The sequence below is a fragment of the Saccharopolyspora montiporae genome (assembly GCF_015209505.1).
Lineage (GTDB): Bacteria > Actinomycetota > Actinomycetes > Mycobacteriales > Pseudonocardiaceae > Saccharopolyspora > Saccharopolyspora montiporae.
In genome coordinates this window covers 1-57,671 of the sequence record NZ_JADEYC010000025.1, presented here as the reverse complement: position 1 = coordinate 57,671, position 57,671 = coordinate 1, and the positions used below count along the sequence as shown (strand labels likewise).

Below are 57,671 nucleotides of genomic sequence, written 5' to 3'. Positions count from 1 at the left end.
CGCAGCAGTTCCCACGCCAGCGAGTGCTCGTCGCCGAACGTGAAGAACGCGAGCAGGCAGTCGTGCACGAGTTGTTCGGGGCCGGCGGCATCGGCCGCAGCGGCGGTGGTCGCGTCGAGCAGTTCGCGCTTGGCGCGTTCCAGGCAGGCCAGCAGCAGGCCTTCCTTGGAGCCGAAGTATTCGTAGAGCATCGGTTTGGACAGGCCCACGCGCCGGGCGATCTCGTCCATCGACGATGCCTGGTACCCGTCGGCGGCGAAGACTTGCTCGGCGACGGCGAGTATCTGCTGCTCCCGCTGTGCCCGGGAGAGCTTCCGGTGGGTTTTGGCGGGTCCTCCGCCGACGCCGTCGGCATGCCGTGCAGTCACGAAAACACCCTACCGCAAGTAACCTACTCGTAGTAAGCTACTAGCTGGTAAGTGTCGCGCCCGGTGGTCGAGGAGGGGCTCATGGTGCAACGGCAGTCGCGGGACCAGCGCAGCTACACGACATCAGTGGTGATCGTGGGAACCGGGTTCTCCGGGCTGGGCATGGCCATCCGGCTCAAGCAGGCGGGTATCCACGACTTCATCGTGCTGGAGAAGTCCGAGGATCTCGGTGGCACGTGGCGGGACAACACGTATCCCGGATGCGCCTGCGATGTCCCCTCGCTGATGTACTCCTTCTCCTTCGAGCAGAACCCCAACTGGTCGCGCATGTTCGCCCAGCAGGGGGAGATCTCCGAGTACCTGCAGCACTGCGCCGACAAATACGGCGTGCGCGAGCACATCCACTACGGCGTCGAATTCACCGGCGCCGAGTTCGACGAGCAGCACCGCACCTGGCGGGTCAGCACCGGTGACGGCACCGAGTACGTCGGCCGCGCCCTCGTCTCCGGGGTCGGCGCGCTGCACATCCCGAGCTATCCCCGACTCGACGGGCTCGAACGGTTCCAGGGCGAGATGTTCCACTCCGCCGACTGGAACCACGACTACGACCTGTCCGGCAAGCGCGTGGCCGTGATCGGCACCGGCGCCAGCGCCATCCAGTTCGTGCCGCAGGTGGCCAAGCAGGCCGAGCGGTTGCATCTGTTCCAGCGCACACCCCCGTGGATCCAGCCCAAACCCGACCGGCCGATCCCGCCGAAGGTGCGCAAGTGGTTCCGTCGCGTCCCCGGAGTCCAGCGCGCCGCGCGCAACGTCCTGTACTGGGTCCTCGAAGCGCGCTACTTCATGGTGTTCAATCAGCGCCTCGGCAAGCTCGCCGAATGGTTGTCCAAGCGCTACATCCGCAAGGCCATCAAGGACCCGCGGGTGCGCGAGGCGGTCACCCCGGACTACGCGATCGGCTGCAAGCGCATCCTGCTGTCCAGTGACTACTACCCGGCGCTGAACCGTTCCAACGTGAACCTGGAGACCGACGGGGTCTCCGAAGTCCGGGAGAATTCCGTGGTCACCGCCGATGGGCGGGAGCACGAGGTGGACGCGATCATCTTCGGCACCGGATTCCACGTCACCGACGCCTTCGACCACCTCGACATCCGCGGCCGCGAAGGCCGCAAGCTGCAGGACACCTGGCGCAACGGCATGGAAGCCCATCTCGGCATCACCGTGTCCGGCTACCCGAACCTGTTCTTCCTGCTCGGGCCGAACACCGGGCTGGGGCACAACTCGGTCGTGTTCATGATCGAGTCGCAGATCAACTACGTGCTCAGCTGCCTGCGCCCGATCTGCCGCGGCGACATCGGCTACCTCGACGTCCGGCAGGACGTGCAGGACGAGTTCAACAGCGAGATCCAGTCCGAGCTCACCGGCGCCGTGTGGTCGGCGGGCGGTTGCCAGAGCTGGTACCTGGACGAGCAGGGAGTCAACCGCACCGTGTGGCCCGGGTTCACGTTCAAGTACTGGTACCGCACGCGCAAGGCGGCACCGGAGGACTACGAGATCACCGCGGCCGACCGCAGTTGATCCTTCGCACGGGCGTTCGATACACTTCGATCCGTCCCTGTCGAACGTCCCGGTTCGAATCGCCCGGCGCGCCGGATTCCTCCTGAGTCGCACCCCGGTTCGAGAACGGGTCACCCTTGAGCAAGGGGTGCCGATGTCCTCGCTGTCCGCACCGGAACTGCGCAGCATCCGCGACGAGCTCGCAGCCGGCGGCACGCCCACCGTGTGGTTCACCGGTTCCGCGGTGGGCGTGTCGGAAGGCCGTTCGGGCAAGGTGGTGTCCCTCGGTGAACCTGCCGAGGGGGACTTCATCCAGGTCCGCCCTGCCGGCTCCAAGGACGTGCTGTCCTTCTCCGCGGCAGAAGTCACTCAGGTCAAGCCCGCGCGCAAGCGCTCCGCCACCACCGCCGCCGCGGCGACCGAGAACGGCGGTACCACCACCGCGCGCACTGGGTCCGCCACCCGGTCGGGCGAGAGTTGCCCGGCGGGCCGGACGTCGGCCGAAACGCCGTCCACCAACGGAAAATCCGGCGTCTCGAAGGCGTCCGGCAATCGAGGTGGCGCCGCGCCGTCCGCGAGTTCCGGCACGTCGGCTGCGGGCGGCGACTCCGGAAAAACCCCGGCGAGCAAGGCATCCTCGGGCAAGCGGCCTGCGCGTCCGTCCGGCGCCACGGTCACGCTCACCGCGGACGAGGCGGGCCAGTGGACGGTGGAGGTGCTCACCGGCAAGAAGCGGAGCGTCCGGCCCACCCAGGTGTCGCCGAACGCGGTCGCCGAAGCCGCGAAAGCATTGCACGAGGACGTCGCCGCCGCGGTGGAACCGCTGATCGACGCGGCCCGCGAACAGCAGCGGGCACGCGTCGAACAACTGCGGGCCGAACTCGCCTCCGCCGAACAGGCGTTGGACGATCTCGCCCGCTGACCGGTCTCATTGCTCGATGTCCACCCTGGACCCGGTCTCCGGGCCGCGATCTGTCGGCGGGATCCGGTCGTAGTCGGCCGGGTCCAGCTGCTCGACCTCCCCGCTGGCCACGGCGGACACGATCCCGCTCAATCCGATGTAGACGGATTCGGTGAGCATCTCCCGGTGCCGCTCGCCCAACGTCTGGGTCTGCCCGCGCACCTCGAACAGCACCGCACCGCTGCCGTTGAGCTGGAACGCGCCCAACCCGGTCCCCGGCAGATCGATGTCCTGCGGGTAGAGGGTGATGTTGCCGAAATCGGGATTCCGGCCCGCCGCCTCCTGCAGCGAGTCGTAGGCGGCGACATTGAGCTGCTTGGAATAGTCCTGCCGGAACCCGTCCGCGAACCGCGCGTACCCCGATCCCTGCGCAGCCGGATCCTGCACGAACTTCCCGGACAGGCTCATCGTCACCAACCGGTCCGTTCCCGCCACCGTGTAGCACGCCCCCTGGTGATGCAGATCGATGTAGGTGTCCACGTCGCCGAACTCGCGCTGCAGCCCGGTGTAGACGTCGCGCACCGTGCGCGTCTCCGGGCTGAGGAACCATCCCGGTGCGGCACTGTCGCCCGGGAAGTCGGCCGGATCCGGCTCGTAGTCCAGATCCGGGTGGTAATCGCGGTTGACATCGAAACCCGGCCGGTGCGCGTAGTCATCGCCCTGCCGCTGGTCCGTGTAGTAGTTCCACGGCTCGGCCGCACCCGCCAGCTGCGGGAACCGCTGCTGCACCTCCTGCCAGGTCATGTCGTTGCCGCGCCGGTCCAGTGCCGCACCGTCCGGATTGATCTTCGGCATCGCCACGATTGTCAGCTCGGAGCGGATGCGCTGCGCCTCGCTCGAACCGGAAGTGCCGACGTAGTCCAGCAGATCCAGAATCCCGTCCGGCCCGGTCTTCTCGTTGCCGTGGATCTCCGCAGTGACGAACACCACCTTCGGTCCGTCTCCGGCCCGCGCCAACACCATGTCCCGGCCCCGGTTCGACTCGCCCACCGCGTCCACCGCAACCCGCCCCTGGCTGACCCGCTCGATGCGGTCCAGCTCCACCAGCAGCTCGTCGTAGCTGGTGAACTCCGAGATCGGGTTCTCCCGCGGCTCCTCGCTGCACGGGGGTGGGGCAGCTCGGGTTTCGGGCGCGCTCGCCGCGGGAACCACCGCAGAAGCGGTCGCCGCGCAGGCCAGCAGTGCCAGCGTTCGCATCCGGTGCATGCACAACTCCTCGGGTCGTCGTGCCGAAGAGCCAAGCCGACGTGCGAGCAGCGCACAATCAGTCGGGAGGTGGACATCCCGGAGCACGCGTCCTATTCCGGCGCTGGACAGCGGTGGTTGCCGGGACCTAGGAAGAACTGATGCATCCACCCGCCCCGGTCGCGCCGCCTACCCCGCTGCGCAGCAGATCGTTCCTCCTGCTGCTGGTATGCACCCTCGGCGGATTCACCGGCTACGTGCTGCTCCTGCCGATCGTGGCGATGTGGGCGGTGCGCGGCGGTGCCGGCGAACTCGCGGCCGGCGCGGTCAACGGAACCTTCATGCTGGTCACGGTGCTGACCCAGTTGGGCATGCCATGGTTGCTGGCCCGGATCGAGCACCGGACGGCGCTCGGGCTCGGCGTGCTGCTGATCGGGCTGCCCGCCCCGCTGTACGCCGCGACCGCGCAGCTCCCAGGGCTGCTCGCCATCTCCGGGGTCCGCGGAATCGGATTCGGTCTGCTCACCGTGGCCGGCAGTGCGCTGGTCGCCGAACTCGTCCCACCCGCCGTCCGCGGACGGGCCGCCGGTCTGTACGGACTGGCCGTCGGGCTGCCCAACGTCGCATTCCTGCCCGCCGGGGTATGGCTCGCCCAGCACATCGGCTTCCAGGCCCTGTTCTGGACCGCCGGACTCGTCCCCGCCGCCACCGCCGCGATGGCGTTCGGCATCGCGCGCACCACCAGCCGCGGGCCCCGCGCGAGCGGCCGTTTCCCGCGGGCGCTGCTGTCGCCCTGGGCCACGATGACCGCCGGGGCGCTCGCAGCCGGCGGTCTCGTCGCGTTCCTGCCGCTGGCGGTCGGTTCCGGAACCTCCTCGGTGGCGCTGCTGGCGTTCGGCGCCACCACCCTCCTCGGTCGGTGGCTGGCCGGGCAGATCGGTGACCGGGCCGGGCGCCGCCAGGTTCTCGTGCCCTCGGTGCTCCTCGCGGGGCTAGGCGCGGCGCTCGTCGCGGTCGGGGCCGGCGATGAGTCGGCACTGGCCGTCCCGGGTGCGGCTCTGCTCGGCGCCGGGTTCGGGGCGATGCAGAACGTCACCCTCGTCGCGATGTTCGATACGACCAGTTCCGGAACGGCCAGTACCGCCTGGAACATCGCCTACGACGGCGGCAACGGACTCGGGTCCGTCGGATTCGGGATGCTCATCACACTCTCCGGCTATCCAACCGCCTTCGCCGCCGCAGCCACCCTCATCCTCCTCTGCATCCCCCTCGCCTCCCGTTCCAGGTGACAGCATGGGAACTTTCCTGTCACCTGTGACAGGAAAGTTCCCATGCTGTCAGCGCCCGCGCGTCACCGGCACGTCGATCGACACCGGATTGCCCTAGAATCGTCGGTGTGCATCGCAGGCTGTTGACCACCCGCTGGTTGCTCCTGCACGTGCTGTTCCTGGTGGCCACCATCGCCACGGGGTTCTTCACCGTGTGGCAGTGGGACCGGGCGCATGAGGCGGGAGGAAGTTTCCAGAACCTCGGCTACGCGCTGCAGTGGCCCCTGTTCGGAGCGTTCACCATCTTCCTGTGGATCCGGATGATCCGGATGGACATGCATGCCGACACCCCGTCCGCCGAGGGCGTCGAACCGTCCCCCGCGCAGGACGCCGACAACCCCGCCCCCGATCACCGCGGTGGGCGGCGCGTCAACCGTCCGCTCGTTCCGCCGCCCGCGCCGCCCGTCGACTCCGACGAGGACCCGGACCTGGCCGCGTACAACCGCTACCTCGCCGGCCTCGACGCCGCCGAGGACCGGAGCGGTAGCTGACCGGTTCGCTCTCCACGGGTGTCACCGCTCAGTTGAAGGTGATACCGCCCTCGATGCGGTCCGCCTGGATCACCTTGTTGGCATTGCCCGAGACGTGGTTGACGACACCGCCGCCGGTGGCCGAGATCTGGTTGTGCACGATCTCTCCGGCGTCGCGCAGCTGCTCAGCGAACTCGCTGTCCTGCCCGCGCGCACGGTCCAACCGCTCCGCCAGGGCCGTCACCTCCGGCTGCCCCGCATCTTCCCGCTCTGCGGCTGCCAACGCTGCACTCGTCTCCGGGTCTTCCCCCGCCCTGCTGCGCACCAGATCCCGGATCTTCGACAGCGCTTGCTTGCCTGCGGAGCCGAGTGCGGCGGCGGCTTGGCCGGCCAGTGCGGTGGCCACGGACTCCAGGAACGGATCTGTCATGCTTCCTCCAAGCCGATTTGATGATCGCCAAGTGTAGTGATCAACCGGCGGTCCGAGCCCTGTTCGCTCGCACGTCGGCCAATCGGCGCAGCGTCGGGAGGATCGCCCGATGTGGTATTAACGAAGTGACTGACGGCAAACAGAAGTAGACGCCGGAAGGCCCGGTGCTGCGGAGCGCGAAGCCCGCGGTGCGATGGAGCGGATGGTCGGCGGGATCTGGGTGAGCACCGCGGACGGGTGCTGGTCGAGTCGCATCGACAGCTGATGATTGGGGCAGGCGTGCGCAGCGGCGTACTGAAGATGTTCGGGCTGTGCGTCCTGGCGGGCGTGCTGGTGGCAGGCTTACTGCTGCCCGCGGCCACCGGCGCGGGGGCGATGGTCAACGAGACGACCGATGCGATGTCGCGGATGCAGGGGTCCTTGGCGCGCCGCGACATGCCGCAGGTGTCGACCATCGCGGACAAGGACGGGCAGCCGCTTGCGTACCTCTTCGACGATTACCGCGTCGAGACCAAGCCCGAGCAGGTTCCGGACACGATGAAGGCCGCCATCACCGCGGTCGAGGATCGCCGCTTCTGGGACCACGAGGGTGTCGACTGGCACGGCACGGCCCGTGCCCTGGCCACCAACATCGGCAGCGGGGAAACCTCGCAAGGTGCTTCCACGATCACCCAGCAGTACGTGAAGAACTACCTCGTGCACGTGGCGGCCAACAACCAGATGGAGGCCGAGCAGGCCAAGGAAACCACGGTCGCCCGCAAGCTCCGCGAAGCCAAGATCGCCCTGGAGCTCGAACGCACCATGACCAAGGAGGAGATCCTCACCGGGTACCTCAACGTCGTGCCGTTCGGCAACCAGACGTTCGGCGTCGGCGCGGCCGCCCAGACCTACTTCGGCACCTCGCCTGACCAGCTCACCATCGCCCAGTCCGCCCTGCTGGCCGCCATCGTCAACCAGCCGGGGTCGCTGAACCCGAACACCAACCCCGAAGACGCGCTGGAACGCCGCAACCTGGTCATCGACCTGATGGCCGATCCGCGCAACAACCTCCGTATCACCGAGGAGGACGCCGAGCTCGCCAAGCAGGAACCGCTCGGTGTGCTCTCCCCGCTGGGCAGGCCGCCGAACGGCTGCGTCGGTGTGGGCGACGGCGCGACCGACGGGTTCTTCTGCACCTACGTCGTCGACTACCTGGACAAGCTCGGCCTCGACAGCGACGAGCTCAAGACCGGTGGGTATACCGTGCGCACGACCATGGACCGCACGGCGACCGATGCGGCCAAGGAAGCAGCGCGCAACAACGTGCCGACCCAGACCGACGGCATCGCCAACGCCATGTCCGCGGTCGAACCCGGCACGGACAAGCACAAGGTGCGCGCCCTGGTAGCCAGCCGCGACTACGGCAATGATGCGAGCAAGGGGCAGACCGCCTACGACATCGTCAGCAGGGTCCAGCCGTTCGGCGCCGGGTCGATCTACAAGGTCTTCACCGCTGCGGCCGCGATCGAACAGGGCATGAGCATCGACGACACCGTGGACGTTCCGCCCTCCTACACATCGCAGGTCTACAGCAACGGCACCAACCCCTACACCGTCGGCAACGCCGAAGGTGTGGATCCCGGACCCACTTCGCTGCAGATGGCGCTGGCCAAATCACCGAACACGACGTTCGTGGCGCTGCAGGAGAAGGTCGGGCTCAACAACGCAGTCGACATGGCGTCCAGGCTCGGGCTGCGTACCGGAATGAACGGGGTCAACACGAGCGGGCAGACCCTCGACGAAGACGGTTCCAACGGGCCGGCGCAGGGTGACTACATCAAGCAGAACAATCTCGGCCCGTTCACGCTCGGTTTTACGCCGACCAGCGTCCTGGAGCTGTCCAACGTAGGCGCGACCATCATGAGCGGCGGTGTGTTCTGCCCGCCGACGCCGATCGAGGAAGTCACCGATCGGCACGGCAACCCGGTGCCGCTCAACGAGCCCGGCTGCGAGCAGGCCGTCGCACCGCAGGTCGCCAACGAGTTGGCGCAAGGGTTGAGCAAGGACGACACCGAAGGGACCTCGCGCGCTGCCGCCGAGGCGTCCGGGTGGAATCGCCCGATGATCGGCAAGACCGGGACCACGCAGGAGCACAAGTCGGCGGCCTTCCTCGCCGCTACTCCGCAGCTCTCCGGCGCGGTGCTCACCTACGCTGACGGCAACCGCCCCGAAGGCATCTGCGATGGCGGTGGTGACGCGCCTCCGTTCCTGTGCGGTACGGACGGCGGCAACATCTACGGCGGCAAGGTGCCTGCCCGCACGTGGTTCGAGGCCATGACCAAGATCCACGAGGGAGTGCCGGTGGCGCCGTTGCCGGGCAACCCGTAACCGGCAGGCGCCGACGCGGCTCGATCACCTGACCACCCAGGGTGGTGGGCGCGGAACAACCCGCACCCACCACCCTTTTTGTCGCCCGCATCCGATTCCGGAAGCGAGCATGGGAACTTTCCTGTCACTCGTGACAGGAAAGTTCCCATGCTCGCAACGCTCCAGGAAACGTCGATGCGCTCCACTGCACGATGCAGCTCTTGCCAAGCGCGCTCGGCGGCACCAGGATGTGACGCCATCGCGCGATAGAGTGACTACGTAGTGGAGCGGGAAATGAGCGACAACGGTTCGTTCGTGCGTGTCCTCGGGCGCAAGGATGTACTCGCGGTGGGATTCGGCTCCATGATCGGCTTCGGGTGGGTCGTCCTCGCCGGGGAGTTCATCGCCCAGGCGGGAACCGCGGGATCGGCGCTGGCGTTCGCTATCGGCGGCGCGATCGTCTGCCTCGTCGGCCTGACTTACGCCGAGCTCGTCTCCGCCATGCCCAAAGCAGGGGGAGAGCACAACTACGCGCTGCGGGCCCTGGGTGCCCGGCCGGCCTTCGTCACCTCGTGGGCCGTGGTGATCGGCTACGTTTCGGTCGTCGCGTTCGAAGCGGTCGCCCTGCCAGAAACGATCGCCTACCTGCTGCCCGACATGCCCGGACCGACGCTGTGGACCATCGCCGGATCACCTGTGCACAGCTCCTGGGTGCTCATCGGGGTGCTGGGCGCAGCGATCATGACCTTGGTGAACTACATCGGGATCCGGCCGGCTAGCGTGTTCCAGAGCATCGGCGTGATGTTCCTGCTCGCGGTAGGAGCAACGATGTTGTTCGGCCTCTTCATCGGAGGTTCTCCGGTCAACGCCGAACCCCTGTTCACCGGCGGCACTCCCGGAGTGCTCGCTGTGGTGGTGGTGACTCCGTTCCTGTTCCTAGGTTTCGACGTCATCCCGCAGTCGGCGGAAGAAGCCGCGTTCTCCCGTCGCAGGATCGGGCATGTGCTGGTGTTCTCCGTCGTGCTGGCCACCGCGTGGTACGTACTTGTGCAGCTGACCGTCGGATTTGCGCTGCCCAGCCACGAATCAGCGGGGGCCGAACTCGCGACCGCCGACGCCATGACCGCGCTGTGGGGCACGCCCGTGATGGGCCAGGTACTCGTCCTCGGCGGTATCGCAGGAATTCTCACCAGCTGGAACGGCCTGCTGATCGGCGCCAGCCGCCTCATCTACGCGATGGCGTCCTCCGGAATGCTGCCCGCCTGGTTCGGGCGCCTGCACCCGAAGTACCGCACACCGGGGAACGCGGTCCTGTTCATCGGCGGTATCAGCTGCATTTCCCCCTTCTTCGGCGACCAAATGCTGACCTGGCTGTCCAACGCGGGATCCACCAACATCGTGCTCGGATACCTGCTGGTGGGCGTGTCGTTCCTGGTGCTGCGCAAACGTGAACCGCAGCTCGAACGTCCGTACCGGGTCGGGCCCGCGCGCACCGTCGGAGTACTGGCCGTCGTGCTCAGCGGCGGGCTGATCGTGCTCTGCCTGCCCGGCATGCCCGCAGCGTTGGCGTGGCCGCAAGAGTGGCTGCTCGTCGGTGCGCTGTGGATACTCGGACTGGTCTTCGTGCTGCGCGTGCCTCGCGTGCGTGCCGGCCCCGAGGCCGAGCACCACCTGTTGCAGGCTTCCGGCCGGATCGGGTGACAGCATCACCGCATGCACAGCACCCTCCTGCCCACCACACAGCGCGCGCTGGTGCGCCGCCTTGCCGTGGAGCAGAACCGCAACCGGATCCCATCGCTCGTGGCGGGCCTGGTGCGCGACGGTTCGACGATCTGGTTCGACGGGCGTGGCGAAGTAGCGGGGCGACCGCCGACCAGCGACACCCAGTACCGCGTCGGATCCATCACCAAGATGTTCGTCGCGGTCCTGGTCATGCGCTTGCGCGACGAAGACCGACTCGACCTGGCCGATCCGCTGGACCACCACCTGCCCGGTACCGCGATCGGCAACCGCCCCATCGGCGAAATCCTCGCGCACTCCAGCGGATTGCGCGCCGAACCGGCCGGCCCGTGGTGGGAGCGAACTCCGGGGCACGAGGCGCCCGAGTTCCTCGCGGCCATCGACAACGACGCAGTGCGCCCGAACCCGCGGCACGTCTTCCATTACTCCAACACCGGATTCGGTGTGCTGGGCGAACTCGTCTCCCGCATCCGTGGTGAACCCTGGCACCGGGCCGCGCAGCGGGAGATCCTGGATCCACTGGAGATGGGCCGGACCACGACGGCGCCGGCCGCTCCGCACGCGCAGGGCTACGCAGTGCACCCGTGGGCCGACGTGCTGCTCGCCGAACCTGCTGAAGACGCGAGAGCCATGGCCCCGGCGGGTCAGTACTGGTCCACGTTCGACGACATGGCCCGTTGGGTGCGCTTCGCAGCTGGCGACAGCGGCGACGTCCTGCATCCGGCGACCGTCGAAGAGATGCGCGCACCCGGAGCCGTGGACGACGGTGGCGAATGGCGAGCGGGATACGGCCTGGGCATGCAACTCACCCGCAACCGGGGCCGCAGGCTCGCTGGGCACACCGGATCCATGCCCGGATTCCTGGCCACGCTGTGGGCCGACCCGGATGAATCGACCGGGGTGATCTTCATGGCGAACACGACGGCCGGTGTCGCCGGTAGCTTCACCACCGACCTGCTGGACCTGCTCGACGAGCACGAGCCGCCCATCCCGGAGACGTGGAGACCCGCGGAGCACATCGACGAACGGGCCTTGGAGATCACCGGACAGTGGTACTGGGGGCCGAGTCCGTTCGTGCTCCGCGTGCTGCCGGACGGAATGCTGGACCTGGCTCCGTTGCGGGGCCGGGGCCGAGCGTCGCGGTTCCGCGACAACGGTGACGGCACGTGGACTGGGCTCGATGGCTACTACCGGGGTGAGCGCCTCGCGGTGGGCCGCGGTGCAGACGGGAAACCCAGCCACCTCGACCTGAACACGTTCATCTTCACCCGCACCCCGTACGACCCGGAAGCACCAATCCCCGGCGGAACAACCCCCTGGCACCCCGGCCCCGCCTAGCGCCGCAGCATGGGAACTTTCCTGTCCCATGTGACAGGAAAGTTCCCATGCTGCACGGTCTGCTCGCGGTGTCGGCATCCGTTGTGCGCGATCCTGGGGAAGTGTCCGCAGACCTGCCTGTCACCCGGCGCTGGACAATTCCGGCGGCAGAACTCTCCGAGCGCTTTTCCCGATCTTCCGGACCTGGTGGTCAAGGCGTGAACACCACCGAGTCGCGAGTCGAACTCAGCTTCGATCTGGCCGGGTCCACCTCGATCCCCGATACCTATCGGCCGCGCGTCGCCGCGCAGCTCGCGAACCGAATCTCTGCCGGGAAGTTGACCGTTCAGCGCATCCGAGCACCGCACGCAACGCGCAAACCGCGCGGTCGCACGCCGGCGGCTGGCCTCTGCCCTCGCCGAAGCTGTCCAGCCACCACCGCCCACCCGCAAACCGACGAAACGCAGCAGAGCCGTACGCGAACGGCGGTTGGCCGCGAAGAAGCACCGCGGCGAGATCAAACGCGGACGACGTCGCGGACACCCCGGCGCGGACTGACGGGCGAATCACCGCGACCTGGCTAGGCTCGAACCGGAGGAGGGACCGCAGAGAGGACTTGCCGATGCGCACAGCATGGGTGCTTCCGGGTGGATCCACGTTCGGAGCGATTCAGTCTGGCCTGGTCACAGCGTTGATCGACGGGGGAGTCGAGCCGGATCTGCTCGTCGGGACCTCAGTAGGGTCCCTTAACGCCGCGTGGCTGGCCGGTGATCCGTCTACCACCGGCGCCGCTCGACTCCGCGAGCTCTGGACCAGGCTGCGGCGCACCGATGTCTTCCCGATTCAACCCCTGCGCATCCTCGCGGGCAAGATGGGGTTGTCGAACCACGTCATGACCAGTCACGGGCTGGCTGACTGGCTGAACAGGACCTTGCCCTACCGCAGGTTGGAGCACGCGGCGGTGCCGTTGACCGTCACGGCCACTGACGTCGACAACGGCGACCCGGTGTACTTCGAGCGCGGTCCCGCGTTGCCCGCTCTGGTCGCCTCGTGCTCGATACCGGGCATGTTCCCGCCGGTGCAGGTCGCGGGGCGCTGGCTGGTCGATGGCGGGCCCGCCGCGTTCATGCCGGTCAGCCGCGCTGTGGAACGCGGGGCCGACCGGGTGTTCGTCCTCCCATGCGGCGGGACCGAACCGTTCGTCGTCAACCGCAGGAAAACGCGCGGTATCGGAGCAATCGCCACGTGGCCACCGCCGAAGTCGCCACCCCGGTCGGTCGGCGGGGTCAACGGGGCGGCTCTGGGTGCGGCGATGGTCTCGGCGGCCCGGCTCGATCTGCAGCTGAACGCGGCACGGTGCGACCTGTACGTGTTGCCCGCGCCATCAGTGGTGGGTTTGTCGCCGTACTCGTTCGAACACGTCGGAGAACTGATGGACGCATCCTTCGAGATCGCCTCCCGCTGGCTGCCGGAAGCACGTCCAGTACCCCGAGGGCCGGTGGATATCGGTGGCAATCCTTCCGGTGGCAACCACTTCGGGGTGAGCACCACCGCGCAGGAACATCGCGGTTAGCGTGTTCCGGCCTGTTCGGCGAGTTCGTCGGCTGCCATCCGCTCGCCTGGTACCCAACCCGGCCGGATTTTGCTCACGAGAATGTTGACCGTCACGTTGAGCACGAGTCCGATGACGCCCGAATTGACCCCATGCCACGGATCGTTTCCGGTGGCGACCAGAACGGCGACCACCGCCACGCCCACGCAGAGCCCGGAAACCGCGCCTGCGACCGACATCCGCCGCCAGAACAGGCTCACCAGCACCACCGGCAGCAACTGCGCCAATCCTTGGTACGACAACACCGACAATTGCACCAGCGTGCTCGGCGACAGGAACGTGAGCACGAGAGCCAGCAAACCCACCGCGAACGTGACGAGCTGCGACAGCTCCTTCTGCCGTGACGCGGTTCGCGGGTGTACACCGAGAACTGATCGACCCCACATCGTGCCGATCACCAGCATGAACACTGCCATCGGGACGATTGAGGACAGTGCGCCGGCGACGCCGATCAGACCCACCAACCACGCGGGCATCGAGTCCACCACGAGCTCGAACATCGCCAGGTTCGAATCGGCGAGGCCCGGGACCACGAAGATCGCGGCAAGCCCCAGCAGGATCGGCACGAACAGCAGAACCTGGTAGAAGGGCATAATCATGGCATTCCTGCGCAGGACATTCGGATTCTTCGCTCCGAGGTATCCCGCCACCGTTGTCGGGAAGATGGTGTACACAACGCCGTTGAGCACTGCTGTGGTGGCGAACCACAGCATGCCCAGCGATTCGTCGCCCTGTCCCGGGAGTGTCAACCACTCCGGACGTTCGGTCACCAGGCGCTCCAGCATCGGGCCGACCCCACCGAAGTAGTGCACCGGCACGTACACGAAGACGATCAGCAGCGTGAGGAAGACCAAGGCGTCCTTCAGCACGGAAACCCAGGCACTGCCACGCAGGCCGGAAAATATGATGAAGGATTCCGTGACGAGGAACGCGATCACGTACCCGGCGCCGAGGCTGATCGTGCCGTAACTGATCGTGGAAACGACCACGCCCATTCCGGTGATCTGCAACTGGATGTAGGGCAGTAGGAACACCGTGGTCAGGACGGCTACCAGGGCGCCGAGCCACGGGGAGCTGAACCGGTGCGCTGCCATGTCGGTGATGTTGTGGAGGCTGTTCCGGTGCGCGTAGTGCCACAGCACGGGGCCGATCAGATATCCGACCGCGAAGCCGATCGCGAGGTATGCCAGCAAGTAGAAGACCGGCATCCCGTAGTCGTACGACCAGCCGGCAGCCCCGAGGTAGCTGAAGCTGGTGTAGGTCTCACCGGCCATCAACACGAAGATCAGTACGACGCCAAGGCTGCGGCCGCCCACCGACCACTCCGTCAGGTTCGACCGGTCCCGGCCCCGGAGCGACAACAGCCCCAGGAGCACGGTGGCCAGCATGAACAACCCGAAAATGCCGACCGAGACGACAGCGTTACTCATCGGCTCTCACTCCCGTCGCGACGCTCGTGGTCGGCTCGCCAAACCGGATCGCCTCGTGCGGCCAGCCAGACGCAGACCGGCGTCAGCAGGGTTCCCATGAGCATCCAGAACATGAAGAACGGCAGGCCGAGAACGACCGGTTCGATGCGGTTGTAGAGGGGGAGTGCCACTACGAACAGCACGACCGGGCCGACCAGCCACCACAATGACCTGCGCTTCCTCAGCATCCACCCTCTCCTCGCCGTCTCGGCAACAGCATGGGAACTTTCCTGCCACATGTGGCAGGAAAGTTCCCATGCTGGCACCTGGCCGTCGGGCGTGAAGCGTCGTGTGATCAGCGGTACGCCGAGGTGCCAGGTGCCTGTTGTCGTCTAGCGCTCCTGGCCCAGGTGCCATACGGGCTCTCCGCCCACCCACGTTTGCCGCACGTCGAGGTCCGGAAGCGCGATCGGATCAACGGTCAACGGATCCCCGTTGAGTACCGCGAAGTCCGCCAAGAAACCGGGCCAAATCCGTCCCTTGCAGTCGTCCTCACCCGACGCGTGCGCAGATCCAGTCGTGTACAACGCGAGGGCTTCTACCGGGGTGATCCTCTGGGATCCGCCGAGCACTTGCCCGTCCGACTTCCCCGAGCCGGAACGGCGCGTGATGCAACTACGCAGTGCCCGCAACGGCTCAACTGGACCGCACGGGAAATCACTTGACCCTGCGACCGGTACGCCTGAATCGAGCAGTTTCCGATGGGCGAACATGCGCTCCAGTCGGTCGGCACCGTAGTAGGCGAGCAGTTTGTCCCCGTGGAAGTCCACGTAGCTGCCGAAGGGAACAGCGATCGTTCCGCTGCGTCGAAGCCGGTCAACGATGTCATCGTCGACCACGGTGCAGTGTTCGATGCGGTGCTGCACCTGCACATCCGGGTGCTTCTGGCGAGCACTTTCGATCGAGTCCAGCACCATCCGGATAGCCCGATCACCGTTGGCGTGGATCGCGAGCCGGTTGCCCGACCGGTGCACCAGCTCCACCAGCTCGTCGAGCTCCTCGACGGGAAGTGTCTGGATTCCGTGGTCCTCAGTTCCTTCGAACGGCTCATCTACCAGGCACGTTCCACCTGCAACCGCACCGTCGGCAAATGCTTTGATCCCGCCGATGCGCAGCCACCTGTCACCGAAATCTGTTCGGAGGCCGGTCCTCCGCAACGCATCGACATGGGGGTAGGTGAGTAGGGCATTCACTCGAACGGTGAGCAGTCCGCGCCTGTGCGCCTCCTGAAGCAGACCAAGCTCCACCGGACCGACCATCGCATCACCGACGCTGGTGATGCCCAGCGCGTTCAACGCACGCAGCGTCTCGATCAACTGCGCCAAGGCCGCTTCCTGATCCTGCGGAGGAATCGCGGGGTTCCCACGAGACAACGCTGGGTAGGCCACATCGAACAGCGCCTGTTCGTGCACGATCCCGGTCAGCCGACCATCCGCATCCCGGACGAGTTCGCCTCCGGGCGGGTCTTGTGACGCCTCGGTCAAGCCCGCAGCGTGAAGACCAGCCGAGTTCACCACGCCCCAGTGCGCTCCGATATTGATCAGGAGAACGGGATGCTGCCCTGTCAGTTCGTCGAGGTCATCCCGGGAAAGCGGGGTAATGTCCCCGGACTTCGCGTGGTCATAGCGGGTTCCAACGACCCACTCACCGGTAGCAGAAGAAGAGATACGCTCGCTGAGCAACGAAGCGACCTGCGCATGGGAAGTGGCGTGCGAGAGGTCCACTCCGCGCATGTTTCCGGCGGTCATCGTCGGATGCTGGTGCGCGTCGTTGAAACCGGGCACGATCGTGGCGTTTCCGAAGTCGACAAGTTCGGCGTTCGGGTGCTGCGCGAGCAAGTCGTCGTACTCGCCGACTGCCGTGATCCATTCGCCAATCGTGACGAAGGCGGGTTCAGCGGCAATCAGGTACGGGTCTTCGTCACACATCGTAACGACCCGGGCAGCTTTGATCAGGCGTGGACGCATGCCAACACTCATCAGGAACCTCCCGCGACGATCACAGCGGGAGTGCATGCTGCCCCCTTTGAGGCGTGCGCACCAGACCCCAGGTGAAAGATCCTGGTGCTGCGGCAAGATGACAGGAAAGCGTCCATGCTCGCAGCCACTGGGCAGCCCCCACGTCGGCCGGAAGTGAGCTCACCGACCGAGATGAACCTGTGGACGGGGCCGGCCAGCGGCAGTTCGGTACGACCGCTCCACCTCTCTTCGCACCTCGTCGGGACTCGCCTGGATTCGGGTTGGTAGCAGCCGGAGCACGATGACGCCGTTCATCGCGTACCGCGAGTCCCGACGAGCGGTCGCAGCATAATCATACCGGGAGAAGTGAAAGTCGAAGGAATCGATCTCAACCGCGAGCCCGACATCATCGAACCACGCATCAGGCCGCGCGATGTACCTTCCCTTCTCATCGAACAACGCCGCATTCCAGGCAGGTTCGGGCAGATCCGTGGTGCGGAGCAACTTGAAAGCGCCCAGTTCGGCGACGGAACGCAGGTCCACAGCGAGAGACCGGAGAATTTCCCGGGGGAGGCCGGTACCCCGGCGGCTGCCCAGTTCCATTTCGGACATGAGATCGTGCGGATGGCAGCGTCGCCGATGTTGGATAGCTTCGACCAGTAGCTCCTCGGTGAGCGCTCGTGACTTCCAGGTGCGCACTGCGTCGGTGGTCGCACGGGATAACGGGGCTGTCGGGAACCCGTCGATCTCCACCGGCGTGGGTAGCCGTGTGGTTCGCTCGAAACGCATGTGAGCATGACTTTGGATCTTGCGCTGATGCGGGATCAACACGTGTATTGGCTCGTCACGTGGTGGCGAGCGCAGACCGTGCAGTCGTGCGGCGTGCATTCCGGTCAGGACTGCGCCGGGGCCCGCCCGGAGCAGGGCCGCCTCGATGAGGTCTTCAGTAGTGGGTGGTCCCGGTGCTACTAGCACGATCCCGGGGGCCAAACGGCTCCACGGTCCGTCGGCGCGTGCACGGCGGTATGCCGTTGACTGTGAAACCCCCAATCGCTCCAGTTCTCGGACACGGAAGACTCGGCGATCCGGATGGGGCGACGGCACGGGAGCGCGGCTGGCAGCGGTCATGGGGCGAACTATCCGAGACATCCTGGCGCAAGCCGATCATTTCCGCCCCAGTGACCGCGTGTCGTCCACGACTCCCTCTTGGTCTATCGATCTCCGTCCATGTCGGACCCGGTGCGTATTGGGGGTGCAGCATGGGAACATTTCTCCTGCTCGTGACAGGGAAGTTCCCATGCTGTCACCTACGCCGGTCGCTGCATCCACCAGTGCATCGCGTACTTCACGAGGTTGATGAGGGTGTTCTTGGTCGACTCACGGTTGCGCGCGTCGCATGCGATGATGGGTGTTTCGTCCGGAATCGCGATCGCCTCACGGATGTCTTCGAAACGGTGCTGGAGGTGCCCGTCGAAGCAGTTGACGCCCACGATGTATGGAAGGCTCCGGTCTTCAAAGAAGTCGATCGCGGAGAAGCAGTCTGCGAGTCGACGGGTGTCTACCAGCACGATGGCGCCGATCGCTCCGCGCACCAGGTCATCCCACATGAACCAAAAGCGCCGTTGCCCGGGCGTTCCGAACAGGTAGAGGATCAAGTCGGAATCCAGCGACAAGCGCCCGAAGTCCATGGCGACTGTCGTCGTGCCCTTGTCTGGGGTGGCCTGCAGGTCGTCGATGTCCTTGCTCGCCTCTGTCATCACGGCTTCCGTGGTCAACGGCATGATCTCGGATACCGACCCTACGAACGTGGTCTTACCGACTCCGAAGCCACCGGCGACGACGATCTTGGCTGAGGTTGCCGTGGTCTGCGCGTCGACGTTGTGCAGAGTGCGTGTCTGCGTTTCCGATGTCATTCTCGGATCACCTCGGATCTCGGTAATGCTCGTGGTCGTGTTCGCCCCGGTCCTGTGAAGGGGGTCGCGCTGTCGGAGTCACAGTCGCCGCAGCCCACTCAGGACCCTCTCCATCAGCTGCAGGTGGGAAGTACTTCCGTTTTCAGTGACGGTGTTGTGCACCGTTACAAGGCCCAGGTCGGCCATGTCGCCCAGCAGAACCTTCGCGACGCCGAGCGGGACGCCGAGCATTGCGCCGACTTCAGCGACCGATCGAGGGTGTTGGCAGATACCCGCGATGGAATGGTGCTCGACCCGTTGAAGGCGTCCGGCATGGCAGGAATCGCTTGTGGATACGAGGGTTTCGACTTCGAGTCGGTAGTTGGACCGTGTTCTCCCGCCGGTCCATGCGTAAGGCCGGATGTAGGTAGCCGTGGACTCCACTTCGTTCACTTCCGGCGGTTGGGGCGCGACTTCGGGAGCCGGCCGGTTCTGGTCGGTTATCGGCCAAGACAGGTCTTGCCCGGCTGGGTCGTCGGGTGGTGGCACGCTGGAACCGTTCGGGTCCGTGGTGCGGTACCGCTTCCGACGTGCGTGATCGAGCGCGAATCTGTTGAAGACGTCGGCCATAGAACCGGCCGCGGAGTCCTGGTCCGCATTGTCGCGGCGCTCAGGTGTGCCAGAACCTGCGCTCATGGTCGCCTCACACCGACTGTCCGGACATCGCACGACTCGTTCCTTGCAGCTGGGAACGCAGCTGAGGTGTGAGGATCTGGCCGACGCGCTCCACCAGCAGGGCCATTTCATAGGCGATCAAGCCCATGTCGCAGTTCGGGGCCGCGAGTACGGTCAGACACGAACCGTCGCTGATGGCCATCTGGAGCATCAAGCCCCGCTCCATCTCGACCACGGTCTCTGTGACGCCGCCCGCTTCGAAGCACCGCGCAGCCCCCTGGGTGAGGCTGAGCAGACCCGACGCCACCGCTGCGAGCTGGTCGGCACGATCGGTGGGCAGCTTAGCTGAGGCCGTCAGTAGCAAGCCGTCAGCGGAAACCACCACCGCATGAGCAACTCCCGGAACACGTTCGGTGAAATCGGTGACAAGCCAGCCGAATTGGTTCGGTTGTGGTTGCTGGGCGTTCATTCCGTTCCGTCCTCCTCACTCGTTCGGGGAAAAGTCCGCGCTCGGCGTCGCATCGCGGAGGCTGTGTTTGCCTTCGCGGATCCCCTGTTGAAAGCTGGTGAGCCGTCCCCGCATCTCGTCCGCGTCGCGCTGCGGTTTTGATTCCGCTCCGTCTGCGGATCCCGGTACCAGCTGCGCCTTGGGCGTTCGACGCGGCAGTCCGGCGGTCGTGTAATCTTCCGGGTCGCTGTCGAGTACTTCCTCCGGGCGCTGTTCTCCCGGAGTGGAATCGAAACCCCAGTCCACTTGCGACGAATCTCCTTGCGCGGTTTCGGAATACTCGGAAGCTTCATGGTGGTGGCGGCCGCGGCGCAGGCCCTCTTGGAAGGAAGCGAGTCGACCGCGCGCTGTGTCCGGATCGCGTGTCGACCGCTGCGCCTGGCCGCTTGTGGGGACTGCGCTTCCCTGGACCAGGTGGGCACGCGGAATGCGCTGCGGCAGGCCGGCGTCGGTGAAGTCAACAGGGGAAGCTACCGATATCTCATCGGCCCGCTGCTGCTCGTCGTCGCTCGCGAAGGTCCAGTCGATCTGACTGTCGGGAGGTTGCGAGGAAGGGAACCTTTCTTCCACCGGTGACAGAAAGGTTCCCTTGCTCGCATCAGGCTCCGCGGTGGGCCAGGCGGGTTGGTGGGGGTGAGTCGGGGTGGTGGACTCCGAGACCTGGAACCAGGCCGAGGCGAGGTCGTCGAACGAGGTCTCGGCGTCCTCCGGTGTGTTGCTGCTGACCGGTGGGGCATCGAAGCACGATGGCCCGGACACCGGTACCACCCCGTTCTGCCCGGCTCCTTCGGCACTCGTAGCGGACGACCCGTCGTCGGCGCCGGTAGCACTGTCGTCGGTGCCCGCGGATGCGGTTCCGGCCCAGGCAACACTGTCGGCGAATCCGAAGAGATCGGTGGCCTCGGACCTCGCGTCGTCCGGAGCGTCCGGATCTTCCGGCTCGTTCTGCGCTGGGCGCAGCAGATGGAAACCGTTGCGCACCAGGTGGCGCTGGCTGGACGCGTCCCGCTCGGCGGCTTCCCAATCGAACTCCTGCACGACGGTGTCATCGTCGCGCATTGCGGGGGGCGCGTCGGTCGGTACGGCCGCATTCCCGTTGGTCCGCATCGGATCACCGCCGTCGGGGGGCGCGTCGACGAGCAGCTCCCGGGCCAGGCAGACGGTCGCTCGGACTCCGGTGCCTTCCGGTCCGGGACTCAGCGTCACGCGGATATCGTGTCGCGCAGCGAGACGGCCGACGACGAACAGACCCATCCGCCGGGAGGTCGACAGGTCGATCTCCCGGTCCGCGGTCAGCCGCTCGTTGGCGTTGGCGAGTTCTTCCTGCGGCATCCCGATGCCGTGGTCGGTGATGTCGATGTCCAACGACCCGTCTCCCCGCAGGTGGCCGGTGACCGTGACCTGCGTGTGCGGTGCGGAGAAGTTGGCGGCGTTGTCGAGCAGCTCGGCCAGCAGGCGCACCAGATCGCTCGCCGCGTAGCCGACGATCCTGTTGTCCGGTAGCGGCTGCACGATGACGCGGGGGTAGTGCTCGATCTCGGAGACGGCCGCCCGGACCAGGTCGGCAGGCGAGGCGGGGCGGGTGAACCGCCGCGCGGGGTCCGTGCCGGACAGCACCATCAGGTTTTCGTTGTTCCGGCGCATCCGGGTCGCCAAGTGGTCCAGCTGGAACAGGGTGGCTAGCTGGTCCGGGTCCTCCTCATCCCGTTCGAGCTGTTCGAAGAGGCGGAGTTGGCGTTCGAGCAGGCTTTGGCTGCGCCGAGACACGTTGATGAACGAATCCCCGTAGCTGCGCCGCAGTTCAGCCTGCTCGGTGGCGAGGCCGATGGCTTGGGTGTGCACTTCGTCGAACGCGCGAGCCAGTTCACCGACTTCATCGCGGGTGTGCACCGGAACGCGTTGCACCCCGGTGCTCGCGTCGTGGCCGGCCCGCAGGTCGGCGACAGCGCGGGGGAGCTGCTCGTGGGCCGCGGTCAGCGCGCCGCGGCGCAGCGTGTGCAGCGAGCCCAGGAGCTGACGCACGATGACGGCGGCCACGATGCCTGCGATCAGCAGGGTGGTGAACAGCACGACCGATTCCAGGCCGGCGATGTTGCCTGCGCGATCCTCCAAGCGGAATGCGGTGCTCTCCAACCGCTCGTGCAGATCTCGGCCGAGCGCGTCCAACGACCGCACCGTCGTGTCGGACTGCTCCTGCCACGCCGTCGGCGGAACGTTCTGCACGGCGGGTTGCGGTTGCTGCGCGGTGTTCATCGCCAGCTGGACCGAGGTCTCCCGCTCGGGCAGTTGCGGTTGTGCGTACAGCTGGTCGTAACGGTCTCGCTGCTGCAGGGTGGCGGCGGCGCGGAAGTCGTTGACCGCCGCGCTGCGCCGGGTCTCGCTGGCCGCCAGCCGCGCCTGGCTGTCGCTGGTGAATTCGCCGTGGCTCAATCCGGTGAGCACTAGCGCCTGCTGCAGCCGGACTTCTTCGGTGATCAGGGCGAGCTCGTGCGCGGTGGTGGCTTCGGCCACGACCTGCGCTTCGGACATCTGGCTGATCAGCGAGCGGTCGAGGCTCAGCAGAGTACCGATGATCTCGGTGTACCCGTTCGCGGCTTCGTCGGCGTGCACGCTTCGGTCGAGGATCCGGTCGCGGAGCGGGCCGAGGCCGGCTACGCGGTCCTCGGTCTCCAGGTGAGCGAATCGCAGCGTTTCCGCGTCCGGAACGCGGTGCAGGTCGTGCTGGAGGTTCGTGATGGCCGTGTCGGCCGCGCTGAAGTCGCGCTGAATCTCGGCCGGCGTTCCGGTCTCAGCCGAGAGGAAATCCGCGGTGCGGCTGCGCTCCTGCTGGAGTTCGCCCACGGCTGCGCGGACTGCTGATCCGGCGGTGACGACCCGATCGAGCTCACCGAACTCGGCGGCGCGGTCGATCTGGGACCGGATCTGGTGCACGCCGAGTGCCAACGCGAACAGCACCGGGATGAGCACGACGGCGGTGATCTTCGCCGGCAGCTTCCAGTCCTGCCATTGCCTGAATCGAGTGATGAATCCCGGCCTGCTGCGCGGCCGCGTGGCCGCCCGGGTCGTGTCCGCGGGCGAGTGGTCCAGTCCGCTGCTCACGACGCAGTCCTTTCCCGCGCGGTCGAAAATCCTTCTCGCAACAGCGCGTTGTGTGGGTGGGCGAGCTGGCCCGTCGGCGGTGCGCAGCGGTTCAGCCGCAGTACGGCGTGCCCGCGTGCGCACTCGTTGGAATGCGGGGCGCGGCCTCGTCTTCCGCACCTCGTGGATTTCGCCGATCGGTTTCGGGTGGGATTTCCCGGTCGTGCTGGATTCGGTGTGCCGATGTCGGTTGCAGAACCCTACCGCAGCCGATCACGAGACCAACAGGTCACGAAAAGGTGCCCTGACCTGCTGATTTTCCGAAATGGGAGATCATCCGGACGGCGGCTGGCGCGGGCGGGGTCGATCAGTGAACACTGCTCGTATCGAGCTTTCCCGGCCGCCTTCGGGAATACGTCACTCGAAAGGTGAACGGTGAATCCACGGGTGGCCGATGCGCCGCAGTTTTCGCCCCGTCAGCCAAGGGGTTGAACGCAGCCTTCTCGACCAGCTCGAACGGTCGGCTGGTCCGCAATTCGGGCGGCCAGGAAGTGGTCGTTTTCGAGGTGCGGTCAAGTCAAGATCAACGCGCAGCGTAATCGATCAATTCATCATAATGTGTACTGTGTCGCTCCATGGTCGTTTTCGGTTGGTCCCGCGGCTAAACTCCCGCGTCGGGATCGACTTCTCGTCCGTCGTGCCGGATCCGCCGGTGTCAGGAATCCGAAAAACCGCAGCAACGCCCCGAACCGGGCGCGCTAGCCCGGGACGGCGGCGCCGCGTCGCTGCGCGATGCAGGCACGACGGCCTCGGAAAGACCTGGAAAGGACTATGTCCAACGCAATCCGATCCGCTCCCCGGGAGCCCGCTCCGCAGGATCCGACCGCTGCCCGGTTCGGCGGGATCAGCCGCAGCTCGATGCGCCCTCCGGTAGCGGCGGGACCCCCTGACTACCGCGCCGTGGTCGACAGCGCCGAGTTCCAGCAGTTGCGGACCAGGTTCCGTGCGTTCGTTTTCCCGATGAGCGCGTTGTTCCTGGCCTGGTACCTGACCTACGTCGTCATCGCGGCCTACGCGCCGGCGTTCATGGGCACACCGGTGCTCGGGCTCATCAACGTCGGACTCCTCATGGGGCTCGGCCAGTTCGTCAGCACTGTGCTCATCGCGCTCGGCTACCGCCGTTACGCGGAGCGCCGCGTCGATCCGTTGATCGACGACCTGCGTGCGGATCCGCCCAGGGAGGGAGACCGGTGATGGCTTCCAGTCCCATGCTCAACATCTCGATCTTCGCCCTGTTCGTGTTGATCACACTGGTCGTCGTGTACCGGGTGGGCGCTACCGGCACCGCAGCCGACTTTTTCGCCGCCGACGGACGATTCAGCGGACCGCAGAACGGTGTCGCCCTTTCCGGGGACTTCCTGTCCGCGGCGTCCTTCCTCGGGATCGCCGGGGCGATCGCAGTCCACGGGTACGACGGGTTCCTGTACTCGATCGGGTTCCTCGTGGCATGGTTGGTGAATCTGCTGCTCATCGCCGAGCTACTGCGTAACACAGGACGCTTCACGATGGGCGACGTGCTCAGTTACCGGATGCGTCAGCGCCCGGTCCGCGCCGCCTCAGCGGTGTCCACCTTGATGATCTCGTTCGTCTACATGATCGCGCAGATGGCGGGAGCCGGCGGACTCGTCGCCCTGCTGCTGGACGTGCACAGCGGCTCCGGCCAGGCACTCGTCATCGCGGGTGTCGGTGCGGTGATGGTGGTTTACGTGCTCGTCGGCGGGATGAAAGGCACCACCTGGGTGCAGATCATCAAGGCCGCCATGCTGATGCTGTGCGTCGTCCTGCTGACCCTGTTCCTCCTGGGCAAGTACGGTTACAGCCTGTCTTCCCTGATGGAGCACGCTGCCGCGAACAACCCACTGGGCGAGCGCATCCTCGCTCCCGGCGCGGAGTACGGCGAATCCGAGGTCACCAAGCTCGACTTCGTGTCGTTGTCGCTCGCCCTGGTGCTGGGCGTGGCCGGGTTGCCGCATGTGCTGATGCGCTTCTACACGGTGCCGAACGCGGTCCAGGCGCGGAGATCGGTGATCTGGGCGACGTGCGCCATGTCCGTGTTCTACGTGTGCACCCTGGTGATCGGGTATGGCGCCGGTGCTGCCAACGACACCGACACCATCTTGTCCGCACCCGGCGCGGAGAACTCAGCCGCGCCTTTGCTCGCGTACCAGATCGGCGGGACGGTCCTGCTCGGCATCGTCGCAGCGGTCGCGTTCGCCACGATCCTGGCCGTCGTGGCGGGATTGACGCTGACGGCGTCCGCCTCGTTCGCGCACGACTTCTATGCCAACGTCATCCGGCGCGGACGGACCGACCCCGCCGCCGAAGTACGCGTAGCCAGGTGGACGGCTGTGGGAGTGGGCGCCGCGTCCATCCTCGGCGGCATCCTCGTCAACGGGCAGAACGTCGCGTTCCTCGTCGCGCTGGCCTTCGCTTTCGCGGCGTCGGCGAACCTGTCGACGTTGCTGTACACACTGTTCTGGCGCCGGTTCAACACGCGGGGCACGCTCTGGGGCATCTATGGCGGGCTGGGGACCTGCTTGGTGCTGGTGCTGTTCTCACCGGTCGTGTCGGGCGCGCCGGATTCGGTCTTCCCAGGCGTGGACTTCGCGTGGTTCCCGTTGAGCAACCCGGGGCTTGTGTCCATCCCGGCGTCGTTCCTGTGCGGTTTCGTCGGAACGCTGTTCGGCGGCAGGCCGGACGAAGAACGTTCCGATGAAATGGAAGTGCGTTCGCTAACCGGGATCGGATCGACCTGACCCCACCCGGCGACCGCGTGCCTGCGCAACGATGGCCACGCGGCCTCTCTGCCGGGTGGGGTTGGAGCATGGGAACTTTCCTGCCACATGTGACAGGAAAGTTCCCATGCTTTCACCGGTCGCTCGGGGAGGTGGGTTCCCGCTCTCGGGGTCCTCGGAGCGGGAGGGCGAGCGACCGGAGTCTTGGTGCGGGTGGCTCAGCTGAACAGGGTCAGGACCCGATCCCACAGGCCTGGCTCGGTCGAGGGGCTTTCAGGGGCGTGGCCGTGGTCGTGCACCGCGTCCGTGGCACTCGGGTCTTCCTGTAGGCGCAGCGTGTCCGTCTGCGCCGTGCCCGCGGAACCGAACATCACGTCCGAGCAGGAGTAGAAGGCTTCGGGGCTGTCCGTGCGTTGCCACACGGTGTAGAGGACGTGTTGCCCGTTCTTGCTTTCCGGGATGTGGCCGTTCAGTTGGTAACCTTCGCCCACATCGGGCGGGTTCTCCACGTGCGCGATCGGCTGGTCTTCGAGGCTGTCCCAGCTGAGTGGTTGCGTCGGGTCCCAGTCGTCCTTGGTGATGTACACGTCGAAGTAGCCTGCGTGCTTGGCCGTGGCCTTGTATTCGAGTGAGACATCACCGGGGGTGAGCTCGGTGGTCGGCCAGGCGGTGGCGGGCTGGTCGAACCCGGAGTATGTCGGGTTGTTCGCGCTGCACAGCTTGCCGTCCGGAATCAATTCCTGGTGCCGGCCGTCCGCATCGCCGATCCGGTTGCTCATCCAGTCGTAGACGGGAGCGGGGCCGTTTTCGGCCTGCACGCCTCGACAACCTTCGGACTGCGGGGTTTCCGCGCCTTCGAGGTAGCACGTGTACGCGCGGCCGGCCGGTTCCTGCATGTCGCCGTGTGCGAATGCGAGCTGTGGCAGTAGCAGGGTTCCTGCGAGTGGTAATCCGGCGAGCGTAGCTGCGACTGCCGTGTTGCGGCGCACGTTCAACTCGTTCTCCTTGGTTGCGTCCGGCCGGTCGGGGTCCGCTCCGGACAGCGTTTCGGGGCGGATGGATACTGCCGTTCGCGCACCGGCGAGGTCCACCACTTCCTGATCAGGGAAGATAGCCGCTCGCGAGCGTATTTTCCCTGCACACGATGCTGCAAATGCAGTCCCGTGTGCGGGGTAAGCCTTGATCAGGCAGGGGATAAGAGCGCCTTAAGTCCACGTTGCATACGAGTTGTCGAGTGCCACCGCGCTACTCCCGCCGTGCGGCGTCCTTTTCGCATTCACGCATGCCCGCCTGTTCGGGTTCGCCGACATGCGGCGGCGTTCCGGTACGAGCACTGTGGACGGATGCTTTTCCGGTGCTCGTGTCGAATCCGTTGCGGATGCGGTCTCGCGGTGGTGGTGGGCGGCTGCCGACCGACCTTGCTCGGCGAACGCCGCGCATGCGGATTAGCTGGTCGCCCCTCGCCGCCAGCATCCCGATCTAAAGGCGCCGGTGCGGCCATGAAAAAGGATGGGGCGATACATCCCGACAATGATGTCGCCAAGAGGGAGAACCTCTGCGGTCTAGCTGGGCGCCCTCGGCAGGACTCGAACCTGCGACACCTGCCTCCGGAGGGCAGTGCTCTATCCGCTGAGCTACGAGGGCTTGTCGCTGCGGACGTTTGTCAGCCTAGCGCATGCTCCGGGCTGCGTGTGCGAGGGGGTAGGCGATCAACGTGCGTGCGGGTGTTGACGGTGCATTCATGCATATATGACTATGTATCTGTCGTGGTCGTCAGCGGAGGAAACACATGGGACACGGACATGGGCACGGGTCGGCGTCCGAAGCCGCTCACGCGTCCGGGCGGTATGTACGGCGACTAGCTGTTGCTTTCGGGATCCTGTTCGCGTTCTTCCTGCTCGAAGCCGCCGTGGGTTTCTACGCGGACTCGTTGGCGCTGCTGTCCGATGCGGGGCACATGTTGACCGACGTCCTCGGCGTGGGCATGGCGCTGGCCGCGATCTTCGCCGCGCGCCGCCCGGCGGTCGGCAGGCGCACGTTCGGCCTGTACCGGATGGAAGTGCTCGCAGCACTGGCCAACGCAGTACTGCTGTTCGGTGTCGCTGGCTACATCCTCTACGAGGCGATCGGCAGGTTTCAGGATCCTCCGCAAGTACCCGGGGTGCCGGTGATGCTCACCGCGGCTGCCGGGTTGGCGGCCAACCTCGTGGTCTTCGCGATGTTGCGCCGAGGTGCTGAGGAGAGCTTGAACGTTCGGGGCGCCTACCTGGAGGTGCTCGCGGACACCATCGGATCCGTCGGGGTCCTCATCGGGGGGATTCTGACCTGGGTGTTCGGCTGGTACCTGGTTGACCCGGTCGTCGCTGTAGCGGTCGGTCTGTTCGTGCTGCCCCGGACCTACCGGCTCGCTCGCCAGGCTCTGCGCATCCTGGTGCAACAGGCGCCTGAACAGATCAACGTGGGTGAGCTGCGATCCGAACTGGCTGCGCTACCTGCCGTTACCGAGGTGCACGATCTGCACGTCTGGACGTTGACGTCCGGTATGGAGGTGGCATCAGCTCACCTCACCACCCGTGGTGACGCCGACCACGGGTCCGTATTGGTGGCCGGGCAACGACTGCTGGCCGAGCGGTACGGGATCGATCACGCCACGCTCCAGGTCGAGCCGGACGAATGCGCCCGCCGCTGCCAAGCTCTGACTTGGTGAGGCCCTGACAGCATGGGAACTTTCCTGTCACCGGTGACAGGAAAGTTCCCATGCTGCCACCTCATGAAGGGGGGAGGGGGGTGGCTTCGTGGTCGGCGAGCATGCTGGTGAGGAGGTCGCTCTCGCTGGATTGGGCGGTGACCATGCTCGCGGCCAGTGCGCTCACCGAGGGAAGAGACGCGTGCAGCGACGCGTGTTCGGCCATCGGCAGGCCGCCCACGTGGTGGCGCAGCATCAGCTGCAGGAAGTAGATGTCGAACTCGGGCCCGCGCAGCGCCCGGAGCTGGGACAGCTCCTGCCGTTCGGCCATCCCGGGCATCTGCCCGCTGCGCGCTGGTGCCGCGGCCGTCCGGTGGTGGCTGCGCCCACCGGGGACATCCATCCACTCGCCGGGATCGTCGGTGGACTGCACGGGTTCATTCCAGAGCGCCAGCCAGCCCTGCATTCTGCCGATCTGGTCGCGCTGGTTCGTGTCGATGTCGAACGCGAGCTGGCGCACCGCTGCAGAATGACCCTGCTGGCGCGCGATCGTAGCCATGGTCACCGCTTGCTGGTGGTGCACCGACATGTCCCGCGCGAAGCCGATGTCGACGCTGCTCGGGCGGGGTTCGGCCCGCCCGCCTGGCGGGATCGTGATCAACAGCCCGACCGCAGCGCCCACGAGAAGCAGAGCGAGAGCGGCTCCGGTGACGACGGTGATCCGGGCGGCCAACGAGTGCTCGCGCACTCCGGGATCACTGGCCCGGCTCGTCGCGGGGTCCGTTGTCGTCCCGGTTCATCGGAACGGCGTCCGGGCCGGGTGGAGCCGGGTCGAACGGCGGCGGCGCGGCCGGGTCGAACATGTCCGGGGTGGTCTGGCAGGTGGCGCCGACCTCCGGGTACACGCCGTGCTCGTTGAGCCGCAGTGCGGTGATGAATTGGTCGATGCGCTCGTCGGCGGGGTCTTCGACGGCGAGCTGGTGTCCCCAGGACTGCAGCGAGATCGAGTGGTCCATCCCGGGGTAGGGCGACATCACCGTGTGCGGCGCGTTGTCCGCGCGAGCGGCCAGCCGGTCGATGCCGGCGCGGTCCAGTCGTGCCGGGTCGTAGGCGATCCACACCGCCCCGTGTTCCAGGGAGTGGACGAGGTTCTCCTCGCGGACGGGCCGGTCGTAGACGACGCCGGTGCAATCGGCCCAGACCTCGTCGTGCGCCCCGCCCACCGGCGGGCGCTGCTCGTAGGCGACCCGTTCGTCCGCGGTGACGTGCGAGGCGCCCAGTCCCTCGACGATCCGCACGCCGGGTATCGCCCGGGACGGGTCCGGGTTGTCCGGGCTCGGCTCGAACCCGGTACCGCCCGGGGTTGCACTGGCTTGCGCGCTGAGCCGGTGCTGATGGGTGGTCCAGTGCGCGTGCGCGAAGCCGAAGAAGCTGCCCGCGGCGATCACCGCGGCGGTGACGCCTGCCACGGTCGCCCAGGGGAAGGGACGGGTGCGCCGCGGGGGCGCTTCGTGCTCATCGGACATGGTCGCGTAGCCCTCGTTCCCCCGTCGTCGCCGGACACCGGCCTGCAAGTCTAGGGATCAGGGCGGGCTGCGCAGATGGTTGCGCGATGATCTCGCCCGACCGTGTGGGGTCGGGCGACCACGAAACGGGGGCATGTGAACACGGTTCGTGCGTACATCGCGGTGCATTCGGCGTACCCGTTCGCTGAACAGCGACGACGCTTCCCTAAACTGCGAAGGGTGACACCTGCCGCGCTCGCCGAACTGGTCCGGAACACCGCCGTCGAGGTGCTGACCGCCCGAGGGTTGGACACCACTGTGCTACCGGAAGCGGTCACCGTCGAGCGCCCGCGCAATCCCGAGCACGGTGACTACGCGACGAACCTCGCGATGCAGGTCGGCAAGAAGGCCGGGGTGGTCCCGCGCGATCTGGCGGGTTGGTTGGCCGAGGCGCTCGGCGCTCGGGACGAGATCGATTCCGCGGAGGTGGCCGGTCCGGGTTTCCTGAACCTCCGGCTCGCCGCCGATGCGCAGGGCCAGATCGTGCGCGACGTGCTCGGCAGCGGCGCGGACTACGGCCGCGGTGACCTCTACCAGGACCTGCGGGTCAACTTGGAGTTCGTCTCGGCCAATCCGACCGGGCCGATCCACCTGGGCGGGACCCGCTGGGCCGCGGTCGGCGACGCGCTGGGTCGGGTGCTGAGCTTCGAGGGCGCCGATGTCACCCGCGAGTACTACTTCAACGACGCAGGTGCGCAGATCGACCGGTTCGTGAGTTCGCTGATCGCGGCCGCCCGGGGCGAGCCGGCTCCGGAGGACGGCTACGGCGGCGATTACGTGGCCGAGATCGCGGGCCGCGTCGTGCAGGCGGAGCCGGGTGTGCTGGAGCTGCCGGAGGCCGAGCGGCGCGAGGCGTTCCGGCGCGTGGGCGTGGGGCTCATGTTCGCCGAGATCAAGCAGAGCCTGCACGAGTTCGGCACCGATTTCGACGTGTTCTTCCACGAGGACTCGCTGCACGCTTCGGGTGCGGTCACCCGGGCCGTCGAGGAGCTCAAGGAGTCGGGGCAGGTCTACGCGGCCGACGGCGCCTGGTGGCTGCGCTCGACCGAGCACGGTGACGACAAGGACCGCGTGCTGCTCAAGAGCGACGGTGCGCCCGCCTATATCGCCGGCGACGTGGCCTACCTGCGGGACAAGCGCGATCGCGGCTTCGAGCTGTGCATCTACATGCTCGGTGCCGACCACCACGGCTACATCGCCCGGCTCAAGGCGGCTGCGGCGGCTTTCGGCGACGACCCCGATGTGGTCGAGGTGCTGATCGGGCAGCTGGTGAACCTGGTGCGGGACGGAAAACCGGTGCGCATGAGCAAACGCGCGGGCACGGTCGTCACGATGGAGGACCTGGTCGGTGCGGTCGGGGTGGATGCGGCCCGCTATTCGCTGATCCGCTCGTCGGTGGACTCCCCGGTCGATATCGACTTGGACCTGATCAGCAAGCACACCAACGAGAACCCGGTCTACTACGTGCAGTACGCGCATGCGCGGCTGTGCTCGCTGCAGCGCAACGCGACCGCGCTGGGCATCGAGCCCGGGCCGGTAGCCGGTGCGGACCTCTCGCTGCTCACGCACGACCGCGAGGGCGAGCTGATCCGCACGCTCGGCGAGTTCCCGAGGGTGGTGGTCTCGGCCGCGCAGCTGCGCGAGCCGCACCGGGTGGCGCGCTACCTGGAGGAGGTGGCCAGTGCCTACCACAAGTTCTTCGACGCCTGCCGGGTGCTGCAGCCCGGCGACGACGAGGCGAGCCCGCTGACCATCGCCCGGTTGCAGCTGTGCGAGGCGACGCGCCAGGTGCTGGTCAACGGGCTCGGCCTGCTCGGCGTGCGCGCCCCGGAGCAGATGTAGGAGGTCCGGAGCAGTCCGGTCGGTCCCGGTGAGCCGGGGCCGGCCGGTCGCTTCGGGTCGTGGAACGCACAGATCGCAGAACCGGTCCGACCGCGCGCGGCGGGCCGTCTTGGAGGAGCCGCCGATGCGCGCCCATCCCGCCGGTCCGCGGCACGCGGACGTCGTGCCCACCGGCACTTCCGCCGGGCCGGGTCCGGCCAGTGCGCAGGAGTTGGACGAGCTGCACACGCAGGTCTGGCCGCGCGGTACCGCGCGGGACCGGTCGGGTGCGGTGAGCCTGGCCGGAGTCGATGTCCGGGAGCTGGCCGCCGAGTTCGGCACGCCGCTGTTCGCGTTGGACGAGGACGATTTCCGGTCCCGTTGCCGGGATTACGCCGCGGCGTTCGGCGATCCGGCTGCGGTGCACTACGCGTCCAAGGCGTTCCTGTGCACCGAGGTCGCCCGCTGGGTGGCCGAGGAGGGGTTGAGCCTGGACGTGTGCAGCGGCGGCGAGCTGGCCGTGGCGCTGCGCGCGGGTTTCCCGGTCGAGCGGATCACGTTCCACGGCAACAACAAGTCGATGGACGAGCTGGTCGCTGCGGTCGAGGCCGGGGTGGGTTCGGTGGTGCTGGACTCGTTCCACGAGATCGCCCGTCTGGACCGGGTCGCCGCGGAGCGCGGGGCGCGCCAGCAGGTGTTGGTGCGGGTGACGGTGGGTGTGGAGGCGCACACGCACGAGTTCATCGCCACGGCGCACGAGGACCAGAAGTTCGGTTTCTCGCTCGCTTCGGGGCAGGCGGCGGAGGCCGCTCGGCGGGTGCTCAAGGCGGATGCGCTGTCCTTGGTGGGGCTGCACAGCCACATCGGTTCGCAGATCTTCGACGTGGACGGTTTCGAGCTGGCCGCGCACCGGGTGGTGCAGCTGCTCGCGGACCTGCGCGACGAGCACGGTGCGGACGCGCTCGCCGGTGTGTCCACTGTGGATTTGGGTGGCGGTCTGGGTATCGCCTACACCGCCGATGACGATCCGCTTCCCGCGGAGCGGTTGGCCACCGGGCTGCACGAGATCATCGGCAAGGAGTGCGCGAACGCGGGCCTGCGCGCTCCGGCGGTGGCGGTGGAACCGGGCCGGGCGATCGTCGGCCCGTGCATGGTCACCGTCTACGAGGTCGGCACGATCAAGGACGTCGTGCTGGACGGCGGGGCCAGCCGCCGGTACGTGAGCGTCGACGGCGGGATGAGCGACAACATCCGCACGGCGCTGTACGACTCCGTCTACGACACCCGGCTGGTGTCCCGCTCGGCGGAGGCGCCCGGGGTGTTGTCCCGCATCGTGGGCAAGCATTGTGAATCCGGTGACGTCGTGGTGCGCGACTGCTGGCTTCCGGAGGACATTGCTCCGGGAGACTTGCTGGCGGTCGCCGCCACGGGTGCCTACTGCTATTCGATGGCCAGCAACTACAACCGGCTGCCGAAGCCGCCCGTGGTGGCGGTGCGCGACGGTCGCGCGCGGTTGCTGCTGCGCAGGGAGACCGAGGACGACCTGCTCCGGCTGGAGGTGTGAGTGATCCGGGACCGTGAACCGATCAGGGTCGCGCTGTTGGGGTGCGGCACCGTCGGGACCGAGGTGCTGCGGCTGCTGCAGGACCAGCCGGAGGAGTTCGCGGCGCGAACAGGTGCGCCGATGCTGGTGACCGGGGTGGCGGTGCGCCGCCCGCACAAGCACGACGGGTTGCCGCAGCACCTGGTGACCACCGACGCGCAAGCGCTGGTGGATTCCGACGTCGACGTGGTCGTCGAGCTGATCGGCGGCATCGAGCCCGCCCGCTCGCTGCTGCTGCGCGCGCTGGAGTCCGGCAAGTCGGTGGTGACCGCGAACAAGGCGCTGCTGGCCGAGCACGGCGCTGAGTTGTACGCGGCGGCGGATGCCGCTGGCGCCGACATCTACTTCGAGGCGGCGGTGGCCGGGGCCATCCCGCTGCTGCGCCCGTTGCGCGAGTCGTTGGCCGGTGACCGGATCGACCGGGTCATGGGCATTGTCAACGGCACGACGAACTACATCCTCTCGGCGATGGATTCCACCGGCGCCGGTTATTCCGAGACGCTCGACGAGGCTGGCAGGCTCGGTTACGCGGAGGCGGATCCGACGGCCGACGTGGACGGGTTCGACGCCGCGTCCAAGGCTGCGATCCTGGCGTCGTTGGCGTTCCACACCCGAGTCGGGGTGGCCGATGTGCACCGGGAGGGCATTTCGGCGGTCACCCCGGGGGACATCGCCGCCGCGCGGTCGCTGGACCGGACGGTCAAGCTGCTGGCGATCTGCGAGCGCGTGGTCGCCGAGGACGGCACCGAGTCGGTCGCGGCCCGCGTGCATCCGGCGATGATCCCGCGCAGTCATCCGTTGGCCGGCGTGGGTGACGCGTTCAACGCGGTGTTTGTGGAGGCCGAGGCGGCCGGGCAGCTGATGTTCTACGGGCAGGGCGCCGGGGGCGCGCCCACCGCCAGCGCTGTACTCGGCGACCTGGTCGCGGTCGCGCGCAACCTCGTCGTGCAGGGCAAGGGGCCGCGGGAATCGGCGCACGCGCAGCTGGCGGTGCAGCCGATGGGCAATACCCCGACCCGGTACCACATCAGCCTCTCGGTCGCGGACAAGGCTGGCGTGCTCTCGCAGGTCGCGGCGACCTTCAACGAGCACGATGTGAGCATTTCCGTGGTGCGGCAGCAGGGACGTGGCGCCGAGGCCAGTCTCGTGGTGGTGACGCACACCGCCAGTGATGCCGCACTCAGGTCCACAGTGGACGAGATCGCGCAACTTCCGGTGGTGCGCGACGTGGTCAGCGTGATGCGCGTGGAAGGTGAACCGTCGTGACGAACATCCAGGGTGCTGCGGCGCAGGCAGGCTGGCCCGGTGTGATCGAGGCGTACCGGGACCGGGTCGCCGTTCCCGAGGGCGCGCGCACCGTGACCCTGCAGGAGGGCGGCACTCCGCTGGTGCCCGCCCCGCACTTGTCCGAGCGCACCGGCAGCACGGTCTACCTCAAGGTGGAGGGCGCCAATCCCACCGGTTCGTTCAAGGACCGCGGGATGACCGTGGCGATGACGCAGGCGCTGGCCGAAGGCAGCAAAGCGGTGATCTGCGCCTCCACCGGCAACACCTCCGCGTCCGCCTCGGCCTACGCCACGCGCGCCGGGCTCACCTCGGCCGTGCTGGTGCCGCAGGGCAAGATCGCCATGGGCAAGCTCGCCCAGGCCGTGGCGCACGGTGCGCGGATCCTGCAGGTGCAGGGCAATTTCGACGACTGCCTGGAGCTGGCGCGCAAGACCTCGGCCGAGCACCCGGTCACCCTGGTCAACTCGGTCAACGCCGCGCGCATCGAGGGGCAGAAGACGGCCTCCTTCGAGGTGTGCGACGTGCTCGGACGCGCGCCCGATGTGCACTGCCTGCCGGTGGGCAACGCGGGCAACATCACCGCCTACTGGAAGGGCTACACCGAGTACGCCCGGGACGGTGTCGTCGACGGCACCCCGCGGATGTTCGGCTTCCAGGCGGCCGGTGCCGCCCCGCTGGTGCACGGGCAGCCGGTCACCGAGCCGGACACCGTGGCCACCGCGATCCGGGTCGGCAGCCCCGCCTCCTGGCAGGGTGCCGTGGCCGCCAAGGACGCTTCGAACGGGCTGTTCGGGGCGATGACGGACGAGGAGATCCTGGCCGCGTACCGGCTGCTGTCGTCCCGCGAGGGCGTTTTCGTCGAGCCCGCCTCGGCGTCCAGCGTGGCCGGTCTGCTCGCCCGGGCCGACAGCGGTGAGGTTCCCGCGGGATCGCTGGTGGTGTGCACGGTCACCGGGCACGGCCTCAAGGACCCGGATACCGCGCTGGCCGGGATGATCGAGGTGGAGCCGCTGCCGGTCGATCCGCGCGCGGTGGCCACCGCGCTGGAGCTCGGGTGAACGCCGCCGCCGACACGGCCGTCCGGGTGACGGTGCCCGCGTCCACGGCCAACCTCGGATCCGGGTTCGACGCCTTGGGGCTGGCGCTGTCGATGTACGACACCGTCGAGGTGCACCCGGTCGACGGCCCGGCCGGTTCGGCCCGCGTCGAGGTGACCGGCGCCGGGGCGGGGTCCGTCCCGGACGGTGAACGGCACCTGGTGGTGCGGGTCATCCACAAAGTCCTGGCCGAGCTGGGGATTCCGGCGCCCGCGCTGTCGCTGACGTGCTGGAACCGGATTCCGCACTCGCGCGGTCTGGGCTCCTCGGCGGCGGCGATGGTGGCCGGCGCGTCCGCCGCGCTGCGCATGGTCGGTGTCGACCCCCGCGAGGACAGCAACGCCGAGTTGGTGCTGCAGCTGGTCTCCGAATGGGAGGGGCACGCGGACAACGCGGCCGCCAGCCTGTTCGGTGGGCTCGTGATCGCGTGGAACGACGCCGGGCGCTTCCACGCCGCGCAGTCGATGGTGCATCCGGACGTGTTCCCGGTAGCCCTTGTGCCGCAAGAGGAATCGTCCACGCACACCACGCGCGGCTTGCTCCCCGAGCAGGTTCCGCACGCCGACGCCGCGTTCGCCGCCGGACGCGCCGCCCTGGCGGTGCACGCAATGGCCACGGATCCGTCGCTGCTGTTGGCTGCCACCGCCGACCGGTTGCACCAGGACCACCGGGAACCGGCCTGGCCGGCCACCACCGATCTGGTGCGCCGGCTGCGCGCGGCCGGTGTGCCCGCCGCGGTATCCGGTGCGGGGCCGACCGTCGTCGCGTTCCCGGCCGCCGGTGCGCTGCCGGGCGGGGTCGATCTCGGGGATTTCCGGGCGGAACCGCTGCCGGTCGACGGCGGGGGCGTCCGGGTGGGTCCGCTGGGCTGAACGGGTTCTGCGCAGCGGGAGCGCGGCTGCGGGCAGGTCCTGCCCAGGGCCTGTGCTGCGACCCGCACCCGCGGTGCTGCCGAGGAGTGGTACAAAGGAAGTGTCGTCGGTTGTCGTGAGCAGCCGTCGATTCGCCCTGGCCGCGACTGTTCCGGCAGTCGCCGTGTCCCGGCAGTTGACTGTTCCGGCAGTCGATCGCTCCGGCAACCGGCTTCGGTCGATTCCGGACCCGGCCGGTTCGGAGCAGGATCGGCGGGGTGTGGCATGCGCCCGGGGGGTTGTTGCACCTGAATCACAGGGCGTCTACCCTCAAGGTCAATCAGTCACCGCGCGCAGGGCGCCGGTGCCGTGTCCGGGACATCGATTCCCGGCACGCATCTCCCGCTGTGAACCGGCTCCGCCCGATGAGGGCGAAGATCAACTAGCGGGCCTCGACTGCGGTGACCGATGCAGGAGTTGTCAACTCAATTGAGTTCGCTTCGGGATGATCGGCGGTGCTCATCGTTGCCGGCGTCGAGGTGGGGTCCTACTGTTTGGCGAAGTGGTCCCCGTAGCGACCAGGACACGACTCCGACTCACGGAGCTCCCGGCCGGATTCCGCTTCACCGCTGGTGAGCGGTGTGGCGTCATCCGCGGGCTCGGTACGAGTCGACGATTTCTGGAGTGAAGCGGCAGCAGGGCCGTACATCGGCAAGTGTGGAACGGAGTGGATGCGTCGCACGTGGACCACGCGAGCCGGGTCCCTCCCGAAGCCCGGTGCCGCTGGTTCCCCGAGCCATCGCCGAAGTCGGTCGTGCCGCGTGCGCGTGTGAAATCCGACCGGCACAAGGGCTGGTAGCACACACCGGCCGTCCGCAGTCGAAGAGCGGGCGGGCAATCCGCTGGGCCGCGTAGGAGGCGCGGTTCGGTCAGGAAGGACATTCGTGAGCAACACCGAACTGTTGAGCAGCGACGCCGCCAACGGCACCTCTCCGGCTGGCCAGCAGGAATCCGAGGCCAACGGCACTCCGCGGCGACGCGGTGGGCTCTCCGGCATGGTTCTGGCTGAGCTGCGCCAACTCGCGGAGGAACTGGGGATCGACACGAGCGGCCTGCGCAAGGGGGATCTGATCGCGGCCATCAAGGAGCAGCAGGGGTCCTCGGGGAAGTCCGCTCCGCGGTCCGGGTCCGGCAAGAAGGGCCAGAACTCGGGTGACGAGCCCGCTGACGGTAAGGCCCACCAGCCCGCGCTCGACGACACCGGCTCGCGGGACGGCGGTGGTTCGCGCAACGAGCCCGGCTCGAACGGCGACTCCGGGCAGAAGAGCGACGCCACCCGCGCGGACCAGCCGAACAACGGCTCCACCCCCAACCGCGGGCGCTCCCGCCGCCAGCAGACCTCCGACTCCTCCGGGGAGGACGACAACCGGCGCGGTGGCAGCAACAACCGGCGCCGCCGGTCCTCCGGCAGGGGCGGCAGCAACCAGGCAGACTCCGGCGGTGACGAGCAGCGCTCCGGTGAGCGCCAGGGCGGCCGCCAGGACAACCGTGACGGCGGCAACCGCCGTGACGACAACCGCCAAGACGGCAACCGTCGCGACGACAACCGCCAGCAGGACAACCGCCAGCAGGACGCGGACGACGAGGACGGCGGCAGGCGCCGCGGTCGCCGGTTCCGCGACCGGCGTCGCAACCGCGGTCGCAGCGAGGGCAACGAGCCCGAGGTCCGCGAGGACGACGTGCTGCTGCCCGTGGCCGGAATCCTCGACGTGCTGGAGAACTACGCCTTCGTGCGCACCTCCGGTTACCTCGCCGGCCCAAACGACGTCTACGTGTCGCTGTCGCTGGTGCGCAAGCACGGGCTACGTCGCGGGGACGCCATCAAGGGCGTCATTCGCCAGCCGCGGGAAGGCGAGCAGCAGCGGCAGAAGTTCAACCCGCTGGTGCGCGTCGACTCCATCAACGGGCTGGAGGCCGACGCCGCCAAGAACCGCTCGGAGTTCCACAAGCTCACGCCGCTGTACCCCAACGAACGGCTGCGCCTGGAATCCGAGCCGCAGCAGCTGACCGGCCGGATCATCGACCTGGTCATGCCGGTCGGCAAGGGGCAGCGCGCGCTGATCGTCTCCCCGCCCAAGGCGGGCAAGACGATGGTGCTGCAGGCGATCGCCAACGCGATCACCACGAACAACCCCGAGTGCCATCTGATGGTCGTGCTCGCCGACGAGCGGCCGGAAGAGGTCACCGACATGCAGCGCTCGGTGAAGGGCGAGGTCATCGCCTCGACCTTCGACCGTCCGCCGTCGGACCACACCACGGTCGCCGAGCTGTCCATCGAACGGGCCAAGCGGCTGGTGGAGATGGGGCACGACGTGGTCGTGCTGCTCGACTCGATCACCCGGCTCGGCCGCGCCTACAACCTCGCGGCACCGGCGTCCGGGCGCATCCTGTCCGGTGGTGTGGACTCAACTGCGCTGTACCCGCCGAAGCGGTTCCTCGGCGCGGCCCGCAACATCGAGAACGGCGGTTCGCTGACCATCTTCGCCACGGCGCTGGTGGAGACCGGTTCCACGATGGACACGGTCATCTTCGAGGAGTTCAAGGGCACCGGTAACGCCGAGCTCAAGCTCGACCGCAAGCTCGCCGACAAGCGGCTGTTCCCGGCCGTGGACGTGGACTCCTCCAGCACCCGCAAGGACGAGCTGCTGCTGTCCCCGGACGAGCTGGCGGTGACGCACAAGCTGCGCCGGGTGCTGGCTGCGCTGGATGCGCAGCAGGCGCTCGAACTCCTGCAGGACCGGCTGCGCAAGTCGGGGACCAACATCGAGTTCCTGATGCAGGTGGCCAAGAACACACCGGGCAAGGACGAAGACTGACCCCCGCCCGATGATCGGCCAACGGCGGGCCCGCACCGGCAACGGCGCGGGCCCGCCGCTTGTCGTGTGGAGGCTGCAGCATGGGAACTTTCCTGTCACCGGTGACAGGAAAGTTCCCATGCTGTCAGCGCCGCTCGGCGGGGGCCGGACAGCGGGTGCGGTCGTTGGTCGGGCGGTAGCGGATGAGCACAAGGCCGAGCAGGACCGCTGCGGGCAGGCCGATGAGCAGGGCCGCGGGGAGCGGGAGCTCGATCCGGTCGCGCGCCAGCGCACACCCGAGCATCAACATCGGGTAGCCGCCGCGGAGGAGCAGCTGCCAGCGCGGTGCCCACCGCACGTGCCCCGAGCTCAGCAGCGCTAGCCCGGCTGAGAATCCGAGCAGCAGCGGGGTCGACAGCGCCAGATCGCGGTGCGCATCACCGATCGGATGCAGCAGCAACTCCAGCAGCGCCGCCACACCTGCGGCGCTGCCGAGGAAGAGGAGCGGTAAGCACAGCCAGGTCCACACGGTGAGCCTGCCGAGCACCGGGCACAGCAACACGTCGGAGAGGATGTGCCCCCGCCGGCCCGCGCGCAGCGGCCTGAGTGGGGCGAGCGCCGGGCGGTGCCTGCACTGCGCCGGACGGCGGTTGTGCTGCGACGAGCGGTCGGCGGCGGAATACCTTCCGCGGGCCCTGCGTTCCAGGTCAGCAGGCCGGATCTGGCATAATGACGGGTCGGTCACGGCTCCGGTTCACCGCGCGGCGAGACGTGCGGACCCGGCGGCCCGAATGAGAGGACGAGGCGTTGAAGAACGACATCCACCCCGAGTACGTGCAGACCCAGGTGAACTGCGGCTGCGGTAACACGTTCACCACCTACAGCACCCGCGGCACCGGCCAGATCACGGTCGAGGTCTGCTCCAGCTGCCACCCGTTCTACACGGGCAAGCAGAAGATCCTGGACACCGGCGGCCGCGTGGCCCGCTTCGAGGCGCGGTACGGCCGCCGCCCGAAGAACACCCAGAAGTAGCTGACCCGACGGCGCCCGTCCTGGCCGGGACGGGCGCCGTTGTCGCACCTGGCCGTCCGACCACCGCTTGATCGTCGGACCGGCATCCAGCACAGCTACGCGGAAGAGGGTCGCCGGTGGAGACGTCGAAGCTCGATGAGCTGCTCGCGGAGTACGCGGACCTGGAGCAGCGCCTGGCCGACCCCGCCGTGCACGCTGATCAGGCTGATGCCCGCAAGCTGGGGCGCAGGTATGCCCAGCTCGCCCCGGTCGTCCGCGCGTCCAGGGAACTCGACCGCGCCAGGGCGGACCTGGCCGCTGCGCGGGAGTTCGCGAGCGAGGACGCGGGATTCGCCGAGGAGGCCGACACGCTCGCCGCGCAGATACCGGGGCTCGAAGAGAAGCTGACCGAACTGCTGCTGCCGCGTGATCCGCACGACGCGTCCGACGTGCTGTTGGAGGTCAAGTCCGGGGAGGGCGGCGCCGAGTCGGCGCTGTTCGCCGGCGATCTGCTCCGGATGTACATGCGGTTCGCCGAGCGTCGCGGATGGCGGGTGGACGTGCTGGACACGGCGGAATCCGATCTGGGGGGCGTGAAGGAAGTCACCGTCGCGGTCAAAGCCAAAGCCGGGCACGCTGAGCAGGACGGGGTGTGGGCGAACCTCAAGTTCGAAGGGGGCGTGCACCGGGTGCAGCGGGTCCCGGTGACCGAGTCGCAGGGCCGGGTGCACACGTCGGCCGCCGGGGTGCTGGTCTATCCGGAACCGGAGGACGTCGAGGTCGAGGTCGACGAGAAGGACCTGCGCATCGACGTGTACCGCTCGTCCGGGCCTGGAGGGCAGAGCGTGAACACGACCGATTCCGCGGTCCGTATCACGCATCAGCCGACGGGTATCGTCGTGTCCTGCCAGAACGAGAAGTCCCAGCTGCAGAACAAGCAGCGCGCGATCCAGGTGCTGCAGGCCAGGTTGCAGGCGATGGCCGAAGAGGAAGCCGAGCGCGAGGTCGCGGAGACCCGCCGTTCCCAGGTGCGCACTGTGGACCGTTCCGAGCGCATCCGGACCTACAACTTCCCGGAGAACCGGATCTCCGATCACCGGATCAACTACAAGGCCTACAACCTCGACCAGGTCTTGGACGGCGATCTCGATGCCGTGCTGGACGCGTTGCTGGCCGCGGACCGGCAGGAGCGCTTGGCGGCCTGACCGGCCGCGATCGCCGCGGGACGGCGTACCGACCCTTCTATCCGGAGATGAGCGAGTTCGTGGATCCCGCGCAAGCACCGGCCGCACCGTCCGCTGCGCAGGAAGGCTCTAAGCTGAGCGGCGTGCGACAGCCCTTGCGCCTGGCGATCCTCGAAGCCGAACGCGTGCTGTCCGCGGCGGGGGTGGCCAGTCCGCGCGCTGACGCGGAACTGCTGGCCGCGCACCTGCTGGGGGTGGAGCGGACCAAGCTGATGATGGTGCCGCTGGTCGACCCGCCGGTGGTAGAAGCGTTGCAGGATCTGGTGCGCAGGCGGGCGGCACGGGTCCCGCTGCAACACCTCACCGGCAGTGCTGCTCTCGGTCCGGTGCGGCTGAGCGTGGGGCCGGGCGTGTTCGTGCCGCGGCCGGAAACCGAGCTGCTGCTGGAGTGGGGGCTGGCGGCGCTGGACGGTCTGGAGTCGCCCCGCGTCGTCGATCTGTGCACCGGTTCCGGCGCCCTGGCACTGGGGGTTGCCGCATCTCGTCCCGACGCGCAGGTGCATGCCGTGGACAACGATCCGGGTGCGTTGGGTTGGGCGCGGCGCAACGTCGACGAGCAGGTCGCCGCGGGAGCCGCCCCGGTCCGGCTGGTCACGGGTGATGTCGGTGATCCGGGTGTGCTGGCTGAACTGGACGGGCGGGTGGACCTGGTGCTGTGCAACCCGCCGTACGTGCCGGAGGGCACGCCGGTGCCGCTCGAAGTGCGCAACCACGACCCGCACGGGGCCGTGTTCGCGGGCCGGGACGGACTGGACGTGGTGCGGCACGTGGTTGCGTGCGCGGCACGGCTGCTGCGTCCCGGTGGTGTGTTCGCGATCGAGCACGACGACACGCACGGCGGTTCGGTCCCGGCACTGCTGTCCGCGCGCCGGTCGTTCACCGAGGTGGTCGATCACCAGGACTTGGCGGGCAGGCCGCGATTCGCCACCGCCCGCCGTCGCGATGCCGCAGGCTAGTACTACTCGCTGGTGTTGGTGAATTCCTGCAGCGCGGTGATCAACTCGGCCGGTTTCTCCCTGCTGGGCCAGTGACCTGCACCGGGGATCGTGCGCAGCTGCCCGGCAGCGGCTGTCGCGGCGTCGGCGGCGACGGCGGGCGGGACCAGCACGTCCTGCTCGCCGTGGATGAACAGCACCGGACTCTCCAGTCGCCCCAGCAGCGGCAGGTGGTTGACGCGCATGTGCCGGGCCGCGATCGCTTCCGCGTGCCAGCCCGATGTCACCGACCGCCGGTTGCGGATCTCCGCGGCCACTTCGCCGGTGATGTCCGCGAAGTCCGGGACGGTTCCGCCGCCGGTGAACACGAGCCGGTTCAGCATCAGCCGCACTAGGGGTTTCCCTGCTCGGAGTGCTGTGGCCGCGGGTTTTCCGGTCAGGCCGGAACGCACGGCCGCGTGCACGAGTGCGTGGTGGCGCAGCCGGTGCTGAAGACCGGTGGGGCCCACCAGCGCCAGCCGGTTCACCCGGTTCGGATTGCGCAACGCGAACCCGGTGGCCACGCTGCCGCCGGTGGACGAGCCGACCAGCGTCACCTCCGGCAGCTGCCACGTCTCCAGCAGCCAGCGCAGCGCTTCCTCCAAGGTGCGTTGGCCGGTGCTGCCGGCCCACGGGAGGCTGCCGCCCTGGCCCGGTAGGTCGGGGGCGAACACGCGGTGTTCGGCCGCCAGCGCGGGGAGCACGTGCCGCCAAGCCAGCAGTGCGTTGTCCGGCCCGGCGCCCGGCAGCAGGACCACCGGTGGGCCGGATGTGCCGGCCCGCAGGAAGCCGACTCGTCCGGCCGGGAACTCGACGTGCTCGCTCTCGACTCCCTGCGGCAGGTCGGCCATGGTGCGACTCCTCGCTCGGGTGCTCGGGTGCTCGGGGCTCGGGTGGCGCCAACCCGGCTTCGCTCGGTCCGGCGCCACCCGCCGGTGCGGGTTGGAGCATGGGAACTTTCCTGTCACTCGTGACACAAAGGTTCCCTTGCTGCACCCGCACCGCGGGGGATGTTCGGGGGCGCGTCCCGTTGGCGGTGTGTGATGCGGGTAACGCGGCCAGGAGGTGGTGGCGGGGCAGCTCGGCCGGTCCGCTGGAACGGCGTGTGCGGGGGCGTGTCAGGATCGGTGCGTGAGCACTGTGTATGACTGCAGTCGTCCGGATGGTCGCGAGTCGGGATTGGCCGCCGCGGCCACCGCGGTTCGCGCGGGTGGGCTGGTTGTGCTGCCCACGGACACCGTGTACGGGATCGGCGCGGACGCCTTCGATCCGAACGCGGTCGCGGCATTGCTATCGGCGAAAGGGCGCGGGCCGGACATGCCGGTGCCGGTGCTGGTCGGTTCGTGGTCCACGGTGGACGGCCTGGTCATGTCGGTGCCGCGGCAGGCGCGTCTGCTGATCGAAGCGTTCTGGCCGGGCGGCTTGTCGATCGTGCTGCCGCAGGCCCCGTCGCTGAGCTGGGACCTGGGCAACACCCGCGGCACGGTGAACCTCCGGATGCCGCTGCACCCGATCGCCCTGGATCTGCTGCGCGAGGTCGGCCCGATGGCCGTGTCCAGTGCCAACCGCAGCGGGTTGCCGCCGGCCGCCAGCGCGGAGGAGGCGCGCGATCAGCTGGGTGAGGCGGTATCGGTGTACCTCGACGGCGGGCCGTCGGGCGATCCGGTGCCGTCCACGATCGTCGACCTCACCGGGCAGCGCCCGGTGGTGCTGCGCGAGGGCGCGATCGGTGTGGACGAGCTCGCCGAGGTGACGGGTGCCGAGGTCGATCGCGCGGGCTGAACCGCTCCGGCCGGTGCGGACCGGTGCATCGGGGCCGCGCCCGTCCGGATAGCGTTGTCGATCGGATGCGCAACGTGGACAGTGACGAGGAGCGCCGAGCTTGATCACTCCGTTCTGGGGGCTGACGACCGTCGTCCTGCGGGCTCCGGTCCCGCGGGGGTGAGCCGCCGGCATGGACACCACCCCCGCTTGGGCTCCCGCAGGGCTTCCCGCCCGCGAGTACTTGCTGGTTCTGGTGACGGCCGCGGCCGTCACCTTCTTGCTGACCGGTCTGGTGCGGTTGATCGCCATCCGCTCCGGCGCGGTCGCTTACCCGCGGCGCAGGGATGTGCACGTCACACCAATCCCGCGGATGGGCGGCGTGGCGATGTACGGCGGTGTGCTGGCCGCGATGTTCCTGGCCAACAACCTGCCGGTGCTGTCCCGGGGCTTCGGGTATTCGAACGACGTCCTCGCGGTGATGCTGGCCGGCGGGTTGATCGTGCTGGTCGGCGCGCTGGATGATCGGTTCGAGCTCGATTCGCTGACGAAGCTGGCGGGCCAGGTCACCTCTGCAGGGATCCTCGTGCTGCTCGGTGTGCAGTGGTTCATCTTCTGGGTGCCGTGGGGCGGTGAGGACGGCGAGGTCGGGCAGCTGCTCGCGCTGGGCAGCAACCAGGGCCAGCTGCTGACGGTGCTGCTGACGGTCGCGATGATCAACGCGATGAACTTCGTCGACGGGCTGGACGGTCTGGCTTCCGGGATCGGCCTGATCGCGGCGGGGGCGACGTTCGTGTTCTGCCTGGGCGTGTTGGAGCGGCACGACGGTGATGTGACCGCCTACCCGCCGGCGCTGATCGCCGCCACGATCGCCGGGGCCTGCTTGGGCTTCCTGCCGCACAACTTCCAGCCCGCGCGGATCTTCATGGGTGACTCGGGATCGATGCTGATCGGGTTGATGCTGGCCACGGCCAGCACATCGGCCTCGGGCAAGATGGATTACAGCGGCCTGAACTTGACCGACACCATCGCGCTGCTGTCGCCGCTGCTGGTGGTGGCGGCCGTGCTGTTCGTGCCGCTGCTGGACCTGATCCTCGCCGTGGTGCGGCGCACCCGTGCGGGCAAGAGCCCGTTCCACGCGGACAAGATGCACCTGCACCACCGGTTGCTGGAGATCGGGCATTCGCAGCGCCGCGCGGTGCTGCTGATCTATCTGTGGGCGGCGGTGATCGCGTTCGGCGCGGTGTCGTTGACCCTGTTCAACGCGGTGGTCGTGGCATGGGTGTTCGGCCTCGGTGTGCTGGTGGCGGCTATCATCTCGGTAATTCCGCTGATGCGGGCCCGAGCTGAACGAGAGACGTGATGAGCGAAGCGAGCGATCCGGCGCCGACCCGGCCTGCCGGGGATCCGGCGGGTGGCGCCGCGGCGGCGCCCGGTCCGCACGCGGCGGTCATCCGCACGCTGGCGGCTGCGATGCTGCGGACGGCGGTGCTCCCGGTGTCGCTGGTGGTCGTGCTGGCCGCGGTCGTGGCGTCGTTGTTCGCCGGGGTGCCGGGCCTGCTCGGGGCGGTCATCGCTGGGGCGGCCTCTTCGGCGGCGGCCTTGTTCACGCTGTGGCTGATGCGATTGACCGCGGGTATGGCCCCGATGTTCGTGATGGGCGCGTCGTTGGGCGGTTACTTCGTCAAGATGTTCGCGTTACTCCTGGTGATGACGGCGGTCGGCGGGGTGCCGGCCGTGCACCGCGAGTCGTTGGCGTTCACGTTCCTGGTCACCGTCCTGGTGTGGGCGACCGCGCAAGCCGTGGCGTTCCGTCGGACGAAGATTCCCACTATCGTGCCCGGCAGCTGAGCTGACAGTGGCTCATGCTGCGATCATGCGGACCATAGTGCGAAGCCGGAAATTACCCGCTGGTACGGTGATCCGCGAGGAAGCCTCCCTGCACATGGCGGGCACGACGTCTTCGCAGACGCCGGGTTCTCCGGGGACGAGGCCCCTCCACGTACCCGAAGACGTATCAGGTACGTTAAGTGCAAATAGTTACGTTTCCCCCGGCGGAGTGATCTCGACCGGGAGAACCGGAAGGAGCCCAGTTGGGCGCGCTGGTGCTGGCCGAGGGCGGACAGTTCGTACCGCCGGGTGCCGATAGTTTTGTCCTTCCGCCGATTGTAGGCGGAGTCACCAAGCCAATGGTGCTGGTCGCGATCTCGGCTGTGCTGATCGGCGCGTACTTCGTGCTGGCGACGCGCAACCTCAAGCTGGTCCCGGGCAAGTCGCAGTTCGCGGCCGAGTTCGTCTACGACTTCAGCCGGAACAAGATCGCCCGCGAGCAGATCGGTGCCAAGGACTTCCAGCCGTTCGTCCCGCTGATCTTCGCGCTGTTCACCTTCGTCCTGGTGAACAACATCTTCGGCATCGTGCCCGTCCTGCAGTTCCCCACCATGGCGCGGATCGGGTTCCCGATCGCGCTGCTGATCGTGGTGTACCTCGTGTTCCACGGTGCGGGCATCAAGCGGCACGGCCTCTTCGGGTACTTCAAGCACGTCATGTTCCCGCCGGGGGTCCCCAAGCCGATCTACGTGATCCTGGCCCCCATCGAGTTCCTGCAGAAGTTCATCGCGCAGCCGGCCGCCCTGGCGGTCCGAGTTTTCGCGGCGATGTTCGCGGGCCACCTGATGCTGCTCGTGTTCATCCTGGGCGGCGAGTACCTCCTGCTCGAAGCGAGCGCCGGGTTCAAGCCGATCTCCGTCGTCGCCTTCGCGTTCGCCATTGCCTTGACGTTTGTCGAAGCGTTGATCCAGGTGCTGCAGGCCTACATCTTCGCGCTGCTGACCGCCAACTTCATCGGTGCGGCGTTGGCCGAAGGCCACTGAGAGAAGACCAAGACCTCCGATCCGCGCTGTGCGGACCGAGTTGAAAGGTAGTGAAAGTGAGCAACATCGTTCTTGCGCAGGCCGCCGAAACCGCGAGCATCAACCCTGGTCTGGCCGCGATCGGCTACGGCCTCGGCGCCATCGGTGCCGCCATCGGCGTCGGCATGATCTGGGCCGCCGTCATCAACGGCACCGCCCGCCAGCCGGAGGCCCAGGGCCAGCTGCAGGGCATCGCCTGGATCTCCTTCGTGCTGGTCGAGGTGCTGGCGCTGATCGGCCTGGTCGTCTACTTCATCGCCTCCGCGGGCTGACAAGGGACGAACCCACGCTTAGGGAGACGTTGTGGTGAAGACGCAGGTTCTGGCGGCGGCGGGTGAGCACAACCCGATCATCCCCGAGACGTCGGAAGTCATCGTCGGCTTTGTCGCCTTCGCCCTGCTGCTGTTCGTGCTCTGGAAGTACGCCGTCCCTCGTTTCGAGAAGGTGTACTCCGAGCGCAGCAGCCGCATCGAGGGCGGCATCGCCAAGGCCGAGGCGGCTCAGGCCGAGGCCCAGCGGACGCTTGAGCAGTACAAGGCGCAGCTGGCCGAGGCACGTTCGGAAGCCGCCAGGATTCGCGACGACGCCCGGGCCGAAGGTCAGCAGATCCTGGAGGAGATGCGGACGCAGGCCCAGGCCGAATCGGAGCGCATCGTCAACCAGGGACAGGCCCAGCTGGACGCCCAGCGCGCCCAGATCGTGGCGGAGCTCCGGTCCGACCTCGGCCGGCAGGCCGTGGACCTGGCCGGGCGCATCGTCGGCGAATCCCTGGAGGACGAGGCCCGGCGCCGCGGCACGGTCGACCGGTTCCTCGACGAGCTCGAATCCGCTTCGGCCCCGGATTCGGCCAAAGCCTGACCAACTGAAAGGCGCTGAGAGTTGAGCACCCTCGTGAACGCCGCCAGCCGCGACGCACTGGCGGCCACCGAGCTGCAGTTGTTGCAGGCCACCGATGGTGCCCAGGCAGCGGAGATCACCGCGCTCGCCGACGAGCTGTTCGGCGTGGCCGCCCTGCTGGGCAGTGAATCCGCGCTGCGGCGGGCGCTGGCCGACGCGGCCACCGACCCGCAGTCCAGGCAGGACCTGGCTCGCGGGCTGCTGGGCGACAAGCTCGGTGATCGGGCGCTGCCAGTCGTCGCCGAGGCTGTCCGGGTCCGCTGGTCGGGTCCGCGCGATCTCGTCGACGGCATCGAGCGGATGGCCCGCACCGCGCTGCTCGTGCAGGCCGAGCGGGCCGGGCGGCTGGATTCGGTGGAGGACGAGCTGTTCCGGCTCGGCCGTATCATCGGGTCCCAGGTGGACCTGGAGCGGCTGCTGTCGGATCCGCACGGTGACGTGGCGGGCAAGCACGCGGTCGTCGACCAGCTGATCGACGATCGGGTCGAACCGGTCACGCTCCGCTTGGTGCGGCAGCTGGTGGCCCGTCCCCGCGGGCAACGGATCAGCGAGGGCCTGGAGGAGCTGGCCGAGCTGTCGGCCAAGCGCCGCGAGCGTTCGGTGGCGCACGTCCGGTCGGCCTTCCCGCTCAGCGAACAGCAGCAGGAACGGCTGTCGCGAACCCTGCAACGGATCTACCAGCGGCCCATCGCGCTGCACCTTGAGGTCGACCCCGAGGTGCAGGGCGGGCTGCTGATCCGGGTCGGTGACGAGGTCATCGACGGCAGCGTCGCCGGGCGCTTGCAGTCCCTGCGACGCGACCTCGCCGACTGACGGCGTCGGACACGAACTTCCTTAGAACGAACCGAGGGCAGGAACGAGACATGGCGGAGCTGACGATCTCGTCGGACGAGATCCGCAGTGCGATCGAGAAGTACGTCTCCAGCTACTCCCCGGAGGTCAGCCGCGAGGAGGTCGGGGTCGTCACCGATACCGGTGACGGCATCGCCCATGTCGAGGGCCTGCCTTCGGTGATGACCGAGGAGCTGCTGGAGTTCCCGGGCGGCATCTACGGCGTCGCGATGAACCTGGAAGCGCAGGAGATCGGCGCGGTCATCCTGGGTGACTCCGAGAAGATCGAGGAGGGCCAGGAGGTCCGGCGGACCGGCAAGGTCATGTCGGTCCCGGTCGGTGACAACTTCCTCGGCCGCGTGGTCAACCCGCTGGGTGAGGCCATCGACGGTCTCGGCGACATCACCGCCGAGGAGCAGCGGGTGCTGGAGCTGCAGGCCGCCACGGTGGTCCAGCGGCAGGGTGTCGGCGAGCCGATGCAGACCGGCATCAAGGCGATCGACTCGATGACCCCGATCGGCCGCGGCCAGCGCCAGCTGATCATCGGCGACCGCAAGACCGGCAAGACCACGGTCGGCGTCGACACGATCATCAACCAGAAGGCCAACTGGGAAAGCGGCGACCCGGACAAGCAGGTGCGCTGCATCTACGTCGCGATCGGCCAGAAGGGCTCCACGATCGCCGGCGTGAAGCGGTCCCTGGAAGAGGCCGGCGCGATGGACTACACGACCATCGTCGCCGCGCCCGCCTCGGACTCGCCGGGTCTGAAGTGGCTGGCCCCGTACGCGGGTTCGGCCATCGGGCAGCACTGGATGTACCAGGGCAAGCACGTCCTGATCATCTTCGACGACCTCACCAAGCAGGCCGAGGCCTACCGGGCGATCTCGCTGCTGCTGCGCCGCCCGCCGGGCCGCGAGGCCTACCCGGGTGACGTCTTCTACCTGCACTCCCGCCTGCTGGAGCGCTGCGCGAAGCTCTCCGACGAGATGGGCGCTGGGTCGATGACCGGGCTGCCGGTCATCGAGACCAAGGCGAACGACGTGTCGGCCTACATTCCGACCAACGTCATCTCCATCACCGACGGGCAGTGCTTCCTGCAGTCCGACCTGTTCAACTCCGGTCAGCGCCCGGCCATCGACGTCGGTACCTCGGTGTCCCGCGTCGGTGGTTCCGCGCAGATCAAGGCGATGAAGTCGGTTGCCGGTTCGCTTCGCCTGGACCTGGCCCAGTACCGGGAGCTGGAGGCGTTCTCCGCGTTCGCCTCCGACCTGGACGCCGCGTCCAAGGCCCAGCTCGACCGCGGTGCCCGCCTGATGGAGATCCTCAAGCAGGACCAGGGCGAGCCGCTGCCGGTGGCCGAGGAGGTCGTGTCGCTGTTCCTGGGCACCAAGGGCCACGTGGACTCGGTGCCGACCGAGGACGTCCGCCGGTTCGAGCAGGAGTTCCTCGCCCACCTGCGCCGCAGCAACGAGACGCTGCTCAACGACATCGTGGAGACCGGCAAGCTCTCCTCCGATGCGGAGAACGGCATCGTCTCGGCGGTCGAGGAGTTCAAGAAGCAGTTCACCGCTTCGGACGGTTCGTCGATCGTGAACGAGCCCGAGTCCGAGGCGATGGAGTCGGACTCGGTCGGGCAGGAGACCGTGAAGGTCAACCGGCCCGCGCCGAAGAAGTGACCGGGTAAGCCATGGCTCAACTTCGGGAACTCCGCGATCGCATCCGGTCGATCAAGTCGACCCGCAAGATCACCAAGGCGCAGGAGCTCATCGCGACCTCGCGCATCATGAAGGCGCAGGCCAGGGTCGAGGCGTCGCGTCCGTACTCGCAGGAGATCACCAAGGTTCTGTCCGCCCTGGCGGAGCAGAGCTCGCTGGACCACCCGCTGCTCACCGAGCGCTCGAATCCGAAGCGCGCGGGAGTGCTCGTGGTGACCAGCGATCGGGGGTTCTGCGGCGGGTACAACGCGAACGTCCTCCGGGCCGCGGAGGAGCTGCAGACGCTGCTGCGCGACCAGGGCAAGACCCCGGTGTTGTACGTGATCGGCCGCAAGGGCGACGCGTACTACCGGTTCCGCCAGCGCGCCATCGAGGCCAGCTGGACCGGATTCAGTGACTCCCCGGACTACGCCAACGCCTCCGATGTCGGAGAGACGCTGGTCAAGGCATTCATGGCGGGTGCCGACGACTACCTCGACGACGGTGGCCCGGACGGTATGCTCGGGGTGGACGAACTGCACATGGTGCACACCGAGTTCGTCTCGATGCTCACGCAGAACCCGGTCGTTCGGCGGATCGCTCCGCTGGAGGTCGAGTACTCGGACGGCACCGAGTCGGCTGCGGCCGACACGGGCCTGAAGTCCTCCTACGACTTCGAGCCGGACGTCGAGACGTTGTTCGCGGCGCTGCTGCCCAAGTACATCAAGACCCGCCTGTTCGCCGGTCTGCTGGACGCAGCGGCTTCGGAGCACGCGGCCCGCCGCACGGCGATGAAGTCGGCCACCGACAACGCCGACGAGCTGGTCCGCAACCTCAGCCGTGAGGCCAACCAGGCGCGCCAGGCCCAGATCACCCAGGAAATCAGCGAGATCGTCGGTGGTGTCGAGGCGCTCTCGTCAGCAGGAAGTGAGTGACATGACCGCTACTGCCACTAGCACTGCCACGGGCACCGGCCGCGTAGTCCGCGTGCTCGGTCCGGTGGTGGACGTCGAGTTCCCCCGCGACCACGTCCCGGACCTGAACAACGCCCTCACGGCGGACATCACCACCTCGGACATGGCCAAGACCGTGACCCTCGAAGTCGCCCAGCACCTGGGTGACGCGGTGGTCCGCACGATCTCCATGCAGCCCACGCAGGGGCTCGTCCGCGGCGTGTCCGTCGCCGACTCCGGTGCGCCCATCTCGGTCCCGGTCGGTGACGTCGTCAAGGGCCACGTGTTCAACGCCCTCGGCCACTGCCTGGACGAGCCGGGCTACGGCGAGGACGCCGAGCACTGGACCATCCACCGCAAGGCGCCGGCGTTCGACCAGCTCGAAGGCAAGACCGAGCTGCTGGAGACCGGCATCAAGGTCATCGACCTGCTCACCCCGTACGTCCAGGGCGGCAAGATCGGCCTGTTCGGCGGCGCCGGTGTGGGCAAGACGGTGCTCATCCAGGAGATGATTCGCCGCGTCGCCAAGAACTTCGGCGGCACCTCCGTGTTCGCCGGTGTCGGCGAGCGGACCCGTGAGGGCAACGACCTCTGGGTGGAGATGGCCGAGTCCGGCGTGCTGGCCGACACCGCCCTGGTGTTCGGGCAGATGGATGAGCCGCCGGGCACCCGTATGCGGGTGGCGCTGTCGGCGCTGACCATGGCCGAGTACTTCCGCGACGTCCAGAACCAGGACGTGCTGCTGTTCATCGACAACATCTTCCGGTTCACCCAGGCCGGGCAGGAGGTGTCCACCCTGCTGGGTCGGATGCCGTCCGCGGTGGGGTACCAGCCGACGCTGGCCGACGAGATGGGTGAGCTGCAGGAGCGGATCACCTCGACCCGGGGTCGGTCGATCACGTCGATGCAGGCCATCTACGTGCCGGCGGACGACTACACCGACCCGGCGCCGGCGACCACGTTCGCCCACCTGGACGCGACCACGGAGCTGTCCCGCGCGATCACGCAGAAGGGCATCTACCCGGCGGTCGACCCGCTGGCGTCCACGTCGACCATCCTGGACCCGGGCATCGTCGGTGACGAGCACTACCGGGTGGCCCAGGAGGTCAAGCGGATCCTGCAGAAGTACAAGGAACTGCAGGACATCATCGCCATCCTCGGTATGGACGAACTGTCCGAAGAGGACAAGGTGACGGTGCAGCGGGCCCGGCGCATCGAGCGCTACCTCTCGCAGAACTTCTACGTGGCCAAGCAGTTCACCGGCCAGGAGGGCTCGTTCGTCTCGCTGAAGGAGACGATCGAGGCGTTCGACAAGCTCTGCAAGGGCGAGTTCGACCACGTTCCGGAGCAGGCGTTCCTGTCCATCGGCGGGCTGGAAGACCTGGAGGCCGCGTACAAGAAGCTCACCCAGCAGTGAGCTGACGCAGCGAGGCCGATGCCATCAGCGGGCCGGGGTTGTGCTCAGCCCCGGCCCGCTGCGCATCCCGACCGGCCCGCCCCTACCGACCGGCAGTCGTTGGCTAGACTGCCGGTAGACACCCGACAAAGGAGACGCGCGTGGCCAACATGTCCGTCCAACTGGTCGCCGTGGAGCGCCGCCTGTGGTCCGGGGAGGCGACCTCGGTCGTCGCGCAGACCACCGAGGGCGTGCTCGGCGTGCTGCCGGGCCACGAACCGGTGCTCGGCCAGCTCGTCGAGGGCGGCGTCGTGAAGATCACCACCGCGGACAACGACACAGTGACCGCAGCGGTGCACGGCGGCTTCCTGTCGGTCACTGCCGACGGCGTGAGTGTCCTGGCCGAGTCCGCCGAGCTCGCCGAGGAGATCGACGTGACCCAGGCGCGCCAGGACGTCGAAGCCGGCGACGACACCGAACGAGCACGAGCGCAGAGCCGATTGCGGGCCGCCGGGCACACGGTCTGATCCGGACCGCTGATGGGCTCCCTGCTCCTGGTCCCGGTGCTCGCGGCGCTGCTGCTGGTGGTGGCCGCCGCGGTGGTCGGGCTGCTCGCCTGGCGGCGGCTCCGGGAGCTGCGGGCCGGCGGGATCGATGTCGCGCTGCGCGCCGCGAAGGATCAGCGCGGGCGCGGGTGGCATCTGGGAGTGGCCCAGTACCGGGGTGAGGAGTTCGCCTGGTTCCGGGTGCTGAGCCTGCGTTCCGGGCCGAACCGCGTGCTGGACCGCCGGGATGTGGAAATCGCGCAGCGCCGCGACCCGTCCCTGGCGGAAAGCTATGCGATGCCGCACGGAGCGACGGTGCTCGACCTGTCCGGCGGTGCGCAGTCGGTCGAGCTGGCCATGGGCGCGGACGCGCTGACCGGCTTTCTGTCCTGGCTGGAGTCATCACCGCCCGGCCGCTCCGTGCCGTGGGCGTCCTGAATCGCACGCATCGAGGGGCGGGGTCCGATCGGACCCCGCCCCTCGATGCGTGTCCACCCCAGCGTCGGGGTGCGAGCATGGGAACTTTCCTGTCACCGGTGACAGGAAAGTTCCCATGCTCGCACCCCGACGCAGGGGTGGACACGCATCGAGGGGCGGGGTCCGATCGGACCCCGCCCCTCGATGCGTGTCCACCCCTGCGTCGGGGTGCGAGCATGGGAACTTTCCTGTCACCGGTGACAGGAAAGTTCCCATGCTCGCACCCCGACGCAGGGGGGGACACGCATCGAGGGGCGGGGTCCGAGCGGCCCCCGCCCCTCGATGCGTGTCCACCCCAGCGTCGGGGTGCGAGCATGGGAACTTTCCTGTCACCGGTGACAGGAAAGTTCCCATGCTCGCATCGGGCGAAGACCGCGCTGGGCGTCGCCTAGACTGGTGCCGTGCGCATCGAGTCCGTTGGCTACGACCACCCGGACGCTCAGCGGCTCATCCGCGAGGTCCAGCAGGAATACGTCGCCCGCTACGGGACCGAGGACGTCACCTGCGTTCAGGTGCAGGACTTCCAGCCGCCGAACGGGCTGTTCCTCATCGGCTATCGGGACGGGGATGCCGTGGCTTCCGGCAGCTGGCGCAAAGCGGGGCATTCCGACGACCTGCTCCGGTCCGGTGATGCCGAGCTGAAGCGGATGTACGTCGTGCCCGCGTTCCGCGGGCGGGGGTTGGCCCGACTCCTGCTAGGCGAGTTGGAGAGGTCGGCATCGCTGGCCGGGTTCAAGCGGTGCGTGCTGGAGACCGGCACCGAGCAGCCCGAAGCGATCGGCTTGTACCGCTCGTGCGGGTACGAGCCGATCGACAAGTTCGGTGCTTACCGCGACGATCCGCTCAGCCGCTGCTTCGCCAAGGAGATCTGAGCGTCACGCATTGCCGCCGGGTCGCCACAGCACGTCGCCGCCCGGGTTGGCGACCCGGGCCAGGATGAACAGCAGGTCGGAAAGCCGGTTCAGGTATTTCGCGGGCAGCACCGAGGTGTGCTCGGGTGCGTGGTCCACGAGGGTCCAGGAGCCGCGTTCGGCGCGCCGGGCGATGCAGCGGGCTTGGTGCAGCAGCGCACCGCCCGGTGTCCCACCGGGCAGGATGAACGAGTCGAGTTTGCCGAGGCGCTGGTTGAACTCGTCGCACCAGCCTTCGAGTCGGTCGATGTAGGTCTGGGTGACGCGCAGCGGCGGGTACTTCGGGTTTTCGGCGATCGGTGTGGCGAGGTCGGCCCCGACGTCGAAGAGGTCGTTCTGCACTGCTCGCAGCACTTCGCCGACCTCTTCGTCGAGCTGGGCGGTGGCCAGTGCCACACCGATCACCGAGTTGGTTTCGTCGACATCGGCGTAGGCGATGAGGCGCGGATCGTCCTTGCGGACCTCGGAGTTGTCCGACAGGCGCGTGGTCCCGGCGTCCCCGGCGCGTGTGTAGATCTTCGTCAGATGCACAGCCATGCCGCACAGCCTATTCGGGCCGGCTTCCGCGCTCAGAGAGGTGCGAGCAAGGGAACTTTTCTGCCACCGGTGACAGGAAAGTTCCCTTGCTCACACACCGCCGGTCCGATGTGGCTGTCCGTGGTGTGTTCGGGTGGTTTGCCGGTGGGCCCGCTCCGACATCCCGGGCGGTTGCCCCGTACGCTCGGTGCTCGTGAGTGAGCACTTCCGGGTACACGGCGGAGCGCGCCTCGTGGGCGAGGTCGGTGTGGTCGGCGCCAAGAACAGCGTCTTGAAGCTGATGGCTGCGGCCCTGCTCACCGAGGGCACGACGACGATCGTCAACTGCCCGGAGATCCTCGACGTCCCGCTGATGGCAGAGGTGTTGCGCAGCCTGGGCTGCGAGGTCGACATCGACGGCAGCACTGTGCACATCACGACCCCGGCGGACATCAGCCACGAAGCGGTGTCGGTGTCGATGAGCAAGTTGCGCGCATCGGTGTGCGTGCTGGGGCCGCTGGTGGCCCGCTGCCGCCGCGCGGTCGTGACGCTACCGGGCGGAGACGCCATCGGTTCCCGCCCGTTGGACATGCACCAGAACGGGCTCCGACAGCTGGGCGCGACCAGCCACATCGAACATGGTGCGGTCGTCGCCGAGGCCGAGAACCTCAGCGGGGCGCAGATCTGGTTGGACTTCCCGAGCGTCGGGGCGACCGAGAACATCCTGATGGCGTCGGTGCTGGCCGAGGGGACGACCGTCATCGACAATGCCGCTCGCGAACCCGAGATCGTCGATCTGTGCGTGATGCTGCAGCAGATGGGGGCGAAGATCGAGGGCGCGGGTACTTCCACGCTCACCGTGCACGGCGTGCCGTCGCTGAGTCCGGTGGAGCACCGCGTCATCGGTGACCGCATCGTCGGTGCCACGTGGGCGTTCGCCGCGGCCGCGACCAGGGGGGACATCACGGTCCGGGGCGTGGACCCCCAGCACGTGAACCTGGTGCTGGAGAAGCTGCGCATGGCCGGAGCCGAGGTCACCACCGGCGAGGAGGAGTTCCGGGTGGTGATGCCGCAGCGCCCGACCGCGGTCGACTACGTGACGCTGCCCTACCCGGGCTTCCCGACCGATCTGCAGCCGATGGCGCTGGCCCTGTCAGCCGTGGCCGACGGCACCTCGATGATCACCGAGAACCTGTTCGAGTCGCGGTTCCGGTTCATCGAGGAGCTCGTGCGCATGGGCGCTGATGCACGTACCGACGGTCATCATGCGGTCGTGCGCGGGCAGGACCGGATGTCGAGCGCGCCGGTGTGGGCGACCGATATCCGCGCAGGGGTCGGGCTGGTCCTGGTCGGGTTGTGCGCCGACGGCGTCACCGAGGTCTGGGACGTCTTCCACATCGATCGCGGGTATCCGAGTTTCGTGGAGAACCTGCGCGGTCTGGGCGCGGTGATCGAACGGGTCGGCGACTGACCCGTCGGACCGCGTGCTGCGTGGGGGCTGCAGCATGGGAACTTTCCTGTCATCCGTGACAGGAAAGTTCCCATGCTTCAACCGCCGTTGCGTGGCTCGTGCAGGAGCAGGAGGGCGTAGGCGGCGATGCTCTGCGCGTCGGTGATGTGCCCGCTGCGGATCATGGTTTCGAGTTCGGTGCGCGGGAACCAGGCGGTGCGCATGTCCTGTTCCTCCGGTTCGCGTTCCGGGGTTCCGGGTTCGAGGCCGGTGGCGAGGTAGGCGGTGCCGCGCTGGCTGGACAGGCCGGGCGCCACGTCGAGGGTGCCGAGCTCGGTCCATCGCGCCGCGCGCAGCCCGGTTTCCTCGCGCAGTTCGCGCACGGCGAGTTCGGCCGGTTCGGTTTCGGCGCGCTCGGGTGCCGTGCCCTGCGGGAATTCCCAGCGGCGCATCCCGAGCGGGTAGCGGTACTGCTCGACGAGCTGGACGTGGCCGCGGTCCAGGGGGATGACCAGGGCGTAGCGCGGCTTGTCGACGACGCCGTAGATGCCGCTCGTTCCGTCGGCGCGCAGCACTCCGTCTTCGCGCACGCTCATCCACGGGTTGGTGTAGACCTGGCGGCTGCTGGTGGTTTCCACGCGGTCA

52 protein-coding genes, 1 tRNA gene and 1 pseudogene (1 of these 54 running past the window's edge) are annotated in these 57,671 nt (G+C 67.9%); 36 read left to right on the top strand and 18 right to left on the bottom strand.

Going from position 1 to position 57,671, the window contains the following annotated elements:
• Positions 1–368, bottom strand: partial view of a TetR/AcrR family transcriptional regulator gene (locus IQ251_RS15170; RefSeq protein ID WP_193929239.1) — the 5' portion only. Its footprint begins 262 nt before the window's first position; the window shows 368 of its 630 coding nt (coding positions 1–368); its start codon is at positions 366–368; the stop codon falls past the left edge of the window.
• An 81-nt stretch (positions 369–449) separates the two neighbouring features.
• Between IQ251_RS15170 and IQ251_RS15165 the strand changes: the two genes are divergently transcribed.
• Positions 450–1,946, top strand: a complete 1,497-nt coding sequence (locus IQ251_RS15165) for a flavin-containing monooxygenase (protein WP_193929238.1) — start codon at positions 450–452, stop codon at positions 1,944–1,946.
• Positions 1,947–2,079: 133 nt separating this feature from the next.
• On the top strand, positions 2,080–2,847 hold the full coding sequence (locus IQ251_RS15160) for a DUF6319 family protein (RefSeq protein ID WP_193929237.1): 768 nt from the start codon (positions 2,080–2,082) through the stop codon (positions 2,845–2,847).
• A gap of 6 nt (positions 2,848–2,853) precedes the next feature.
• Here the strand turns inward: IQ251_RS15160 and IQ251_RS15155 are convergent, their stop codons facing one another.
• Positions 2,854–4,092: a M14 family zinc carboxypeptidase gene (locus tag IQ251_RS15155; protein WP_370591418.1), complete on the bottom strand. Its 1,239-nt coding sequence runs from the start codon at positions 4,090–4,092 to the stop codon at positions 2,854–2,856.
• Between the two features lie 140 nt (positions 4,093–4,232).
• Between IQ251_RS15155 and IQ251_RS15150 the strand changes: the two genes are divergently transcribed.
• Together IQ251_RS15150 and IQ251_RS15145 are read left to right on the top strand one after the other, a co-directional pair.
• Positions 4,233–5,360 (top strand): MFS transporter, encoded by a 1,128-nt coding sequence (locus tag IQ251_RS15150; RefSeq protein ID WP_193929236.1) that lies wholly within the window; start codon positions 4,233–4,235, stop codon positions 5,358–5,360.
• 107 nt (positions 5,361–5,467) lie between these two features.
• A complete protein-coding gene (locus tag IQ251_RS15145; protein ID WP_193929235.1) occupies positions 5,468–5,890 on the top strand; it encodes a hypothetical protein in 423 nt (140 codons plus the stop codon).
• A 28-nt stretch (positions 5,891–5,918) separates the two neighbouring features.
• Here IQ251_RS15145 and IQ251_RS15140 read toward each other — a convergent pair whose 3' ends face one another.
• On the bottom strand, positions 5,919–6,299 hold the full coding sequence (locus IQ251_RS15140) for a hypothetical protein (protein WP_193929234.1): 381 nt from the start codon (positions 6,297–6,299) through the stop codon (positions 5,919–5,921).
• Between the two features lie 264 nt (positions 6,300–6,563).
• Here IQ251_RS15140 and IQ251_RS15135 point away from each other — a divergent pair, with 264 nt between their 5' ends.
• From IQ251_RS15135 to IQ251_RS15115, 5 genes and pseudogenes are all read left to right on the top strand, one after another.
• Complete coding sequence (locus IQ251_RS15135) at positions 6,564–8,666, top strand: transglycosylase domain-containing protein (RefSeq protein WP_228047026.1); 2,103 nt, start codon at positions 6,564–6,566, stop codon at positions 8,664–8,666.
• 273 nt (positions 8,667–8,939) lie between these two features.
• Positions 8,940–10,346, top strand: coding sequence for an APC family permease (locus IQ251_RS15130; RefSeq protein ID WP_193929233.1), 1,407 nt, complete (start codon positions 8,940–8,942; stop codon positions 10,344–10,346).
• A 12-nt stretch (positions 10,347–10,358) separates the two neighbouring features.
• Positions 10,359–11,723: a serine hydrolase domain-containing protein gene (locus IQ251_RS15125; protein WP_193929232.1), complete on the top strand. Its 1,365-nt coding sequence runs from the start codon at positions 10,359–10,361 to the stop codon at positions 11,721–11,723.
• Positions 11,724–11,824: 101 nt separating this feature from the next.
• Positions 11,825–12,260: pseudogene (gene arfB, locus IQ251_RS15120) on the top strand (alternative ribosome rescue aminoacyl-tRNA hydrolase ArfB).
• 64 nt (positions 12,261–12,324) lie between these two features.
• Positions 12,325–13,275 (top strand): patatin-like phospholipase family protein, encoded by a 951-nt coding sequence (locus tag IQ251_RS15115; protein WP_193929231.1) that lies wholly within the window; start codon positions 12,325–12,327, stop codon positions 13,273–13,275.
• Here IQ251_RS15115 and IQ251_RS15110 read toward each other — a convergent pair.
• The 3 genes from IQ251_RS15110 to IQ251_RS15100 form a co-directional block, all read right to left on the bottom strand.
• The gene (locus IQ251_RS15110) at positions 13,272–14,744 is read right to left on the bottom strand and encodes a sodium:solute symporter family protein (RefSeq protein ID WP_193929230.1); all 1,473 of its coding nucleotides are present in this window, start codon (positions 14,742–14,744) and stop codon (positions 13,272–13,274) included. The genes IQ251_RS15115 and IQ251_RS15110 overlap by 4 nt on opposite strands.
• A complete protein-coding gene (locus IQ251_RS15105; RefSeq protein WP_193929229.1) occupies positions 14,741–14,971 on the bottom strand; it encodes a DUF3311 domain-containing protein in 231 nt (76 codons plus the stop codon). Before IQ251_RS15105 ends, IQ251_RS15110 begins: the two co-directional genes overlap by 4 nt.
• Positions 14,972–15,115: 144 nt before the next feature.
• Complete coding sequence (locus IQ251_RS15100) at positions 15,116–16,762, bottom strand: amidohydrolase (RefSeq protein ID WP_193929228.1); 1,647 nt, start codon at positions 16,760–16,762, stop codon at positions 15,116–15,118.
• Between the two features lie 345 nt (positions 16,763–17,107).
• Between IQ251_RS15100 and IQ251_RS15095 the strand changes: the two genes are divergently transcribed.
• On the top strand, positions 17,108–17,404 hold the full coding sequence (locus IQ251_RS15095; RefSeq protein ID WP_193929227.1) for a hypothetical protein: 297 nt from the start codon (positions 17,108–17,110) through the stop codon (positions 17,402–17,404).
• Between the two features lie 644 nt (positions 17,405–18,048).
• On the opposite strand, the gene IQ251_RS15090 is transcribed toward IQ251_RS15095, so the two are convergent.
• From IQ251_RS15090 to IQ251_RS15075, 4 genes are all read right to left on the bottom strand, one after another.
• A complete protein-coding gene (locus IQ251_RS15090) occupies positions 18,049–18,654 on the bottom strand; it encodes a GTP-binding protein (protein ID WP_193929226.1) in 606 nt (201 codons plus the stop codon).
• 78 nt (positions 18,655–18,732) lie between these two features.
• Complete coding sequence (locus tag IQ251_RS15085; protein WP_228047024.1) at positions 18,733–19,263, bottom strand: DUF742 domain-containing protein; 531 nt, start codon at positions 19,261–19,263, stop codon at positions 18,733–18,735.
• A 73-nt stretch (positions 19,264–19,336) separates the two neighbouring features.
• Positions 19,337–19,777 (bottom strand): roadblock/LC7 domain-containing protein, encoded by a 441-nt coding sequence (locus IQ251_RS15080; RefSeq protein ID WP_193929224.1) that lies wholly within the window; start codon positions 19,775–19,777, stop codon positions 19,337–19,339.
• 15 nt (positions 19,778–19,792) lie between these two features.
• Positions 19,793–22,915, bottom strand: coding sequence for a sensor histidine kinase (locus IQ251_RS15075; protein WP_193929223.1), 3,123 nt, complete (start codon positions 22,913–22,915; stop codon positions 19,793–19,795).
• A gap of 999 nt (positions 22,916–23,914) precedes the next feature.
• On the opposite strand from IQ251_RS15075, the gene IQ251_RS15070 reads away from it, so the two are divergent.
• A complete protein-coding gene (locus IQ251_RS15070) occupies positions 23,915–24,148 on the top strand; it encodes a DUF485 domain-containing protein (protein ID WP_370591417.1) in 234 nt (77 codons plus the stop codon).
• Positions 24,148–25,710: a monocarboxylic acid transporter gene (locus IQ251_RS15065; protein ID WP_193929221.1), complete on the top strand. Its 1,563-nt coding sequence runs from the start codon at positions 24,148–24,150 to the stop codon at positions 25,708–25,710. The genes IQ251_RS15070 and IQ251_RS15065 overlap by 1 nt, the downstream gene beginning before the upstream one ends.
• A gap of 197 nt (positions 25,711–25,907) precedes the next feature.
• Here IQ251_RS15065 and IQ251_RS15060 read toward each other — a convergent pair whose 3' ends face one another.
• Entirely contained in the window at positions 25,908–26,783 is an 876-nt protein-coding gene (locus IQ251_RS15060) for a lytic polysaccharide monooxygenase auxiliary activity family 9 protein (RefSeq protein ID WP_370591416.1), read from the bottom strand.
• 477 nt (positions 26,784–27,260) lie between these two features.
• Positions 27,261–27,333 (bottom strand) — tRNA-Arg (locus tag IQ251_RS15055).
• A 145-nt stretch (positions 27,334–27,478) separates the two neighbouring features.
• Between IQ251_RS15055 and IQ251_RS15050 the strand changes: the two genes are divergently transcribed.
• Entirely contained in the window at positions 27,479–28,396 is a 918-nt protein-coding gene (locus tag IQ251_RS15050) for a cation diffusion facilitator family transporter (protein ID WP_193929220.1), read from the top strand.
• A 61-nt stretch (positions 28,397–28,457) separates the two neighbouring features.
• On the opposite strand, the gene IQ251_RS15045 is transcribed toward IQ251_RS15050, so the two are convergent.
• A complete protein-coding gene (locus IQ251_RS15045; protein WP_193929219.1) occupies positions 28,458–29,123 on the bottom strand; it encodes a DUF305 domain-containing protein in 666 nt (221 codons plus the stop codon).
• A 7-nt stretch (positions 29,124–29,130) separates the two neighbouring features.
• Positions 29,131–29,901, bottom strand: a complete 771-nt coding sequence (locus IQ251_RS15040) for a thioredoxin-like domain-containing protein (protein ID WP_193929218.1) — start codon at positions 29,899–29,901, stop codon at positions 29,131–29,133.
• A 219-nt stretch (positions 29,902–30,120) separates the two neighbouring features.
• On the opposite strand from IQ251_RS15040, the gene argS reads away from it, so the two are divergent.
• The 6 genes from argS to rho all read left to right on the top strand — a co-directional run bounded on the left by argS (position 30,121) and on the right by rho (position 39,475).
• Complete coding sequence (gene argS / locus IQ251_RS15035; RefSeq protein ID WP_193929217.1) at positions 30,121–31,782, top strand: arginine--tRNA ligase; 1,662 nt, start codon at positions 30,121–30,123, stop codon at positions 31,780–31,782.
• A 124-nt stretch (positions 31,783–31,906) separates the two neighbouring features.
• Complete coding sequence (gene lysA / locus IQ251_RS15030; RefSeq protein WP_193929216.1) at positions 31,907–33,325, top strand: diaminopimelate decarboxylase; 1,419 nt, start codon at positions 31,907–31,909, stop codon at positions 33,323–33,325.
• The gene (locus IQ251_RS15025; RefSeq protein WP_193929215.1) at positions 33,326–34,630 is read left to right on the top strand and encodes a homoserine dehydrogenase; all 1,305 of its coding nucleotides are present in this window, start codon (positions 33,326–33,328) and stop codon (positions 34,628–34,630) included.
• Entirely contained in the window at positions 34,627–35,709 is a 1,083-nt protein-coding gene (thrC, locus tag IQ251_RS15020) for a threonine synthase (RefSeq protein ID WP_193929214.1), read from the top strand. Before IQ251_RS15025 ends, thrC begins: the two co-directional genes overlap by 4 nt.
• Positions 35,706–36,620, top strand: a complete 915-nt coding sequence (gene thrB / locus IQ251_RS15015; RefSeq protein ID WP_193929213.1) for a homoserine kinase — start codon at positions 35,706–35,708, stop codon at positions 36,618–36,620. Before thrC ends, thrB begins: the two co-directional genes overlap by 4 nt.
• 923 nt (positions 36,621–37,543) lie before the next feature.
• On the top strand, positions 37,544–39,475 hold the full coding sequence (gene rho / locus IQ251_RS15010) for a transcription termination factor Rho (RefSeq protein WP_193929212.1): 1,932 nt from the start codon (positions 37,544–37,546) through the stop codon (positions 39,473–39,475).
• A 124-nt stretch (positions 39,476–39,599) separates the two neighbouring features.
• On the opposite strand, the gene IQ251_RS15005 is transcribed toward rho, so the two are convergent.
• Positions 39,600–40,016: a hypothetical protein gene (locus tag IQ251_RS15005; RefSeq protein ID WP_193929211.1), complete on the bottom strand. Its 417-nt coding sequence runs from the start codon at positions 40,014–40,016 to the stop codon at positions 39,600–39,602.
• Between the two features lie 245 nt (positions 40,017–40,261).
• Between IQ251_RS15005 and rpmE the strand changes: the two genes are divergently transcribed.
• From rpmE to prmC, 3 genes are all read left to right on the top strand, one after another.
• The gene (gene rpmE, locus IQ251_RS15000) at positions 40,262–40,486 is read left to right on the top strand and encodes a 50S ribosomal protein L31 (protein WP_193929210.1); all 225 of its coding nucleotides are present in this window, start codon (positions 40,262–40,264) and stop codon (positions 40,484–40,486) included.
• A gap of 116 nt (positions 40,487–40,602) precedes the next feature.
• On the top strand, positions 40,603–41,670 hold the full coding sequence (prfA, locus tag IQ251_RS14995) for a peptide chain release factor 1 (RefSeq protein WP_193929209.1): 1,068 nt from the start codon (positions 40,603–40,605) through the stop codon (positions 41,668–41,670).
• 47 nt (positions 41,671–41,717) lie between these two features.
• Positions 41,718–42,665: a peptide chain release factor N(5)-glutamine methyltransferase gene (gene prmC / locus IQ251_RS14990; protein WP_193929208.1), complete on the top strand. Its 948-nt coding sequence runs from the start codon at positions 41,718–41,720 to the stop codon at positions 42,663–42,665.
• 2 nt (positions 42,666–42,667) lie between these two features.
• On the opposite strand, the gene IQ251_RS14985 is transcribed toward prmC, so the two are convergent.
• Positions 42,668–43,534 (bottom strand): alpha/beta fold hydrolase, encoded by an 867-nt coding sequence (locus IQ251_RS14985; protein WP_193929207.1) that lies wholly within the window; start codon positions 43,532–43,534, stop codon positions 42,668–42,670.
• A gap of 280 nt (positions 43,535–43,814) precedes the next feature.
• On the opposite strand from IQ251_RS14985, the gene IQ251_RS14980 reads away from it, so the two are divergent.
• The 13 genes from IQ251_RS14980 (at position 43,815) to IQ251_RS14920 (ending at position 55,021) form a co-directional block, all read left to right on the top strand.
• A complete protein-coding gene (locus IQ251_RS14980; RefSeq protein WP_193929206.1) occupies positions 43,815–44,465 on the top strand; it encodes an L-threonylcarbamoyladenylate synthase in 651 nt (216 codons plus the stop codon).
• 172 nt (positions 44,466–44,637) lie between these two features.
• The gene (locus IQ251_RS14975) at positions 44,638–45,807 is read left to right on the top strand and encodes a glycosyltransferase family 4 protein (RefSeq protein WP_193929205.1); all 1,170 of its coding nucleotides are present in this window, start codon (positions 44,638–44,640) and stop codon (positions 45,805–45,807) included.
• A complete protein-coding gene (locus IQ251_RS14970) occupies positions 45,807–46,295 on the top strand; it encodes a Cg1360 family ATP-synthase-associated protein (protein WP_193929204.1) in 489 nt (162 codons plus the stop codon). Before IQ251_RS14975 ends, IQ251_RS14970 begins: the two co-directional genes overlap by 1 nt.
• A gap of 242 nt (positions 46,296–46,537) precedes the next feature.
• Positions 46,538–47,317 (top strand): F0F1 ATP synthase subunit A, encoded by a 780-nt coding sequence (gene atpB / locus IQ251_RS14965; RefSeq protein WP_193929203.1) that lies wholly within the window; start codon positions 46,538–46,540, stop codon positions 47,315–47,317.
• Between the two features lie 56 nt (positions 47,318–47,373).
• The gene (locus IQ251_RS14960; RefSeq protein ID WP_193929202.1) at positions 47,374–47,628 is read left to right on the top strand and encodes an ATP synthase subunit C-like protein; all 255 of its coding nucleotides are present in this window, start codon (positions 47,374–47,376) and stop codon (positions 47,626–47,628) included.
• Between the two features lie 34 nt (positions 47,629–47,662).
• The gene (locus tag IQ251_RS14955) at positions 47,663–48,214 is read left to right on the top strand and encodes a F0F1 ATP synthase subunit B (RefSeq protein ID WP_193929201.1); all 552 of its coding nucleotides are present in this window, start codon (positions 47,663–47,665) and stop codon (positions 48,212–48,214) included.
• Positions 48,215–48,235: 21 nt separating this feature from the next.
• The gene (locus IQ251_RS14950) at positions 48,236–49,066 is read left to right on the top strand and encodes a F0F1 ATP synthase subunit delta (RefSeq protein WP_193929200.1); all 831 of its coding nucleotides are present in this window, start codon (positions 48,236–48,238) and stop codon (positions 49,064–49,066) included.
• A gap of 50 nt (positions 49,067–49,116) precedes the next feature.
• Complete coding sequence (gene atpA, locus IQ251_RS14945; protein ID WP_193929199.1) at positions 49,117–50,760, top strand: F0F1 ATP synthase subunit alpha; 1,644 nt, start codon at positions 49,117–49,119, stop codon at positions 50,758–50,760.
• A gap of 11 nt (positions 50,761–50,771) precedes the next feature.
• Entirely contained in the window at positions 50,772–51,713 is a 942-nt protein-coding gene (locus IQ251_RS14940) for a F0F1 ATP synthase subunit gamma (protein WP_193929198.1), read from the top strand.
• Position 51,714: 1 nt separating this feature from the next.
• The gene (gene atpD, locus IQ251_RS14935; RefSeq protein WP_193929197.1) at positions 51,715–53,148 is read left to right on the top strand and encodes a F0F1 ATP synthase subunit beta; all 1,434 of its coding nucleotides are present in this window, start codon (positions 51,715–51,717) and stop codon (positions 53,146–53,148) included.
• Between the two features lie 140 nt (positions 53,149–53,288).
• Entirely contained in the window at positions 53,289–53,654 is a 366-nt protein-coding gene (locus tag IQ251_RS14930) for a F0F1 ATP synthase subunit epsilon (protein WP_193929196.1), read from the top strand.
• 12 nt (positions 53,655–53,666) lie between these two features.
• Positions 53,667–54,110, top strand: a complete 444-nt coding sequence (locus tag IQ251_RS14925) for a DUF2550 domain-containing protein (RefSeq protein ID WP_193929195.1) — start codon at positions 53,667–53,669, stop codon at positions 54,108–54,110.
• Positions 54,111–54,550: 440 nt separating this feature from the next.
• Complete coding sequence (locus IQ251_RS14920; RefSeq protein ID WP_193929194.1) at positions 54,551–55,021, top strand: GNAT family N-acetyltransferase; 471 nt, start codon at positions 54,551–54,553, stop codon at positions 55,019–55,021.
• A 3-nt stretch (positions 55,022–55,024) separates the two neighbouring features.
• On the opposite strand, the gene IQ251_RS14915 is transcribed toward IQ251_RS14920, so the two are convergent.
• A complete protein-coding gene (locus tag IQ251_RS14915; protein WP_193929193.1) occupies positions 55,025–55,597 on the bottom strand; it encodes a cob(I)yrinic acid a,c-diamide adenosyltransferase in 573 nt (190 codons plus the stop codon).
• A 193-nt stretch (positions 55,598–55,790) separates the two neighbouring features.
• Here IQ251_RS14915 and murA point away from each other — a divergent pair, with 193 nt between their 5' ends.
• Positions 55,791–57,047, top strand: coding sequence for a UDP-N-acetylglucosamine 1-carboxyvinyltransferase (gene murA / locus IQ251_RS14910; RefSeq protein WP_193929192.1), 1,257 nt, complete (start codon positions 55,791–55,793; stop codon positions 57,045–57,047).
• Positions 57,048–57,124: 77 nt separating this feature from the next.
• Here murA and IQ251_RS14905 read toward each other — a convergent pair whose 3' ends face one another.
• Positions 57,125–57,664: an NUDIX domain-containing protein gene (locus IQ251_RS14905; RefSeq protein ID WP_193929246.1), complete on the bottom strand. Its 540-nt coding sequence runs from the start codon at positions 57,662–57,664 to the stop codon at positions 57,125–57,127.
• Positions 57,665–57,671: the final 7 nt, after the last annotated feature.

Bases quoted from the DNA above. Each gene is read 5' to 3' on its own strand.
- IQ251_RS14975 (WP_193929205.1), top strand. From the start codon at position 44,638: ATGGACACCACCCCCGCTTGGGCTCCCGCAGGGCTTCCCGCCCGCGAG.
- IQ251_RS15115 (WP_193929231.1), top strand. From the start codon at position 12,325: ATGCGCACAGCATGGGTGCTTCCGGGTGGATCCACGTTCGGAGCGATT.
- IQ251_RS15150 (WP_193929236.1), top strand. From the start codon at position 4,233: ATGCATCCACCCGCCCCGGTCGCGCCGCCTACCCCGCTGCGCAGCAGA.
- IQ251_RS15070 (WP_370591417.1), top strand. From the start codon at position 23,915: ATGAGCGCGTTGTTCCTGGCCTGGTACCTGACCTACGTCGTCATCGCG.
- IQ251_RS15135 (WP_228047026.1), top strand. From the start codon at position 6,564: ATGATTGGGGCAGGCGTGCGCAGCGGCGTACTGAAGATGTTCGGGCTG.
- IQ251_RS14970 (WP_193929204.1), top strand. From the start codon at position 45,807: ATGAGCGAAGCGAGCGATCCGGCGCCGACCCGGCCTGCCGGGGATCCG.
- IQ251_RS15065 (WP_193929221.1), top strand. From the start codon at position 24,148: ATGGCTTCCAGTCCCATGCTCAACATCTCGATCTTCGCCCTGTTCGTG.
- IQ251_RS14925 (WP_193929195.1), top strand. From the start codon at position 53,667: ATGGGCTCCCTGCTCCTGGTCCCGGTGCTCGCGGCGCTGCTGCTGGTG.
- IQ251_RS15155 (WP_370591418.1), bottom strand. From the start codon at position 4,092: ATGCACCGGATGCGAACGCTGGCACTGCTGGCCTGCGCGGCGACCGCT.
- IQ251_RS15050 (WP_193929220.1), top strand. From the start codon at position 27,479: ATGGGACACGGACATGGGCACGGGTCGGCGTCCGAAGCCGCTCACGCG.
- IQ251_RS14915 (WP_193929193.1), bottom strand. From the start codon at position 55,597: ATGGCTGTGCATCTGACGAAGATCTACACACGCGCCGGGGACGCCGGG.
- atpA (WP_193929199.1), top strand. From the start codon at position 49,117: ATGGCGGAGCTGACGATCTCGTCGGACGAGATCCGCAGTGCGATCGAG.
- IQ251_RS15105 (WP_193929229.1), bottom strand. From the start codon at position 14,971: ATGCTGAGGAAGCGCAGGTCATTGTGGTGGCTGGTCGGCCCGGTCGTG.
- prmC (WP_193929208.1), top strand. From the start codon at position 41,718: ATGAGCGAGTTCGTGGATCCCGCGCAAGCACCGGCCGCACCGTCCGCT.
- IQ251_RS15080 (WP_193929224.1), bottom strand. From the start codon at position 19,777: ATGAACGCCCAGCAACCACAACCGAACCAATTCGGCTGGCTTGTCACC.
- IQ251_RS15090 (WP_193929226.1), bottom strand. From the start codon at position 18,654: ATGACATCGGAAACGCAGACACGCACTCTGCACAACGTCGACGCGCAG.
- IQ251_RS15085 (WP_228047024.1), bottom strand. From the start codon at position 19,263: ATGGCCGACGTCTTCAACAGATTCGCGCTCGATCACGCACGTCGGAAG.
- IQ251_RS15160 (WP_193929237.1), top strand. From the start codon at position 2,080: ATGTCCTCGCTGTCCGCACCGGAACTGCGCAGCATCCGCGACGAGCTC.
- IQ251_RS14985 (WP_193929207.1), bottom strand. From the start codon at position 43,534: ATGGCCGACCTGCCGCAGGGAGTCGAGAGCGAGCACGTCGAGTTCCCG.
- IQ251_RS15110 (WP_193929230.1), bottom strand. From the start codon at position 14,744: ATGAGTAACGCTGTCGTCTCGGTCGGCATTTTCGGGTTGTTCATGCTG.
- IQ251_RS15140 (WP_193929234.1), bottom strand. From the start codon at position 6,299: ATGACAGATCCGTTCCTGGAGTCCGTGGCCACCGCACTGGCCGGCCAA.
- IQ251_RS15040 (WP_193929218.1), bottom strand. From the start codon at position 29,901: ATGTCCGATGAGCACGAAGCGCCCCCGCGGCGCACCCGTCCCTTCCCC.
- IQ251_RS14940 (WP_193929198.1), top strand. From the start codon at position 50,772: ATGGCTCAACTTCGGGAACTCCGCGATCGCATCCGGTCGATCAAGTCG.
- IQ251_RS15165 (WP_193929238.1), top strand. From the start codon at position 450: ATGGTGCAACGGCAGTCGCGGGACCAGCGCAGCTACACGACATCAGTG.
- IQ251_RS15125 (WP_193929232.1), top strand. From the start codon at position 10,359: ATGCACAGCACCCTCCTGCCCACCACACAGCGCGCGCTGGTGCGCCGC.
- IQ251_RS15100 (WP_193929228.1), bottom strand. From the start codon at position 16,762: ATGAGTGTTGGCATGCGTCCACGCCTGATCAAAGCTGCCCGGGTCGTT.
- IQ251_RS15130 (WP_193929233.1), top strand. From the start codon at position 8,940: ATGAGCGACAACGGTTCGTTCGTGCGTGTCCTCGGGCGCAAGGATGTA.
- lysA (WP_193929216.1), top strand. From the start codon at position 31,907: ATGCGCGCCCATCCCGCCGGTCCGCGGCACGCGGACGTCGTGCCCACC.
- atpD (WP_193929197.1), top strand. From the start codon at position 51,715: ATGACCGCTACTGCCACTAGCACTGCCACGGGCACCGGCCGCGTAGTC.